Origin of the sequence: Pseudomonas sp. B7 (genome assembly GCF_016735645.1) — a bacterium.
GTDB classification, from domain to species: Bacteria; Pseudomonadota; Gammaproteobacteria; order Pseudomonadales; family Pseudomonadaceae; genus Aquipseudomonas; species Aquipseudomonas glycinae.
Genome location: NZ_JAERRE010000005.1, coordinates 225,464 through 283,134 on the forward strand (window position 1 = coordinate 225,464; position 57,671 = coordinate 283,134).

The 57,671-nt window shown below is 61.5% G+C and carries 49 protein-coding genes (2 of these 49 running past the window's edge); 15 read left to right on the forward strand and 34 right to left on the reverse strand.

Annotated features, from left to right (window positions below; translation table 11 throughout):
• Positions 1-904 carry the 3' end of a 1,4-alpha-glucan branching protein GlgB gene (glgB, locus tag JKA62_RS14090; protein ID WP_201818308.1) on the forward strand. The gene continues 1,328 nt to the left of window position 1, outside the view, so the window shows 904 of its 2,232 coding nt (coding positions 1,329-2,232); the start codon falls outside the window, past its left edge; the stop codon is at positions 902-904.
• Between the two features lie 102 nt (positions 905-1,006).
• Here the strand turns inward: glgB and JKA62_RS14095 are convergent, their stop codons facing one another.
• From JKA62_RS14095 to JKA62_RS14180, 18 genes are all read right to left on the reverse strand, one after another.
• Positions 1,007-2,077 (reverse strand): autotransporter domain-containing protein, encoded by a 1,071-nt coding sequence (locus JKA62_RS14095; protein WP_011333956.1) that lies wholly within the window; start codon positions 2,075-2,077, stop codon positions 1,007-1,009.
• Positions 2,078-2,467: 390 nt separating this feature from the next.
• A complete protein-coding gene (locus tag JKA62_RS14100) occupies positions 2,468-3,250 on the reverse strand; it encodes an endonuclease/exonuclease/phosphatase family protein (RefSeq protein WP_011333957.1) in 783 nt (260 codons plus the stop codon).
• Between the two features lie 91 nt (positions 3,251-3,341).
• Positions 3,342-4,103 (reverse strand): PIG-L deacetylase family protein, encoded by a 762-nt coding sequence (locus tag JKA62_RS14105; RefSeq protein WP_011333958.1) that lies wholly within the window; start codon positions 4,101-4,103, stop codon positions 3,342-3,344.
• Between the two features lie 183 nt (positions 4,104-4,286).
• On the reverse strand, positions 4,287-4,946 hold the full coding sequence (locus tag JKA62_RS14110) for a glycosyltransferase (protein ID WP_011333959.1): 660 nt from the start codon (positions 4,944-4,946) through the stop codon (positions 4,287-4,289).
• The gene (locus JKA62_RS14115) at positions 4,943-5,542 is read right to left on the reverse strand and encodes a class I SAM-dependent methyltransferase (protein ID WP_011333960.1); all 600 of its coding nucleotides are present in this window, start codon (positions 5,540-5,542) and stop codon (positions 4,943-4,945) included. The genes JKA62_RS14110 and JKA62_RS14115 overlap by 4 nt, the downstream gene beginning before the upstream one ends.
• Positions 5,539-6,297, reverse strand: coding sequence for a PIG-L deacetylase family protein (locus JKA62_RS14120; RefSeq protein WP_011333961.1), 759 nt, complete (start codon positions 6,295-6,297; stop codon positions 5,539-5,541). The genes JKA62_RS14115 and JKA62_RS14120 overlap by 4 nt, the downstream gene beginning before the upstream one ends.
• Complete coding sequence (locus JKA62_RS14125) at positions 6,294-7,292, reverse strand: acyl-CoA dehydrogenase family protein (protein ID WP_011333962.1); 999 nt, start codon at positions 7,290-7,292, stop codon at positions 6,294-6,296. The genes JKA62_RS14120 and JKA62_RS14125 overlap by 4 nt, the downstream gene beginning before the upstream one ends.
• A gap of 1 nt (position 7,293) precedes the next feature.
• Positions 7,294-9,453, reverse strand: a complete 2,160-nt coding sequence (gene glgX / locus JKA62_RS14130) for a glycogen debranching protein GlgX (protein ID WP_011333963.1) — start codon at positions 9,451-9,453, stop codon at positions 7,294-7,296.
• Between the two features lie 108 nt (positions 9,454-9,561).
• Positions 9,562-9,894, reverse strand: coding sequence for a DUF2934 domain-containing protein (locus JKA62_RS14135; RefSeq protein WP_011333964.1), 333 nt, complete (start codon positions 9,892-9,894; stop codon positions 9,562-9,564).
• Between the two features lie 29 nt (positions 9,895-9,923).
• Positions 9,924-12,701 carry a malto-oligosyltrehalose synthase gene (locus JKA62_RS14140; RefSeq protein ID WP_011333965.1) on the reverse strand — a complete coding sequence of 926 codons (2,778 nt, stop codon included), beginning with the start codon at positions 12,699-12,701 and terminating at the stop codon, positions 9,924-9,926.
• A complete protein-coding gene (gene malQ, locus JKA62_RS14145) occupies positions 12,698-14,776 on the reverse strand; it encodes a 4-alpha-glucanotransferase (protein WP_011333966.1) in 2,079 nt (692 codons plus the stop codon). The genes JKA62_RS14140 and malQ overlap by 4 nt, the downstream gene beginning before the upstream one ends.
• Positions 14,773-16,575 carry a malto-oligosyltrehalose trehalohydrolase gene (treZ, locus tag JKA62_RS14150; RefSeq protein ID WP_011333967.1) on the reverse strand — a complete coding sequence of 601 codons (1,803 nt, stop codon included), beginning with the start codon at positions 16,573-16,575 and terminating at the stop codon, positions 14,773-14,775. The genes malQ and treZ overlap by 4 nt, the downstream gene beginning before the upstream one ends.
• A gap of 18 nt (positions 16,576-16,593) precedes the next feature.
• Positions 16,594-18,180 (reverse strand): glycogen synthase GlgA, encoded by a 1,587-nt coding sequence (gene glgA / locus JKA62_RS14155; protein ID WP_201818310.1) that lies wholly within the window; start codon positions 18,178-18,180, stop codon positions 16,594-16,596.
• Between the two features lie 527 nt (positions 18,181-18,707).
• Positions 18,708-19,661, reverse strand: a complete 954-nt coding sequence (locus JKA62_RS14160; RefSeq protein WP_201818311.1) for a D-2-hydroxyacid dehydrogenase family protein — start codon at positions 19,659-19,661, stop codon at positions 18,708-18,710.
• Between the two features lie 13 nt (positions 19,662-19,674).
• Positions 19,675-20,700 carry an alpha/beta fold hydrolase gene (locus tag JKA62_RS14165; protein ID WP_201818312.1) on the reverse strand — a complete coding sequence of 342 codons (1,026 nt, stop codon included), beginning with the start codon at positions 20,698-20,700 and terminating at the stop codon, positions 19,675-19,677.
• An 85-nt stretch (positions 20,701-20,785) separates the two neighbouring features.
• Positions 20,786-21,220 (reverse strand): YqaA family protein, encoded by a 435-nt coding sequence (locus tag JKA62_RS14170; RefSeq protein WP_011333971.1) that lies wholly within the window; start codon positions 21,218-21,220, stop codon positions 20,786-20,788.
• Complete coding sequence (locus JKA62_RS14175) at positions 21,220-21,666, reverse strand: DUF411 domain-containing protein (RefSeq protein WP_007957572.1); 447 nt, start codon at positions 21,664-21,666, stop codon at positions 21,220-21,222. The genes JKA62_RS14170 and JKA62_RS14175 overlap by 1 nt, the downstream gene beginning before the upstream one ends.
• 163 nt (positions 21,667-21,829) lie before the next feature.
• Positions 21,830-23,821: a methyl-accepting chemotaxis protein gene (locus tag JKA62_RS14180; RefSeq protein ID WP_201818313.1), complete on the reverse strand. Its 1,992-nt coding sequence runs from the start codon at positions 23,819-23,821 to the stop codon at positions 21,830-21,832.
• Positions 23,822-24,202: 381 nt separating this feature from the next.
• On the opposite strand from JKA62_RS14180, the gene JKA62_RS14185 reads away from it, so the two are divergent.
• Positions 24,203-24,736, forward strand: coding sequence for a hypothetical protein (locus JKA62_RS14185; RefSeq protein WP_011333974.1), 534 nt, complete (start codon positions 24,203-24,205; stop codon positions 24,734-24,736).
• Positions 24,737-24,775: 39 nt separating this feature from the next.
• Here JKA62_RS14185 and JKA62_RS14190 read toward each other — a convergent pair whose 3' ends face one another.
• The 6 genes from JKA62_RS14190 to JKA62_RS14215 form a co-directional block, all read right to left on the reverse strand.
• Entirely contained in the window at positions 24,776-25,720 is a 945-nt protein-coding gene (locus tag JKA62_RS14190; RefSeq protein WP_201818314.1) for a GNAT family N-acetyltransferase, read from the reverse strand.
• Positions 25,720-27,009 carry a phenylacetate--CoA ligase family protein gene (locus tag JKA62_RS14195; RefSeq protein ID WP_041475258.1) on the reverse strand — a complete coding sequence of 430 codons (1,290 nt, stop codon included), beginning with the start codon at positions 27,007-27,009 and terminating at the stop codon, positions 25,720-25,722. The genes JKA62_RS14190 and JKA62_RS14195 overlap by 1 nt, the downstream gene beginning before the upstream one ends.
• Positions 26,993-29,443 (reverse strand): aldehyde dehydrogenase family protein, encoded by a 2,451-nt coding sequence (locus JKA62_RS14200; protein WP_201818315.1) that lies wholly within the window; start codon positions 29,441-29,443, stop codon positions 26,993-26,995. Before JKA62_RS14200 ends, JKA62_RS14195 begins: the two co-directional genes overlap by 17 nt.
• A 1-nt stretch (position 29,444) precedes the next feature.
• Positions 29,445-30,575, reverse strand: a complete 1,131-nt coding sequence (locus JKA62_RS14205; RefSeq protein ID WP_201818317.1) for a LuxE/PaaK family acyltransferase — start codon at positions 30,573-30,575, stop codon at positions 29,445-29,447.
• Positions 30,576-30,590: 15 nt separating this feature from the next.
• The gene (locus tag JKA62_RS14210) at positions 30,591-31,838 is read right to left on the reverse strand and encodes an MFS transporter (RefSeq protein ID WP_201818318.1); all 1,248 of its coding nucleotides are present in this window, start codon (positions 31,836-31,838) and stop codon (positions 30,591-30,593) included.
• 261 nt (positions 31,839-32,099) lie between these two features.
• Positions 32,100-32,237 carry a hypothetical protein gene (locus JKA62_RS14215; protein ID WP_201818319.1) on the reverse strand — a complete coding sequence of 46 codons (138 nt, stop codon included), beginning with the start codon at positions 32,235-32,237 and terminating at the stop codon, positions 32,100-32,102.
• A 157-nt stretch (positions 32,238-32,394) separates the two neighbouring features.
• Between JKA62_RS14215 and JKA62_RS14220 the strand changes: the two genes are divergently transcribed.
• Positions 32,395-32,583, forward strand: coding sequence for a hypothetical protein (locus JKA62_RS14220; RefSeq protein ID WP_007957552.1), 189 nt, complete (start codon positions 32,395-32,397; stop codon positions 32,581-32,583).
• Between the two features lie 18 nt (positions 32,584-32,601).
• On the opposite strand, the gene JKA62_RS14225 is transcribed toward JKA62_RS14220, so the two are convergent.
• On the reverse strand, positions 32,602-32,979 hold the full coding sequence (locus tag JKA62_RS14225; RefSeq protein ID WP_011333980.1) for a hypothetical protein: 378 nt from the start codon (positions 32,977-32,979) through the stop codon (positions 32,602-32,604).
• Between the two features lie 294 nt (positions 32,980-33,273).
• Between JKA62_RS14225 and pvdQ the strand changes: the two genes are divergently transcribed.
• Positions 33,274-35,610, forward strand: coding sequence for a bifunctional acylase PvdQ (gene pvdQ, locus JKA62_RS14230; RefSeq protein ID WP_201818320.1), 2,337 nt, complete (start codon positions 33,274-33,276; stop codon positions 35,608-35,610).
• Between the two features lie 62 nt (positions 35,611-35,672).
• Here the strand turns inward: pvdQ and JKA62_RS14235 are convergent, their stop codons facing one another.
• A complete protein-coding gene (locus JKA62_RS14235) occupies positions 35,673-36,674 on the reverse strand; it encodes a FecR family protein (protein ID WP_201818321.1) in 1,002 nt (333 codons plus the stop codon).
• Between the two features lie 155 nt (positions 36,675-36,829).
• Between JKA62_RS14235 and JKA62_RS14240 the strand changes: the two genes are divergently transcribed.
• Positions 36,830-37,099: a PepSY domain-containing protein gene (locus JKA62_RS14240; protein ID WP_102621347.1), complete on the forward strand. Its 270-nt coding sequence runs from the start codon at positions 36,830-36,832 to the stop codon at positions 37,097-37,099.
• 60 nt (positions 37,100-37,159) lie between these two features.
• On the opposite strand, the gene JKA62_RS14245 is transcribed toward JKA62_RS14240, so the two are convergent.
• Positions 37,160-41,989 (reverse strand): dermonecrotic toxin domain-containing protein, encoded by a 4,830-nt coding sequence (locus JKA62_RS14245; protein WP_201818322.1) that lies wholly within the window; start codon positions 41,987-41,989, stop codon positions 37,160-37,162.
• Between the two features lie 207 nt (positions 41,990-42,196).
• Between JKA62_RS14245 and JKA62_RS14250 the strand changes: the two genes are divergently transcribed.
• A complete protein-coding gene (locus tag JKA62_RS14250; protein WP_201818324.1) occupies positions 42,197-43,228 on the forward strand; it encodes an Ldh family oxidoreductase in 1,032 nt (343 codons plus the stop codon).
• A 56-nt stretch (positions 43,229-43,284) separates the two neighbouring features.
• Here the strand turns inward: JKA62_RS14250 and JKA62_RS14255 are convergent, their stop codons facing one another.
• The gene (locus JKA62_RS14255) at positions 43,285-43,602 is read right to left on the reverse strand and encodes a DUF883 family protein (protein WP_007957537.1); all 318 of its coding nucleotides are present in this window, start codon (positions 43,600-43,602) and stop codon (positions 43,285-43,287) included.
• A gap of 153 nt (positions 43,603-43,755) precedes the next feature.
• Between JKA62_RS14255 and JKA62_RS14260 the strand changes: the two genes are divergently transcribed.
• Positions 43,756-44,010, forward strand: a complete 255-nt coding sequence (locus JKA62_RS14260) for a hypothetical protein (RefSeq protein WP_007957535.1) — start codon at positions 43,756-43,758, stop codon at positions 44,008-44,010.
• Here the strand turns inward: JKA62_RS14260 and JKA62_RS14265 are convergent, their stop codons facing one another.
• A complete protein-coding gene (locus JKA62_RS14265; RefSeq protein ID WP_197868197.1) occupies positions 44,011-44,925 on the reverse strand; it encodes a LysR family transcriptional regulator in 915 nt (304 codons plus the stop codon).
• Between the two features lie 84 nt (positions 44,926-45,009).
• On the opposite strand from JKA62_RS14265, the gene JKA62_RS14270 reads away from it, so the two are divergent.
• Complete coding sequence (locus tag JKA62_RS14270; protein WP_201818326.1) at positions 45,010-45,933, forward strand: carbon-nitrogen hydrolase family protein; 924 nt, start codon at positions 45,010-45,012, stop codon at positions 45,931-45,933.
• Between the two features lie 12 nt (positions 45,934-45,945).
• On the opposite strand, the gene JKA62_RS14275 is transcribed toward JKA62_RS14270, so the two are convergent.
• The 3 genes from JKA62_RS14275 to JKA62_RS14285 all read right to left on the reverse strand — a co-directional run bounded on the left by JKA62_RS14275 (position 45,946) and on the right by JKA62_RS14285 (position 49,667).
• The gene (locus JKA62_RS14275) at positions 45,946-46,419 is read right to left on the reverse strand and encodes an LEA type 2 family protein (RefSeq protein WP_163975095.1); all 474 of its coding nucleotides are present in this window, start codon (positions 46,417-46,419) and stop codon (positions 45,946-45,948) included.
• Between the two features lie 70 nt (positions 46,420-46,489).
• Positions 46,490-47,956, reverse strand: a complete 1,467-nt coding sequence (locus JKA62_RS14280) for a nucleobase:cation symporter-2 family protein (RefSeq protein ID WP_085667096.1) — start codon at positions 47,954-47,956, stop codon at positions 46,490-46,492.
• A gap of 814 nt (positions 47,957-48,770) precedes the next feature.
• Positions 48,771-49,667, reverse strand: coding sequence for a LysR family transcriptional regulator (locus JKA62_RS14285; RefSeq protein WP_041475260.1), 897 nt, complete (start codon positions 49,665-49,667; stop codon positions 48,771-48,773).
• 99 nt (positions 49,668-49,766) lie between these two features.
• Here JKA62_RS14285 and JKA62_RS14290 point away from each other — a divergent pair, with 99 nt between their 5' ends.
• From JKA62_RS14290 to JKA62_RS14320, 7 genes are all read left to right on the forward strand, one after another.
• Positions 49,767-50,858, forward strand: a complete 1,092-nt coding sequence (locus JKA62_RS14290) for a polyamine ABC transporter substrate-binding protein (protein WP_011333991.1) — start codon at positions 49,767-49,769, stop codon at positions 50,856-50,858.
• Between the two features lie 26 nt (positions 50,859-50,884).
• Complete coding sequence (gene speB, locus JKA62_RS14295; protein WP_011333992.1) at positions 50,885-51,844, forward strand: agmatinase; 960 nt, start codon at positions 50,885-50,887, stop codon at positions 51,842-51,844.
• Between the two features lie 88 nt (positions 51,845-51,932).
• The gene (locus JKA62_RS14300; protein WP_064381780.1) at positions 51,933-52,649 is read left to right on the forward strand and encodes a helix-turn-helix transcriptional regulator; all 717 of its coding nucleotides are present in this window, start codon (positions 51,933-51,935) and stop codon (positions 52,647-52,649) included.
• Between the two features lie 51 nt (positions 52,650-52,700).
• Positions 52,701-53,042: a nuclear transport factor 2 family protein gene (locus tag JKA62_RS14305; protein WP_201818328.1), complete on the forward strand. Its 342-nt coding sequence runs from the start codon at positions 52,701-52,703 to the stop codon at positions 53,040-53,042.
• A gap of 22 nt (positions 53,043-53,064) precedes the next feature.
• Entirely contained in the window at positions 53,065-54,183 is a 1,119-nt protein-coding gene (zapE, locus tag JKA62_RS14310; RefSeq protein WP_011333994.1) for a cell division protein ZapE, read from the forward strand.
• Between the two features lie 17 nt (positions 54,184-54,200).
• Entirely contained in the window at positions 54,201-54,782 is a 582-nt protein-coding gene (locus JKA62_RS14315; protein WP_201818330.1) for a DinB family protein, read from the forward strand.
• 98 nt (positions 54,783-54,880) lie between these two features.
• On the forward strand, positions 54,881-55,378 hold the full coding sequence (locus tag JKA62_RS14320; RefSeq protein WP_197868189.1) for a GNAT family N-acetyltransferase: 498 nt from the start codon (positions 54,881-54,883) through the stop codon (positions 55,376-55,378).
• Between the two features lie 83 nt (positions 55,379-55,461).
• Here the strand turns inward: JKA62_RS14320 and JKA62_RS14325 are convergent, their stop codons facing one another.
• Together JKA62_RS14325 and JKA62_RS14330 are read right to left on the reverse strand one after the other, a co-directional pair.
• Entirely contained in the window at positions 55,462-55,668 is a 207-nt protein-coding gene (locus JKA62_RS14325) for a hypothetical protein (protein WP_201818332.1), read from the reverse strand.
• Positions 55,669-55,853: 185 nt separating this feature from the next.
• A protein-coding gene (locus JKA62_RS14330; protein WP_201818334.1) for a TonB-dependent siderophore receptor crosses the window boundary here: on the reverse strand, positions 55,854-57,671 show its 3' portion. It continues 429 nt past the right edge of the window; 1,818 of the gene's 2,247 nt are visible here — the last part of the coding sequence; its start codon lies off the right edge, out of view; it ends in the stop codon at positions 55,854-55,856.

The following is a 57,671-nucleotide window of genomic DNA, read 5'->3' on the forward strand; positions in this document are numbered from 1 at the left end:
CCGTCATGGCGGTCGCGAGAACCTGGAAGCCATCGATTTCCTGCGGCACTTGAACGACGTGGTGGCACTGGAAGCACCGGGCGCACTGGTGATTGCCGAGGAGTCCACGGCGTGGCCGGGCGTCAGCCAGAGCACCCAACAGGGCGGTCTCGGTTTCGCCTACAAATGGAACATGGGCTGGATGCACGACTCGCTGCACTACATTCAGCAGGATCCGGTGTACCGCGCCCATCACCACAACGAGTTGAGTTTCGGCCTGGTCTACGCCTGGTCCGAGCGCTTCATCCTGCCGATTTCCCACGACGAAGTGGTGCACGGCAAGCATTCGCTGATCGACAAGATGCCTGGCGATCGCTGGCAGAAATTTGCCAACCTGCGGGCTTACCTGAGTTTCATGTGGACCCATCCGGGCAAGAAGCTGTTGTTCATGGGTTGCGAGTTCGGCCAGTGGCGCGAGTGGAATCATGATCAGCAGCTGGACTGGTATCTGCTGCAATATTCGGAACACAAAGGCGTGCAGAAACTGGTCAGCGACCTCAATCGGTTGTACCGCGAAGAGCCGGCGCTGCATGAGCAGGACGATGCGCCGCAAGGGTTTCAGTGGTTGATCGGCGACGATGCGATCAACAGCGTCTATGCGTGGCTGCGCTGGAGCAAGGACGGCACGCCAGTGCTGGTGGTGGCCAACTTCACCCCGGTGCCGCGTCAGTCTTACCGCGTGGGCGTGCCGTTTGCCGGGCGCTGGAAGGAGTTGCTCAACAGTGACGCCGACACGTATGCCGGTTCCAATTATGGCAACGGGGGCGGGGCGTTCACCGAAGAGGTGGCCAGCCATGGCCAGGCGTTGTCGCTGGAGCTGAACCTGCCGCCGCTGGCGGTGTTGATCCTCAAACCCGAAGTCTGATCCATAACCGAGTCGCTGCTTTCGCCAGCAGGCTGGCTGCCACAGAAAATCAGTCGACGCTGACAATCTAACGTGGGAGCTAGCCTGCAAGCGATAGCGCCTTCACCACCGCATCCGGACCCCCAGGCTGCCAATCAACCCGTTCAGGTCGTTGTCGTCCACATCGCTGCTGTAATCGGCGCTGACGTACAGGCTCACTGTCGGCGTCATTCTGGCCACCAGTCCCAGTCCGACTTCCACCGTCGAGGACTTGCGGCTGCTGCTGATCTTGTCCACCTGATCCAGCGTCACCGTGTCGCCGGTGTAAACCGTATGCCACAGGTTCGTGCGCACGTAAGGCTCAACGGGCAACCCGTTCAGATCGTAGCTGCCTTTCAAGCGCGCACCGACCCGGCCGCTCCACGATGTAATGTCACTGGAAGAGGCGTTGCCCGAGCCTGCGTACGGCGTATCCAGAGTGATGCGCTGGTTGATCAATTGCGCTTGCGGTTCAACCACCCAGTTTTCACCCAGACCGATCGGGAAGCCACCTTCCACCGACAGCGTCATCGCGCTGCCTTCGGTGGCCAGGCGCGCGCCTTGCTCGTTGCGACTGAAACCGCTGACCCGACCGCCACTGGCCGACAAGTCAACGTGCCAGCCCTGTGGGCCAATCAAGCTGTAGTAGGCGCCCAGGCTCTGACCTTGCAGGTTGAGGGTGTCGGTGGTCGGATCGGCGAGAGCGCGGCTGGTGATCAGGCCATTGCCATTGCCCTTGATCTGATTGACCCCGCCGATCAGGCCGACCTGCTGGGTGTGGCCGCTGCTGCTTTTCAGGGTCAGCACGGCGGGGCCCTTGAAGTCGCCGGTGCCGGGTGTGGCGAAGCCCGGGCTGAGGACGTCGGTTTGCGCCTGACGGGACGTCGGACCGTAAAGTTGTTCCCAGGCCGAGGGCGCGAGGTCTTCGGTAATCAGGTTTGTCCCGCGCAGATCCGGCTGTGGGCTCAAACGTTGCGGCCCCGGGGTCACGACCGTGGCGGGGAGGGTCATGACGGGAATGTCCTGGCGATACCAAGGCGTCGCCTCGTCCGCCACAGGACCCGCCTGTGCCTCCATGGACGAGCACAGCAAGATAGAACTTGAAACAGTGCAAAACGTTGTTTTGATCTCTTCTGAGGTGAGTGAGGTTTTCATGGAGGTCTACCTTGCTAGCGCATGTGGTATCTCGCCTTGGCGTCTCTCCTACCCCGAACGAGGGGCGACCGAATGGAGCGTGGCGAGCCCGTCGCCACCCGTTTTGGCGGGAGACCTGAGGCTCGCCCCGAGTAGTATTTCCGGGGGTAGTAAGGTAGAGCTAAGAAGACCCGAGCCCATGCGTCAAGAAATTGGACGATGAGCGGTCGGGTCAAAACGGGTTATGCAAGTTTCTGTTTTTGCGCATTTATCTAAGTTCTTGTTTGTAGAGCCAATCGCTGTGGAAGCCGCGAGGCAGAGACTTTTTGCAACCGACAGTCGGTCTGCGAAACCGGGCCTGGCGACCAATTTCGCATCGTTGCGTATGTAAGGTCAGCTGTCAGTATCGCGCTACAAATGCACTTCAACCGCCAGCGGCAAATGATCCGAGAGATGCGTCCACGGCTTGTTGCCGAGGATCTGCGGGTTATGACTGCTGGCATTGCGCAGATAAACCCGGTCGAGTCGCAGCAACGGGAACCGCGCGGGGTAGGTCTTGGCCGGGCGGCCGTGATGGCGTTCGAAGGCTTCGTGCAGGTAGTCGCGGCGGGCAAGGGCGACGTTGCCCTGCAACTGCCAGTCATTGAAGTCGCCGGCGATGATCACCGGAGCATTGTCGGGCAGGGATTCGAGCAACTGGCAGAGCAGCTGCAACTGCAATTGCCGATGGCTTTCGAGCAGGCTCAAGTGTACGCAGATGGCATGTACTTCGGCATGCCCCGGTACATCCAGTACGCAGTGCAACAGCCCGCGCCGTTCGGGACCTGTGATCGAAACATCGAGGTTGCGGTACTCGCGGATCGGGTATTTCGACAACAGCGCATTGCCGTGATGGCCGTCGGGATACACCGCATTGCGACCGTAGGCAAAATCACTCCACATGCTGTCGGCGAGGAATTCGTACTGCGAGGTTTGCGGCCATTCGTGGTAGCGACTGGAATGGCGCTCGTGTTCGCCCACCACTTCCTGCAGAAACACCAGATCCGCCGAGGTGCTGCGCACCGCTTCACGCAGTTCCGGAAGGATGAAACGTCGATTGAGCGCGGTGAAACCCTTGTGCGTATTGACCGTCAATACCCGCAGGCGGTGAATGACTGGCGCGTCGACGACGTGACGCTTGGGATCGCTGGACACGTTCACTCCTCTGAATCATGACTGCCTGTTCATGCGACTGATCCGGGCGCGGGCAGTTCACTTTGAGTGGCTGCCCTCGGCCGACGGATCGTCAATCGAGGAAGATGATCTCGTAGGGCAGGCGCATGCGTTCCAGAATCGACTTGGGCAGCAGCGGCGCGATACCGATCGCCGGTTCGCCATTAAGCTGGCTGGCGTAGGCGTGGGTGGCGTGGCTCTTGCGCGCGACGGTCCAGGTGTCGAGGCGCAGCTTGCGCGCGCGATGCCATGGGATCTGCGTCTGATCCCGTTCCGGCCAGTGCCAGGCCCAGACCGGCACATCGTGGTAGGTGGCGCCGACTTGTCGTGCCGCTTTGGCGCTGGCCCGGCCGACCACTTCATGATCGGCGGTGCCGTCCTGGCACCAGGTGCTGAAGACCACGTCGCCGGGGCGCAGGTAGCGGGCGATGAAATCGGTGAGTTGGGATTCCTGATCGTGCAGGGCATTGTCGGTGAAACCGCCGCGCACCCATTTCAGGCTGTGCATTGGCAATCCCAGACGGCGCAGGGCTTCGACACTCTCCTGCGGGCGAAACACGCTCAGGCGTTTCTCCGACCACTGGCGCGAGCCCGGATGACTGGCGCTGCCATCGGTGATCGACAGCAGTTGCAAGGGATGGCCGAGGCTGGAAAGCAGTTGCAGCAGGCCGCCGCAGGTCACCACTTCATCGCCGGGGTGCGGGGCGATGACCACGGCGCGGGCTCCCGGTGGCACCAACGTGTGGGTATTGATGACGGGAATGTTGTCGAGCTGCGCGGCACTGTTCCAGATCTGCGCCGGCAGGCCGCTCTCGCTGAGGGATAACGGTTTCATGAGTGATACGTCCTTGTTGTGTCTCGCCCTCAGTCGCCCAGACGCTGGTGATACCAGGTGTGTGCGACCCGTGAAGGCTGGTGGATAGCCCGACAGCGCTCCGAACCCTGGATTGCTGCGCAGCAGAGTATTGCTCAAGACGGGCGGTTCGTCGCGTCACAGATCAACCTGATCCGCTTTTTTTTATTCAGTCTGTGCCAACTGTCGCAGATAGTCGCCAAAACCGCCGCGTGCGCGACTGTCCAGACGAGCGCTGGTGATGACTTGTGGACGATGACTCCAGGCGATGCTGGCCCCTGAACGCTCGAGTTGGCGCACCAGCTGCACGTCCTCATCGCAGGACAACGGCTCGAAGCCGCCGGCGCGGACGTAGGCTTGTGCGCTGACGCCCAGGTTGGCGCCATGGATATGCCGGTGGCCTTCGCAAGCCCGGTAATCACGGTGATAGCGAATCTGCGCCGCTTCATCGAACGTGTCATGCCACTGTTCGACCGTCACCGTGCCGCACACCGCATCGGTGCCCAGCCCCAGTTGCGCCACCAGCCAGTCCTCGGCGACGCGGCTGTCGGCGTCCGAGCAGGAAATCCAGCGCGCACCGCGCTCAAGCAGTTGTTGTGCGCCAATCGCGCGAGCCTGGCCGACATTGCGCGCTTCGATGCTCAAGGCTTGCACCGGGTATTGGCTGACGATGTGCGCCGAACGATCGGTGCAGCTGTCCAGCACCACCAGGATTTCCACCGGCTCACCCGCCAACATGGGATGTCCGCCAGCCCGCAAGGCAGCGTGCAAGCAGTCATCTAGCCATTCTTCTTCGTTGTGCGCAGGAATCAGGATGCCAATCATCGCAACCCCTCCAGCGCGGCCACCGAACGGGGTTCGCGGCTCCAGACTTCCAGCAGGAAATCCGCTTCCTGATGCAGCACCAATCGCGGCAGGTGCAACTGTTCGTGAATCAGGTCGTGAACCTGTCGGGCATTGAGCGGGCAGCCTTCGATGGGCGGCCGCCAGTGACAGGCGAGCAATTGTCCGTCCGCGGTCAATGAATCGCTGATGCGACGGATGACCTCCGTCAGATCTTGCCGGTCGAGGTAGTAGCCGATTTCGCTGAAGACGATCAGGTCGAATTTTTCCTCAGGCCAGTCGCCCGGCAAGCGACCTTGCCGCACCTCGGCGTGGTCGAACAGGCTCAGCCGGGTACGCGCCAGATTGGCTGCGGCGGCGCTGGTGTCGCAGCACAACAGCCGATCGCAGCGTTCGGCCAGCGCCGCACTCAGTTCACCGTTGGCACAGCCCGGTTCGAAGATGGCCCGGTAATGCGGGCGGGGCAGGGCCGCCAGGGTCACGAGGCGTTTGCGCTGCTCGTACCAGCGCTGGCGAAATCCCCAGGGGTCGTTATTGCCGGCGAACAGGCCTTCGAAGTAGCGATCCTCGACACTCATAGAAAGACCACCTCGAACGGTTGCAGCAGTCGATCGATGACATAGGGTTTGAGCACCGGGGCCAGGCCCGCTTCGGGATCGCCTTCCAGCTGGCTGGCGAAGGCGTGCACCGCATGGCGTTTGCGTGCTACCTGCTCCGGACTGAGCAGGATTTTGCGCGCCCGTTCCCAGGGCACGATGGCGTCTTCCGGGGTTGCCCAGTGCCAGGTCCAGACCGGCAGTTCGTGGCAAATCGCGCCCACGCGCCGCGCCGCTTCGACGCTGGCGCGGCCCACGGCCTCGTGGTCGCTGTGACCGTCCTCGCGCCAAGTAGTGAAAACCACGTCTTCGGGTTGCAGGTAGCGGGTCAGGTATTGGCACAGCATCGACTCGCGCGCGGCGACCTGAGTGTCGGGGAAGCCGCCGCGCAGCCACTGCAACTGGTGCATGGGAAGGCCGAGGCGGCGCAGGGCTTCAGCGGATTCCTGCGGGCGCACGACGCTCAGACGTTCCACCGGCCAGCGCTCCGAACCTGGATGACTGGCGCTGCCATCGGTGACCGAGATCAATTGCAGGGTGCGTCCCGCCGCTGCGAGCGCTTGCAACAGTCCGCCGCAACCGAGCACTTCATCGTCGGGGTGCGGCGCAATCACCACCGCTCGCGATCCCGGTGGTACCAAATCGAGAATGTCGATGCTGTCCACCGCTGCCAGATGGCGTGAGCCCTGCCATTCGTGGAGGGAGGTTCCTTCGCCGACGATCGGATTGCGCTTCATAGGGCCCAACCCTCGCGTGCGTGCTGCGCAATCAATCGGCCCAGTGCTGCCAGATCGCGTTCAGCGTGGCTCTGACGCAGATACACCGGCAAATCGGCCACCAGCCGGGCGAAGTGCGGATCCTTGCAGAACGGCCCGGCCCCAAGTGCCCGACCGGTCTCGCGGATCACCTGTTCAGCGGCGTCCTCGACCACGGCCCGTACGCGGCGAGCCAGCAATTCGGCGTTGGTGTGGGGATTGCTGTCGATGTCCAGGGCACTGACACGCAGCACTTGGGCGGCGGCGTGCAAGGCACTGTCGACGGCGCCGAGACTGGCCAGCGCGTGGGGTTCTTCACGCCGCGCACAGTGCAGGCGCAAGCGTTCGCCAATCTCCCTCGCGGCGCCGTACCAGCACGCGGCGATTCCGATTCCGCCGTGCCAGAAACCCGGCCGTTGCAGGTAGTCGCCGGGTTCACCAATCGCCTGGGCCTCGACTTCATCGAACAGCACCTCGACGCTGCCGGTGGCCGCCATGCCGACCGCTTGCCAGCCTTGATCGGTCACGCTGACGCCCGGTTGATCGAGGGCCACGGCCACCAGTTGCTGACGATCGTCCTCATCCCATGCCGTGAGCAGGGCGTGACTGAGCACCGCCGCCCCGGAACACCAGGCCTTGCGCCCGTTCAACCGCACCAGTTGCCCCGAACGGCTGACCCGAACCCGCGCCTGCGGTGGTTCGGCCGCCCACATGCCCCACGTACTGCCGGGCGTCGGCGAGCCACCGAGTTGCTCGATGATCGCCAAGGCATCGGTATGGCCTTCGTAGAGTTTGCACAGCCCCAGATCATGCCCGCCGACCTCGGACAGCCGTTGCCAGCGCTCCAGCGTACGACCGCTGCCGGGCAGTGGCAGACGGTCGAGGCCGGCTTCGACCATTTGCCGCAGACACAGACCAAGAGCAGCCGTGTCGCGGTAGTCCCTGGCGTGCCGTGAGAGATAGGCGGACAAGTCCATGTCAGTCCTCTTCTTCACGTTGCAGTTCAAACAGCAGCAGCGAGCGTCCGGTGACCGAGTACTCGTGACCGAACTCGAAACGCTCCTGGCCACGGATCGATGGCTGGTTGGTATCGATCATGCACGTCCAGAAACTGCCCTCGGGTACTTCCGGCAAGGTGAAGTTGACGATGTCGTGATGGGCGTTGACTACCAGTAGCAGCGTGGCGTCGCCACCCTTGCGGCGGATCCCGGTTTCCTGGGCGCGACCGTCAAGCAACATGCCCATGCAGCGATTCTGCGCGTCATGCCAGTGCTCGGTGGTCATTTCCGTGGCGTCCGGCGCAAGCCAGGTCACGTCCTTGACGCCGATGTCCTCGTTGTATTCGCCGACCAGGAAACGCCCGCGTCGCAGGATCGGGTAGGCCAGGCGCAACTTGATCAGGCGTTTGACGAATTTCAGCAGCGTCTTGCCGTCCTCGCTCAGGTCCCAGTTGACCCAGCCGATTTCGCTGTCCTGGCAGTAGGCATTGTTGTTGCCGTCCTGGGTGCGGGCGAATTCGTCGCCGGCCACGATCATCGGCGTGCCCTGTGACAACAGCAGGGTGGCGAAGAAGTTGCGCATCTGCCGGTGGCGCAGCGCGTTGATTTCCGGGTCGTCGGTGGGGCCTTCGACGCCGTGGTTCCAGGACAGGTTGTTGTTGCTGCCGTCCTGATTGTTTTCGTCGTTGGCCTCGTTGTGCTTGTCGTTGTAGGACACCAGGTCGTTGAGGGTAAAACCGTCGTGAGCAGTGACGAAATTCACCGACGAATAGGGCCGGCGGCCACGCTGATTGAACATCTCGCCGGACGCGGTCATGCGGCTGGCGAAGTCGGCGAGCTGGCCGTCATCGCCTTTCCAGAAGGCGCGCACGGTGTCGCGGAATTTGTCGTTCCACTCGACCCAGCCCGGCGGGAAGTTGCCGACCTGATAACCGCCGGGGCCGCAGTCCCAAGGCTCGGCGATCATTTTCACCTGACGCAGCACCGGGTCCTGGCGGCAGGCCACGAGGAAACTGTGGCGTTCATCGAATCCGTCGTGATAGCGGCCGAGGATGGTCGCCAGGTCGAAGCGGAAGCCGTCGACGTGCATTTCGCTGGCCCAGTAGCGCAGCGAGTCAGTGACCATTTGCAGCACGCACGGATGGCTCAGGTCGAGGGTGTTGCCGGTGCCGGAATCGTTGATGTAGAAGCGCTTGTCGTCCGGCATCAAGCGGTAGTACGAGGCGTTGTCGATCCCGCGCATCGACAGGGTCGGGCCTTGTTCGTTGCCCTCGGCGGTGTGGTTGTAGACCACGTCGAGAATCACTTCGAGATTGGCATCGTGCAGGTGCGCGACCATCTCCTTGAACTCGGCGATCTTGCCGCTGGCCAGGTAGCGCGGGTCCGGAGCGAAGAACGCGATGCTGTTGTAACCCCAGTAATTGGTCATGCCCTTGTGCAGCAGGTGCTGATCGTTGACGAAGGCATGGATCGGCAACAGCTCGACGGTCGACACACCCAGCTTGCGGATGTGTTCGAGCACGTCGTCGACCATCAGCCCGGCAAACGTACCGCGCACGTTCTCGGGCACTGAAGGGTGGCGCATGCTGATGCCGCGCACGTGGGTCTCGTAAATGATCGTCTTGTCCCACGGCACGCTGACGCGGTGGTCGTGGCCCCAGGTGTGCGCCGGGTCGATGACCTTGCACTTGGGAACGAAAGGCGCGCTGTCGCGCTCGTCGAAGCTGAGATCGGCGTCCGGGTGGCCGATTGTGTAACCGAACAGCGCCTCGGACCATTTCAACTCGCCCACCAGTTGTTTGGCGTACGGGTCGATCAGCAATTTGTTGTGGTTGAAGCGGTGGCCGTTGGCCGGGTCGTACGGGCCGTAGACCCGGTAGCCGTAGATCAGCCCCGGATGCGCATCGGGCAGGTAGCCGTGGAAGATCTCGTCGGTGTATTCCGGCAGCTCGATGCGCTCGAGTTCGACTTCGCCGGCATCGTCGAAAATGCACAGTTCAACGCGGGTGGCGTTGGCGGAAAACAGCGCGAAGTTCACCCCCAGACCATCCCAGGTCGCGCCGAGCGGGAAGGGCAGGCCTTCACGGATGCGCGAGGGTTCGGCGTGCGCGGCGGGCTCGGCTTTCTTTGGACGGGTCATAGGTGCTCCTGCAAAAAATCGGGGGGTAGATGTTTTTCGAGGACGAGTGAGTCCTCGGTGGCGAGCGAACCCGCCACACGGTTATTCAAATCAATGGTTCGGGGAGCGTCAGACCGCAGGCGGCTTGCGCGGCGCGCGGGGCTTTTTCTCGGTGGCTTTTTCGCCCGGGGGAATCACTTTCGCGGCACTGGCTGGCTTGGCCTTGGCCGTCGTGGCCTTGGGTTTGGCGGCAGTTGCCTTGACCTCGACAGCTTTGCTGGTGGTGGTCTTGCCTGCGGTTTTACTGCCGGCAGCCTTCGGCGATTTTTTCGGCGCCAATGCCTCGGCTTCGGCCAGTTTGCGCGCCATCTCCCAGTGGCGGGCGTCCTGGCCCTCGGGTTTACCTTCGGATTCCCAGATCTGATAGGCGAATTCGCGGATGCGTTTATCGTCGGTACTCATCGCAATGCTCCTGAACTGAACTCATGCTGCTAGACGTGTTGGATAAGCAGATTGACCGGGAAATCCCCCAGCGCGGCGCTGACCTGCAGCTCCCTGTTTTTTGTGACTGCGGTGCTCGAAAAAAGTCCCTTCAGATTTTCGTCAGAGGCGTCGAACGGTAAAACCACCCGTGTATCGCCCCAGCGCAGCGCATCAACCATCGGCACAGCACTGTTTTCCATCAATGTTGCGCAACGGATCGGCACGATCACGATGATCCGTCGCTCCCCATGCTCGCGGGCAAACGCGAGCACGTTGTGCGCCTGGCTGCCCAGTACCTCGAGGGCCTGGTACGAACCACGGCGAAACAACTCGGTGTCGTCGGCGCGCAGGCGCAGCACCTCGGCGATCAATGCTTGCTTGATTCGCCCGTCGCGCCAGTTCTCCAATAGCTCCTGAACCGGCCCTGGTGCCTCCAGCGCCTGCTGCCTGGCGGCATAGTCGACGGGCCGCCGATTGTCCGGATCGACCAGACTGAAATCCCAGAACTCGTTGCCCTGATACAGATCCGGCACCCCCGGCACGGTCATGCGCAGCAAGGTTTGCGCCAGACCGTTGAGGGCGCCGGCCGCCGCGATGCTGTTGACGGTCTTGGCCAGCGCCCCGCGCAGCAGTTCACCTTCGGGGGCCAGCAGCAATTGTTCGGTGAACGCTTGAGCGGCGTTTTCGTAAGCCTCGTTCGGCGCACTCCAGCTGCTTTGCAGCTTGGCTTCGCGCAGGGCTTTCTGCTGCCACTGCCAGATACGTTTGGCGTACTCGGCGAAACCGGCCTGATCGTCGTCGCGCAGGTCAAGCGGCCAACTGCCGAGCAGCGCTTGATAGAGGATCAATTCGTCCGCCGACGACGGCAGCTGATCGTCATGGCGCAGCGGTCGGGCGAGGGCGCGCCACAGCTCGATCTGCTCGGCGTACCAGTGGCTGCGTTCGCTGAGTACGGCCAGTCGCGCGCGGGTGTCTTCGCCGCGTTTGTGGTCGTGGGTGGCGGTGGCCAGCAGGTTGTCCGGGAAGCTCGCCAGACGTTGCTGGTTCACCGCGTGAAAGTCGCTGACCGGCGCACTGAACTGCTCGGTGTTGTAACCGACGTCATTGCGCGACAGCAGCACCGCCGAGCGATACAGCGCGGTGTCTTCCACCGCTTTGGCGGCGGCCGGTGAAGTGAGTTGCTGAAAGCGCACGCAGGCATGCTTGAGGATTTTGCGCGAACGGCCACGGGGTTTGCGCCGCCACGGCTGGCCGCCAAGCCAACCGGCTACGGAGTCCAGCACTGGCCAATCGGCTTCGCTCAAAGTCTGCCGCGCACCGTCCATGGCCTGCTGGAAAAACACCTCGTCGCGCGCCGAGCGGCCCATCGGGGTGATGTAGGTGCGATACACCGGGAAGTGCACGATCAACGCCTGCAACACTCGGCGGATCGAGCCGAGCGTGAGGTCGCGGGTCATCAGGTCGTCGCGCGCCACTTGCAGCAGGGCCTGAGCAACGCTTTCGCAATCGCTGGCCAGCGAACCATTGAGGATCTGCTGGCGCGCCAGTTGCGCCTCTTCGATAAACGCCGAAGGGCGTTCGGTGCGGCGTTTCCACAAATCACCGAGGACATGTTCGCCGTCGGGATCGTGTTGCAGCAGCGACAGCTGGTTCATGAACTCGTAACCGGTGCTGCCGTCCACGGACCAGTCGGTGGGCAGGGTTTCACCCTCGCCGAGAATCTTCTCGACGTAAATCGGCAAGTGCCGGCCCGGCGCCAGATGGTCAAGACGACGGCGCAGTTTGCGGCAGTAGCCGCGCGGGTCGGCGAGGCCGTCGATGTGGTCGATGCGCAGGCCGTCGATCAGGCCTTCGCCGATCAACTGGAAGATCTTGCCGTGGGTGGCCTCGAACACTGCCGGACGCTCGACCCGTAAACCGCCGAGTTCGTTGATGTCGAAGAAGCGCCGCCAGTTGATGTCATCCGCCGCCGTGCGCCAGCTCGCCAGGCGATAGCTTTGCCTTTCCAGCAATTGGTGCAGGCGCTGAAAACCTTCTTCGGTTTTCGAATCGTAGTGCGTCAGGTTGCGCTCAATGGCTTGCAGAATGTGCGGGTCGCTGGCCAGTTGCTGGAGCTCTTCCTTGAGCGGGAGGGCCAGTGAGCGGGCGTCGGTCTGATAGCCGAGCGCGCTGAAACGGTCGGCGAGGGCCTTGAGCGCGTCGTTCGGGCTGTCATCGGATCTGAGCAGTTCGCCGTAATCGGTAGGGCAGATCGGGAAGTGATGCTCGTAATGCTCGACATGGAAAGTGCCGCTCTCGGCATTGAACAGCAGCGGCAGAGTCGCGTCCTGCAATGCGACACCGTAGTCGCTGCCGAGAAACGGCAGCAGCAACTGGCCTTCCATCAGCGGATCGGGCGAGTGCCACTGAATGTCGAAGAACTCGCCGTAGGGGCTCAGTCGGCCCCATTTCAGCAAGTCGAGCCACCACGGGTTGTCACCGCCACCGACCGCCATGTGATTGGAGACGATGTCGAGGATCAGCCCCATGCCGTGCTCGCGCAGGCTGGCGACCAGACGACGCAAGGCTGGTTCGCCGCCGAGTTCCGGATTGACCCGGGTCGGATCGACCACATCGTAGCCATGCATGGAGCCGGCGCGTGCGGCCAGCAGCGGCGAGGCATAAATGTGGCTGATGCCGAGTCGAGAGAAATACGGCACCAGCGGTACCGCCTGATCGAGGGTGAAGCCTCGGTGAAATTGCAGGCGAACCGTGGCGCGCAGGGTCTGGATAGGCAATGCACTCATTGGTCACGCTCGGCTGCCTGAAGGCGGGCACACGCCAATAGTTCCAGGCGTCTTGCGGCGTCGACACCGTCGAGCAGCGTCTCACTGGTGGCCGGCAAGCGGCGCGACCAGTTGGGGTGGGTGTCGATGGTGCCGGGCAGGTTGGCCTGCTCGTCGAGCCCCAGCGCATCTTCCAACGGCAGCAGAACCAACGGCGCACGGGTGTGGCCGAGGAAACGCACCGCGGCGTCGACCACCTGATCGGCCTCGTGGGATTCCTCGCGAAAGTTCTGCGGGTCCTGGCTCAGGGCATTGCGCAGGCCTTCACGCTCGCGTTCGCGGTAACGGCGCCAGTCGATTTCGCCGTTGGCGTCGATCAGTCCCAGTCGCGCATTCCAGTCGATGTCGCGACCATGCCACCAACCGTTGAGGGTCGGCAGATCGTGGGTGCTGGTGGTGGCCAGCGCGTTGTCCGGCCAGTCGAGGATCGGTTTGAAAAAGGTGTTGTCCTGTTCGAACAACAGCACGCGCATGCCGAGCATGGCGCGGGCGATGAGTTTTTCCCGCAGGCCATCGGGCACGGTGCCGAGGTCTTCGCCGAGCACGATCGCTTGATGGCGATGGGATTCGAGAGTCAACAGACGCAACAGGTCATCCACCGGGTAATACAGGTAGGCGCCGTCCGCCGGGACCGCGCCGTTGGGAATCACCCACAGCCGTTGCAGGCCCATGACATGGTCGATGCGCAGCCCGCCGGCGTGGGCGAAGTTGGCGCGCAGCATGTCGATGAACGCACGAAAGCCGTTGCGCACCAGACCTTCCGGGGAAAACGCGGAAATGCCCCAGCCCTGGCCTGAGCGATTGAGGATGTCCGGCGGCGCGCCGACGGTCAGCGAGGCGAGCAACTCGTCCTGAAAGCTCCAGGCCTGGCTGCCGGCACCGTCGGCACCCACCGCCAGGTCGGCGATCAGGCCGATACCCATGCCGGCGCTGCGGGCGGCGGTCTGGGCGCGCTCCAGGCAGCGGTGGATCAACCATTGGCAGAATGCGAAGTAGCTGATGCGCTCGGCGTATTCCTCGGCAAATGCGCCGAGGGCAGCGCCGCGCGGGTCGTGCCAGTGCTCCGGCCATTGGCGCCAGTCGAGGCTCTCACCACGGGCGGCGCGCATTTCCTGGATAGCTTCGAAGCGGCAGTGGTTTTCCAGCGCTTCGCCGCCAGCATCACGAAAGCTGGAGAAGTCGGCGTGCAACGGGTGTTCGCCGCTGATGAAGCCGTCGTACAAGGCTTGCAGCAGTTTCAGTTTGGCCTCGGCCGCTTTCGGCCAGTCGATCAGTTTCAGGTTTTGCAGTTGCTCGAACTGCTCGGTCAGCCCGGCCGCGTCAATCGCATCGCGCAGGGCGCGCTCGCCGAGGATCGCGCCGGGTGCGGCATACAGCGGATTGAGAAACAGCCGACTGGACGGCGAGTAGGGGCTGTAGCGCCCGGTGTCGGCGCTGAACATCGCGTGCAGCGGGCTGATCGCCAAGGCATCGGCCCCGCGCTCACCGGCCACACGGGCCAGTTCTTCCAAGGCCTGGGTGTCGCCGAAACCGCCATCGCCGGGGCGGCGCAGGCCATAAAGCTGCACGCTCAGGCCCCACGCGCGTGGGATCGGGCTGTCCACCGCGTCACCCACGCTGAAGCAGCGTTCCGGTGCCACGGCCAGGGTGAATTGCTGATCGGCGATGTGCACTTGCTGATAGCCGACCGGAATTTCGCCGGGCAACACGGCCTCGGCATCCAGCTTGAGACTCAGGCGCGAGCCGTCTTCCAGGTGAATCTCGCAAGGGGTCTCGGGTTCGAAATAACGGGCCAGGTCCACGCCCACGCCAACATCGGCAGTGAGCAGTGGCGGTAGATGGCGATTTTCCTGTACCTGTTGCAGTTCAAGCAGGCTGGCGTCGATTTCCTGAGCCGTTCCGGCCGGGTGACCGAGGCCGATCAGCACATTGCGCAGCACCGCCGGGGCGACTTTTTGCGCTCGCCCGTTGGCGTCGATCCAGTCGACGGCAAGGCCGGCTCGGCTGGCGAGAATTTCCAGTTGCGCATCACTCATAGGCGCTCTCCATCCAAGGGGGGCAAAGGGGTTGCGGCCGTGAGGCTGACGAGCGCGCAATACGGGGGCAGTTGCCCCTCATCCGACAGGCCAGCGTCGGATGGCTGACGAAACAGCCACGCCGAATCAGCCTGTGGAAGGTTGACCACTGGCGTATCGCTGAGGTTCAGGTCGATTCGCAGCTCGCTGCCATCGCCCAGCCGCCAGCGCGCACTGACGGCGCCAGGCCCCAGCACCTGGGCGCCGAGGGCTTGAGTGCCGGACAGGTTGGGAATGATGTATTGATGGCGCAGTTGCAGAAGCTGGCGATACAACGCCAGCGTCGCCTGTTGCCGAGGCGTGCCGTTACCCGTCAGGCGAGGTTGTGAGGCGTGAAAGGTCTGCTCGGCGTTGGGGTCGGGAATTTGTTCACGCTTGTGCGGATCCGAGAAGGCACTGAACGCCGCGAACTCATTGCGCCGACCTTCGCGCACCAGTTTCGCCAGTTCGCCATGGTGGCTGGTGAAGAAAAGGAATGGCTGTTGGGCCGCGTATTCATCGCCCATGAACATCAGGGGAATCATCGGCGACAGCAACAACAACGCTGTCGCAGCGTCCACCGCGCGCGGCTCGGCTAATTGATGCAGGCGCTCGCCGAAGGCGCGATTGCCGATCTGGTCGTGATTCTGCAGGAACAGCACGAAGGCGGTGGATGGCAGATGCTCGCTTGGCTCGCCACGGAGCTCCCCGTGGCGGGTGATATGACCCTGAAACACGAAACCCTGGCTCAGACAGCGGGCCAGTTGTTCGGTGGGTTGCAGTGCATAGTCCGCGTAGTAGGCGTCGGTTTCACCGGTCAGTAATACATGCAGGGCGTTGTGGCCATCGTCGTTCCACTGCGCGTCGTAATTTTCCTCAAGCAGGCTGGATTGGTTGAGTTCGTTTTCGATGGTCAGCCACACATGCCGGGACGGGTCGATCTGCTGACGTATGCGACGGGCAAGTTCAGGCAGAAAATCCGGGCTTTGAATGGCGTGCACCGCATCCAGGCGCAGGCCGTCGAAACGGTATTCCAGTAGCCACATCAACGCGTTTTCGACGAAGAAGTCCCGCACTTCGCGACGACGGAAGTCGATGGCCGCGCCCCACGGCGTGTGTTTGTCTTCGCGGAAAAAGCCCTTGGCGTAGCGGTGCAGGTAATTGCCGTCGGGGCCGAAGTGGTTGTAGACCACATCAAGAATCACCGCCAGACCATAACCGTGGGCGCTGTCGATCAGATGTTTGAGTTGTTCCGGCGTGCCGTAGCTGGCTTGTGGCGCGTAATGCAACACGCCGTCGTAGCCCCAGTTGCGATCGCCGGGAAACTGCGCGATCGGCATCAGTTCGATGGCGGTGATGCCGAGCTCCGCGAGGCGTGAGAGATGCTGCTCGACTTCGGCAAATCCGCCGAGCGCGCCGACATGCAGTTCATAAATGACCGCTTCATTCCAGGGGCGCCCTTGCCAGGTCGTGTTGCGCCAGGAATAGAGGTGCGGATCGACCACCACGCTGTGGCGGTCGAGGTCACCGTCCTGCGCCCTGGAGGCCGGGTCGGGCACCTCCAGTTCGCCATCGATGTTGAAACGGTAGCGGCTGCCGGCAGGGCAGCGGGTCTTGATGACAAACCAGCCATCGCCCTGCGGCAGCATCGGCAGGGACTGGCCGTTGTCCAGCTCGACGCTGACGTAAAACGCATCCGGCGCCCACAACGCGAATTGGGTGTGCTCGGCATCCAGCATGATCGCGCCGTGGGGCCAGCTCTCAGGTGTCCGTGACGGCATCGTTGAAAACCTCCCTGGTTATTTGTGGTGCGTTTTACCCAGCGCCTTGGCCACCAGTCGTTCGTAGAGTTCGGCGTAAGGTTCGACCGCCTTGCACCAGTTGAAGGGTGCGGCCATCGCCCGGCAACGCATGGCATTGAGCAGTTCGGGGAAGGCAAACACCTTGAACGCGCGGCTCAGGGCTTCGCGGTAGCTGTCGGCGGTGGATTCGTTGAACAGGAAACCGGTGACGCCGTTTTCAATGGTGTCGGCCAGCCCACCAGTGTTGCGCGCCACCGGCAGCGAGCCGAAACGCTGGGCGTACATCTGGCTCAGACCGCAGGGCTCATAACGCGATGGCATCAACAGGAAATCGCTGCCGGCGAACATGCGGCGGGCGTCGGTTTCGTTGAAGCCGATGCGCACACCGATCTGGCCGGGGAAGCGCAGCGCCAGTTCGCGCATGGCTTGTTCTTCTTCCGGTTCGCCACGGCCGATGATCGCGATCTGGCCACCGTTCTGGACGATGTATTCCGACACCGCCTCGGTCAGGTCCAAACCTTTTTGATAAACCAGACGCGAGACCACGGCAAACAGCGGGCCCTCGGAGTCATGCAGACCGAACAGTTCGCGCACGTGGGCGGCGTTCACGGCTTTGCCTTCCCAGTCGCCAATGGCAAATGGTGCAAACAGGTGCGGGTCGGTGGCGGCATCCCAGCTTTCATCGATGCCGTTGGGAATGCCGCTGAGCAAACCTTGCTGGGTCTTGGCGGCGAGAAAACCGTCGAGACCGCAGCCGAAATCCGGGGTGGTGATTTCCTGCGCGTAGGTGGCGCTGACCGTGGTGATGTGGCTCGAATAAGCCATGCCGGCCTTGAGGAACGACATCTTGCCGTAGAACTCCATGCCTTCCTGTTGCAGGGCATGAGCGGGGATCCCGAGTTCCGGGCACGAACCGAGGCTGGTCACGCCTTGATAAGCGAGGTTGTGAATGGTGAACAGGGTCGGTGTGCGTTGCCCGCGCCAGTGCATATAGGCAGGCGCCAACCCGGCCGGCCAGTCGTGGGCGTGCACCAGATCCGGGCACCAGTGGATTTGTGCGAGGTTGGCCGCGATATCGGCGGCGGCCAGGCCCAGGCGGGCGAAGCGAATGTGGTTGTCCGGCCAGTCGCGGCCGTTGTTGGCGCCATACGGGCCACCGTCACGAGCGTAAAGTTCAGGGCAGATCAACACATAAATCACCAGACCATCGGGCATGTCCATGCGCCCGATCTTGCAGGGCGGCAGCGCGGCGTGACCGCCCAGTTCGCCGATGATGTGGATCGGATTCTCGCTGTTCATCACTTGCGGGTAACCGGGGATCAACACCCGGACGTCATGCAGGTGCGCCATGGCGCGGGGCAGGGCGGCTGAAACGTCTCCCAGACCGCCGGTCTTCACCAGATCGGCAATTTCCGAGGTGACGAACAAGACTTTCTTCTTGTTGGGGTTCTGACTGGCCATCGGGGTCAGCGTCTTGGTGCTCGGGACGTTGATCGACCGGCTGCCGGGAACACTTACGGTGCTCGATTCACCCATCGGCTGATGAGCCCGTTCTCCCTGAATATCCAATGCCGCACTGATCATATGAATCTCCCGTCTCTTTGATCTGATTCTTGTCTTGAACAAGCGATGTCCGTGGCCAGGTCCTGTGGCCGGGCGCAAACGCGCCACGCATCGGTGAGCAAACGCTACCCAACACGCGCAAGCAGAATGGGTGAGGTGGCCATTGCAAGAGTTGAACCAGTCGCTTTGGCCCTGCCTATCAGATGACCCGTCGCGATCTGCAAAAGTTTCGACGAATTTTTGACTTTGTGACCGGCCGGTTTTACCCCGCGAAAATCAGTCTAGGCCAGATCCTAGAGCGGGCCAGGGTCATCGGATGAATTGTTCGACAATCTGTTGCAGGCTCACGAAATACGTGGCCTTGAGAGAGGGTGCGCCCCGACGAAGTGCACGTTTGGCGGGTTCTATGATGCAAAATGGTGACCGGACGGTCACGATTTCGGGCGCCGGGAATGTGCGGGCGCACTGTTGCGGTGCGGACAGTTGTGTCGGCGGGCGGACAGCGGGTGCTGCTTCGCGGGCAGGGGGTGCCCGCGAAGGCGAGGGTTTCAGTTGAGCAGGCGGACGGGTTCCCCGGCTGACCAGGCTTGAATGTCTTCGATCATCTGCGAAAAGAACAGCTCATAGTTCTGGCGGCTGACGTGGCCGACATGGGGCGTGGCCAGCACGTTGTCGAGGGTGCGAAACGGGTGCAGCGCCGGCAGCGGTTCCTGATCGAACACGTCGAGGGCCGCACCGCCGATGCGCTGTTTCTGCAAGGCCTTGATCAGTGCCGTTTCGTCGACAATCGGTCCGCGCGCGGTGTTGACCAGCAGTGCGGTCGGTTTCATCCAGGCCAGTGCCTGGGCATCGACCAGACCCCGGCTGCGGTCGCTGAGTACCAGGTGCACCGACAGCACGTCAGCCTGTTCGAACAATTGCTGCTTGCTGACATAGGTGACGCCGGCCTGTTCAGCGCGCTCGGCGGTGAGGTTTTCACTCCAGGCGATCACACGCATGCCGAACACCTGACCGAATTGCGCCACCCGCTGGCCGATGCTGCCAAGGCCAAGAATGCCGAGGGTCTTGCCGTGCAGGTCGCTGCCCAGACCTTGCTGCCACTGACCGGCGCGCAGAGCGTTGGCCTCGTTCACCAGATTGCGGGTGGCAGCCATGATCAGCGTCCAGGTCAGTTCCGGTGCCGCGTGTTTATAGCTGTCGGTCCCGCAGACCTTGATCCCGAGACGGGCGGCGGCCGGCATGTCCAGCGCTGCGTTGCGCATGCCACCGGTGACCAGCAGCTTCAGGTTCGGCAAGCGTTTGAGCAGGTCTTCGTCGAAGCGCGTGCGTTCGCGCATCACGCAGATCACTTCAAACCGGCCCAGACGCTCGGCCAGCGTGGCGTTGTCCGCCGGGTACTCATGGACGAAGGTGACTTCGCCGAGACTGTCGAGCATCGACCAGTCGACTACGCCCCGCGCGACGTCCTGCCAGTCATCGATCACCGCAATCTGCACCGCCATCAGCGTCACCTCTTCAACGAACGGGATTGGTTTTGTCCAGCCAGCCCAGCAGTGCCTCGTGGAATTTCGCAGGCTCTTCCATCTGCGGCGCGTGGCCCATGCCGGGGAATTCCACCAGCGTGGACTGAGGAATCAGTTTTGCCACCTGCTTGCCGAGCACGTCGTAGTGGCCGATTTTGGCTTTCACTTCGGGCGGCGCGATGTCCTTGCCGATGGCGGTGGTGTCGGAGGTGCCGATCAGCAGCAGGGTCGGCATCTTCAGGTCCTTGAACTCGTAGTACACCGGCTGAGTGAAGATCATGTCGTAGATCAGCGCCGAGTTCCATGCGACCTGAGTCTTGCCCGGGCCGTTGCTCAGGCCGGCGAGCATGTCCACCCAACGGTCGAATTCGGGTTTCCAGCGACCGTCGTAATAGGTCGTGCGTTCATAGTCGCGGATGCCCTGCGCGGTGACTTTCAGTTCGCGCTGATACCACTGGTCGACACTGCGATACGGCACGCCGAGGGCTTTCCAGTCTTCCAGGCCGATCGGGTTGACCAGCGCCAGTTGCTCGACCTGATCCGGGTATTGCAGCGCATAACGGGTGGCGAGCATGCCGCCGGTGGAATGGCCGAGCAGGGTGGCTTTCTGGATGCCCAGCGTCTTGAGCAACTGCTGGGTGTTGGCCGCCAGTTGCTGGAAGGTGTACTGGTAGTGGTCGGGTTTGCTGGAAGTACAGAAACCGATCTGATCCGGGGCGACCACCCGGTAACCGGCTTCGCTCAGGGCCTTGATCGAACTGTCCCAGGTCGCGCCGCAAAAATTCTTGCCGTGCATCAGCACCACGGTGCGCCCGTTGGCCTTGCCGTGGGCGGCGACGTCCATGTAACCCATCTGCAGCGACTTGCCCTGGGACTGAAAGGCAAAGTGCTTGAGGGTGTAGGGATACTCGAAACCTTGCAGTTCCGGGCCGTATTGCGGGCCTTCGGCGTGTGCGAGCAGGGGCAGGGCGGCGGTCATCAGCAGGCCGGGCAGCCAGCGGGTCAGCGATACAGACATAGGACAACTCCACAAGAAATCGGCCGATGCTGGAACGGCCGGATTAGGGCGACGTTAAACACAGGCAATCCTTGGGCCCGATCGTTCAACCGAGCCAGCCGAGGGTGAGCATCGCCAGCACCCCGTAGCGGGCGCCTTTGGCGAGAGTGACGATCAACAGAAAACGTCCGAGAGGTTCGCGCATGACCCCGGCGATCAACGTCAGCGGATCGCCAATGACCGGCAACCAGCTGAGCAGCAACGACCAGTGACCGTAGCGCTGGTAATGAACACGGGCGCGCGCCATGTGCTTCGGACTGACCGGAAACCAGCGCCGATCCTGAAACCGTTCCAGACCGCGCCCCAGCCACCAGTTCACCAGCGAACCGAGGACATTGCCTAGCGTCGCTACGGCCAGCAGCCCCCACAGCCAGTAACGATCGCTGACCAGCAGCCCGACCAGTACGGCTTCCGATTGCAGCGGCAACAGGGTCGCCGCGCCAAATGCGGCCAGGAACAGCCCGAGATAACCCGCCGTCATCAATGGGCCGGGTAATCCGCCACCACCACATCGGCACCGTCTTTCTTCAGGCCGATCACTTGATACGCATCGCTCATGCCGTCCATTTCCATGCCCGGCGAGCCCATCGGCATGCCCGGTGCGGCAACGCCCAGCAGGTCATCGCGCTTGCTCAGGGCCAGCACCTGTTCCGCCGGAACGTGGCCTTCGACGAATTTGCCGTTGATGATTGCCGTGTGGCAGGACGCCAGACGTGGCGGCACGCCGTGTTGTTGCTTGAAGCTGCTCATGTCGGATTCGACGTGGTCTTCGACCTTGAAGCCATTGGCTTCCAGATGGCTGATCCACTTTTTGCAGCAGCCGCAGTTGGCGTCGCGGTGGACTTCGATCGGGATAAGGTCGGCGGCTTGCGCCAGGGAGGAAATGAACAGCGCGCTCAGGGCGGCCAGACGCAGATGGTTTCGCATGGAGGGCTCTCGGCTCAGAGGAAGAACGGTCAAAAAGGAAGGCATTTTGACCGGTTTTTCCTGCCTGGCATCAACGGAGTGTTTCCAAGTGATACGAGGCAGGCCTGCCAACATGATCGTAGATCAAAGCTGACAGGCCACTGAGTGCAAGATGACAAAACGGTCAGCGAACCTTGAAGCGGCCCATGATCGCGCTCACCCGGCTATTGGCTTCCAGCAACTGGCGGGTGTTGAGTTCGCTGGCCTGGCCGCTTTCCACCAGCTCATCAACCATGTGGCGGATCTGCACCATGCTGCGGTTGATCTCTTCGGTGACTGCGCTTTGCTGTTCCGCAGCGGTGGCGATCTGGGTGCTGAGGCTGTTGATGTGGCTGACCGAACCGGCCATTTCGTCGAGGCCACTGTTGACTCGCGCCGTGGCATCGGCGGCTGACTGACAACTGGCCTGAGTGTTTTCCATGGCGCTGACCGAGGAACTCACACCTTGGGTCAGACGGCTCAACATTTCGTTGATTTCCGAGGTGCTGGCCTGGGTGCGGGCAGCGAGGGCACGCACTTCGTCCGCCACCACTGCAAAACCGCGACCCTGTTCACCGGCGCGGGCCGCTTCAATCGCAGCGTTGAGCGCCAGCAGGTTGGTCTGGCCGGCAATGGCGCCGATCACGCCGAGGATTTCGGTGATGCGCTGGGCGTCCTGCTGCATGCTTTCTACCTTGTGGGTGGCGCTGGCCACTTCGTCGATCAACGCCACTACGCTGCCTGACGCTTCACCGACCACGATGCGGGAACGGTCGGCGTTTTCGTTGGCGCGCTGGGTGAAGGCAGCGGTTTCGGCAGCGTTCTGCGCGACGCTTTCGGCGGTCGAGCTCATTTCGTTGATCGCGGTAACGGTCTGGTCGGTTTCCGAAGCGTGGCGCAGCAGAATCTGGCTGGTGTGCGCCGAGGTGCGCTGCAGGTTGTCGAGGCTCGAGGCCATCGCGCCGGTGGCCTGGGTCACTTCGCCGATCATGTTCTGCAGGTAGGCGATGAAGGTGTTGACTGAATGCCCGATGGCACCGAGTTCATCTTCAGCGCGGATGGTGATGCGCCGGGTCAGGTCGGCATCGCCGCTGGACAGTGAATCGATGTTGGCCTTCAGCGCTTTCATGCGCGAGACCAGTTGGCGGATCGCGTAGACCTGCAACAGCACCAACAGGATCACCAGCGGAATCTGCAGCAGACTCAGGCTGCTGAGCACGTCGTCACGCTGGGCGGTGAGCATTTTGGTTGGCAGCGCGGTGGCGAGGAACCACGGGGTGCCTTCGATTGGGCGCATGAAGAAGGTGCTGGCTTCACCGTGGTTGTCGAACTCGACACGCTGTGCCTGCTCGCGGTTTTGCAGCCCGGCTTTGATCTGGCTGGCGAAGGTCGAGCCGCCGGCCAGTTCGCTGATGTTCTTCAGCACGATCGGCCCGTTGATACGCGAGCTGTTGCTGATGATCTTGCCGTCAGCCTCGACGATCAGCATTTCGGCGTTGAGGTCTTTTTCCTTGCGCGCCACCAGATCGTTGAAGAAGCCCAGGGTCACGTCGATGGTCGAGACGCCCCAGGCGCTGCCGTTTTTCTGGATGGCCATGGCGCAGTTGGTGCGCGGTTCGGCGCTGGCGTCATCTTTATAGGCAGCGGCCCACGCGCATTGGCCGCGCGGGGTCTGCATGCCGCCCTTGTACCAGCTCTGGTCGTAATAGTTGGGGGCCGCGTCGCTGTTCCAGAACGTGTTCACCGCCAGTTTGCCGGAGGCATCCCGGTGCCAGAACGTACTGAACTTGTTGCGTCCGGCCTCACGCTGACCGGGCAATGGCCAGATGCCGCCGCCGAACACTTTCAGTTCGCCATATTGATCGACCAGCCCCGGCAACACGCTGTCGATGGCCGCGCTGTCGAGCAGCGGGATGGTCTGGGTGATGCTGCGCTGTTGCGCCTGGACCTTGTTCAATTCGCCCTGGATCTGCTCGGCCACTTCCGCAATGCGGTTGAGCACGACTTGTTCTTCGGTATGGCGCAGCTTGGGCGCGACCAGCTGGCTGATGCCGACCACGGTCAGCACCGACAGCAACAAAATGAACAGAACCAGAAACAGCGTGTAGCGAGCCTGAATAGTGCGGAATGCGGGCATGGAAACCGGTCCTTGAGCAGGGATTCTTATTGTGGGCAGGGGAAAAACAGCGCGGGTTTCCTAACGTATCGTCGGGTCTTCGGGAAGCTTTAGGTACTTTCGTCCTAAAACGTGCGATCCCGATCAATGGAACGTATCCGGCCTGATACATGCGAACTAACCGTCCCGAACATTAGAGCAACAAACCCACTTTCATCTGATTGTCATGAACCCTCTGATCCAGCATTTCCGGGGCTGTTGCGGGTTTGTATCGTGAATGTACAAAAATTGTAAAAAATGCAGAAAGGAGTTGGTGCCACTGGTTTGCCGGCCGATACTCCGGGCAACTCAAAAGTCGTCCAACAAGGAATTTTTCATGTTTTCCTCGCAAGGAGCCTGCTCATGACTATCGGCTATACCGGTGCCTGGCAACCCAAGGCGGGTTTGCTGGTTCGAGACACAGGAAGCTCGAGCAAACCGGTTTCCCAAAGCGTGAAGGTCAAGCAAATGCTGGCTCTGGTCGGCAACGATCCCAACGCAATCAGCATCGCCGAGATGGACAAGCAGGGGCTGCACAAGAACATCAAGGGTTTCGATCCCACCAATGTTTCGGCCAAACAATTGGGCAGCCTCAGTGCAATGCTGCGCAGCCGTGGCCTGATTTCCGAAGTCACGTCCATTACTCTGCTCAACGCCGGCGACAAGTTTGATCGCTTCGGCATTCAGAAGGATCCGGACGCCAAGTTCAATGCGCTGGAGTACTTCGCAACGCAACTGGATACCATCCAGAACAACAATCTCAAGGGCAACAAGTACGCCAATACGTTGATTCCCGAGTACAAGAAAGCCATCTATGTCTTGCAGAACCTGAAGACCTACGGACAGGGCGGCGAGCGCAAGCCGCCGACCGACAAAGGCGTCGACGCCAAGGCATGATCAGAAGGCCCGCACCGGGAACGGAGCGGGCCCTTTCGTTTATGGGCGGTTGCCGCCAACCTGCAGTCCCGTCAGCGGTGCGATTTGTTGCTGCATGTCGTCATGCAATCGCTGCATTCGCGGGCACTGCAGTGCCAGGGATCTGGGCTGGAACCCGCGATGAAACAACGCCAGCCAGCCTGCACCTCTGTCATCGGGCGCCAGTCCGCTGAACACGAAACCCATCGCCGACAACCGGCGCCAGGCATTGTCGAAACCCTGCGCCAGCCTGAGCCTGATCGATATCAGCCAATGTTCGGGCAGTTGTTGCAGCTGTTTGAGCAAACTGTCGTCCACCTCGTTGAATACCCCGTCATATCGCCCCCAGCGCTGTTCGAGCTGCGCCGGTGCGCCAACCCACGGCGACACGCTCAACCGTGTTCCGAACACGTCGCACATCTGTTGCATGAATTCACGGCATTCGTCGGGCCAATGCAAGGCCGGCAGCGGGCGCTGATAGCCATCGACAGGGGTGTAACCCAGTACAAGCGATTCCGTCACCGCGTTGCCAAAGGGCGACGGTGCATGATCGGGCAACAAGCCGGTGTTATGAAAACCAAGGCCGGCGGCCATCTTCTGGGTGTAGGGGTGATGGGTCATCTGCTTGATCGTGACGCCCTGATAACCAAGCGCCTGTGCATGGATCAGCAAGTGTCGGCCCAGTTGCGTGGCGACGTTCTGGCCACGGATCTGCGGATCCACCACGCTCAGCGCCAATTCGACGATGGATGTTCCCTTGTCGAGAATCAACGCGGAGTGGCCCGCCACCTGATCGTTGGACACCGCCACCAGCGAATGCCAGCGGCCGACGGCATGGTTCTGCTTGATCATGCGGGGCAGATAGACATGCGGCTGAGCGTAATGGTCGCCGTAGATCTTTCTGAACAGGCGACTGACCGCCGGGGCGTCGCTGGTGCGAAAACTGCGCAGGGTGATGGATGTCATCAGCAACGCTCCTGGCCGCAGCCGCTGTAGACGCGCCGGTCCAGCACGCGCTGACGTTTGCCGGAGCGTGGATGGCGTGCCAGTTCCTGAACCGTACAACAGCGAATCCGCAACGCCAGCAGGTGATCGGTGCTCAGTTGTTCGATCAACGGATAGTCTTCGATCAAGGCGCTGTGCAGCGTCTGGTCGGCTTCAGCGTTGGCCGGTGACAGGGCGTCCGGTGCCCAGTGCAGGCGAAGGATATCCATGACGCCGTCCTGCTCGATCACCAGTTGCCAATCGTCGCTGCCGGTGATGCGCCGCACGGTTTCGCCGATCGATTGCGGCAGCAGAGTCAGAATGCCCACGCGCACCCGCTGGCTGTCGGCGCAGCGGCCCATCAGCGCAAACTTGCGCCTGGGGGTGTCAGGCGGCTCTCGCCAGCACGCACGGTCGCCGACGGGGTAGCGGATCAACGGCATCAACCGGCGCGTGAGGTTGGTCATCACCAGGCGTCCGACCCGGTCGCATTCATCGATCACTTCACCGGTCTGCTCGTCGAGAATTTCCAGCACTGCGTGACATTCGGGAACCCGGTGTTCGCCGATGGCGCAGTCACCATGGCTGGCACCGATGAATCCGGCGTCCACGCTGGCGTAGCCGATCGAGGCCACGCGGGCGTTGGGGAACACCCGCGCCAGCCGTTGCAACTGGGCGTCAAACAGGCTTTCACCGGCGTAGAGCAGGGCGGTGACGCCAGTGAGGACCCGGTCATGTTGCTCAAGCCACGCCGCGAAGCTCAGCAGATGGGCCGGCAGACCCGCCAGCACGTTGATCCGGTGGCGGGCAATCGCATCGGCCAGGTTGTCCGAGTCGACATGGCCGGTGAAGGGAAACTCGACGACCTCGGTTTGCACATGCGCCAGCGCATCGTGGGTGAAGATGAAGCTGGCATACAGATCACCGACAAAAAACAGGTTGGCGACCCGGTCTCCGGCGCTCAACCGGGCGCCGAGACTGCGACCGAAGTCTGTGACCAGCGTCTGCCATTCCTCACGCCGGAACAGTGAAAACTTGCCGGCGCTGGTGGTGCCTCCGGTCTTGAAAACCAGTGCGTCATTCAGCGGTGCCGTCAGGACAGGCCACCGATCGAGGTCATGACTGCCTTTCCAGTATTCCACGGGGTCAATCACCGGCAGTTGTTCCAGGGCTGTGATCGGTTGGGGAAGTGCAGCGAAGTGACGCGTATAAAACCCGGAATGCTGTCGTGCAAACGTGATCAGCTCTTGCAGTTCAAACCGTGTGTTCATGATTGGCTCCTTGCCTGTCTGCGCAGGGGCCAATGCCCCGGTTGTCGATCAGCAGCGGCGTCTTGCCGCTGTGTTTGTTGCGGGTAAAGCCGTCGCTGCCGCAGACCTCTACCTCAACGGTCAGCAGCCCTGTCTGGATAAGAGTGGTCAAGGTCGGATAGTCCAGCAGGCGACGCTGAACATCATCGGGTTGCCGTGGGCTGCGAAAGCGCATGCGCTCCAGGCCGTCCGGGGCGTGTTCGAGGATCAGCTGGAAGTCGGTCTGCAGATGCTCTGCCAGTTGCGAGAGGCAGATGAAGTCGGTGCCGATGCGCATCAATCTGCCGTGACGTTGCAGCAGTTCGAAGCGCGGCGTGGGCAGCCCGCAGTCACACGCACCGGGCAGCCAGCGACCGCTGTCACCGACGTTGTAGCGCTGCACGTCCTGTCCTTCGCGCTCGATGGAAGTGAACACCAGACGCCCGGTTTCACCGTCGGTCACCGGTCGATCAGACTCGAATTCCACAATCTCCAGGTGCTGGATATCGCTCATCAGATGAAACACGCCATCGCCTGTAGCGGGGCAGGCATGGCCGAGCGGCCCGGCGTCGACACTGCCGTAAATGGCCGAGCGGATCAGCCCGACGCCGCAGTCGCGCATCAGTGCGAGGCTTTGTTCACCGGGGTGTTCGCCACCGAGGAAGACTTTTTCGATCCCGTCATATTCGCGCAGCCGTGCCTGCTCGTTGAGGAACAAGCGGTGCAGGGTGCTGGGCATGCCGACCAGCACGGTGACCCGCTGATCGATGATGATCTGCGCGATCTCGCGGTAATCGTCATCGGCCGGTGCCCCCATCGGCAGGTGCGTGGCACCCAGCAGTTCCAGCACTTTGGAAAAACTGAAGAAACCGCCATACAACCCGCCGCTGAAGAACAGGTTCATCACCCGGTCGCGGCTCGGGTCGAGACCCGCCGCGAACAAACCGTCGGCACTGGCACGCATCTGCCGATCGAAGTCGCGGTAGCTGAAGCCGGACAACGCCGGGATGCCGCTGCTGCCGCCGGAGCGGAAGTACAAGCGGGCCGCCGGGTGGATCGGGCGGGTGACAAAGGCGTCTTTGCTCATGATCGGCAGATTGGCCACGCAGGGTGGCGTCGGCAGAGGATCGAGCGTGGCGCGGGTTGCCAGCGCCATGGCCGGCAGGCTGACCGATACGCGCCGGCTCAGGCGCTGCAATGCATATACGCCGTCGTGGGGTTCGCCTTCGTAGCCATCGTGAATCGCTTGCACCGGGGTGATCCTCGTGACACCCGCGGCGATCAGTGTTTGAGCTAGTTCAGCCGTTTCGTGTTCTGCACACATCAGCCCGGCGCTTTGCAGTACGTTGCGCCAGGGCAACAGCTGCTCGCTGACCTGCGCCCGTGGCAGTGGCTTGAGCAACAGGCTGCGAAACAGCGGCGAGGGCGCAAGTTGCTGGTCGTGGGTCCAGATGACGCGCCAGTCCGGTGCCTGCCAGACCTGGCCGTCGACCTCGGAGAAGCTCTGGGCCAGTCGCGCCATCGCCGTGCGGGTGGTGATTTCAGAGGCCTCCTGAATCGAAGGCAGCAGAACCGGCCAGTGTCGGGATCGACGCTCGAACGCCTCGGCCAGGTCATTGCCGATGGCGCGCAGGATGCTTTCGTCGTCACTGTCCACCAGCAGCCATTGCGGACTGGAGCAGGCCTGCTGGTCCAGACGGCAGACTTCATCGGCCACGGCGTCCAGCGCTTCTGGCGTGGCCGCTGCCGGAGTCAGGTAGATGAAGCTGATGCGATGACCCCAGTCGATCCAGCGACATCCGGGCGCCAGTTGCTGACGGATGGCTTGCAGCGCCGATTCACCGCCCCACGCCGACACGCCGTTGGCTCGTTGGCACAATTGGCCGACCTGGGCGGTGCTGGCAGGAACGACCGCGATATGCCCGGCGATCTGGCCGGTCGCATCGCACTGCGCCAAGCCATGAAGCAATTGAGCCGTCAGCCCCTGATCGCTGCTGCTGGGACGCAACCAGTTGACGTTGCCCGCCAGCAGGCCTTCGATCACCGCGCAGAAGGCCAGCAACGGTGCATTGCCGGGGGTGATGTGAACCACCAGGCCCAGCGGGCTCCAGCGTTCAAAGCGTGACTGGCGATAGTCGAGGCGACGCAGGCTGCCCGGTTGCTCGCCGAGTTCGCGCTCAAGCTTGCGCCGCAGCGCGTCCGGCTGGCAGAACCCGATCAGTGCCTGGCGTTGCTCGGGTTCGATGGGCATTGCCATGTCCGGGTCTTGCAGACGTTCGGCAAAAATGGCTGCTGCGCCAAGCACAGTCGTTGTATCGAGCGCCCTGGCCAATCGTTGTGGCAAATCCAGGTCCAGCTGTTGCAGCGCGACGTCGAGGGTGCAGTCATCGTGAAGTTGTCCGTTGATCAGGTACATATCAGTGCTTCTCCAATAGTTCAGAAGCGGCCATCGCGCAGCTTCGGCCGGCCGTGGTGGCCGCACGGCCATGCAGTTCGAACCAGTCGGTGGATAGACCGCAGCCGCAGCTGACGCCCGGATGCAGGGTGGCCAGATCGCTCATGACCACCGCGTGCGCGGGGCTCGATGAAATGTAAGGCGAGACAAAACTCAGCAAGCCCTGACGGCCGTAAGGCTGAACCGTAAAGTCGGCGGGATGGCGCACGAAAACCTTCGAATAGACCGGTACATGGAAATGATGGTGAGCACACTCGAGGTAAGGCACCGCATGCTCGACCGCGCCGTAGCCGTCACGGCAGCGGGACATCTTGATGCCCAATTGGCGGTGAATGCGCTCGTACAGTTGCTGGCGGGGAATCTCCTGCGCCGCATGGGTTTTCCAACCGCCGCCAAACAGCGTCAGCGAGCCTTCTGCGAGTTGCAGGTCAGCCACGCCGGTGGCCTGCATGCGTTGCAGGGTCTGCCAGAGAAACGCGGGGAAGCCGAAGATCCGCACCGGCAGGCCTTCTTCGGCGAAGGATTGCAAGGCGGCAATCACGCCGAAGCCGTCGAATTCATGGCCGCCGCCTGTGCGGCGCAGTGCGTAGGCCACGCGATTGACGGGAGCGAACTGGCACAGGAATTGATCGGTGAAGGATGTGCCCAGGCTGATGCAGCCTTCGGGTTCATAGCCCAACAGCAGGTAGTTGCACGGTGTGTTCGGGGTGTTCCAGTCGTAGTGCTGGAAGATCTGCGCGACCATGTTACGGGCCGCTCCCAGGCTGCGTTCGTCGTAACGCATGCGGCTTTTCTGACCGCTGGTACCTGAGGACGTCAGTTCCCGCGCGTCGATGCCGGCGGGGCTGAGCAATTGTTGCTGCTTGAAAAAACTGGCGAAAATCGGCGGTAGACGCGACCAGTCATCAAGACTGTCCAGGTCGTTCACGCTCAAACCATTGGCGTTCAGCCAGTGTTCGTAGCCCGGAGTGTGCCGGCTGTGAAACCGGCTGATTTCGGCCATGGCCTGGTCAAACAGGCCGTCCGGCACGGAATCCGGGCAATAGGGTTGCGTCAGCGCGCAAAGCGCGTCGCTGTGGGGGAAGTGACTCATCAGGGGTCCTTATCGTTATGTTGAAGAAGCGGAGTCTGCCGGGACGTGTGGCAGGAACCGGTACAGCAGGGGCAGGCTGAGCAGACCGCCCAGCGCCGCCCACATGGCGAAGGATTCGAGACGGGTACCGCCGCCGATGGCAGCGATCAGCGAGCCGCCGACACCCATCACGGCAATCGAAATCATGCCGATCGTGGCGGAGACCAGACCTTTGCTGTCATCGCTGGAAAACAGCGCGAGCCGGTACAGTGCAGCGTTGCTCATGCCCAGCCCCACGGCGTACAGCGCAAGGCCAGTCATCAACCCTGCAAGGGACAGGCTGGACAGTGCGGTGGCGATCAGGGTCAGCAGACCCAGGCAGAACGGCCAGAGTGCCAGACAAATCAGTTGCGGCAGTTCCCGTGACGCGAGCAGTCTGTCGAGGATCAGATTGCCGACGATGACCGCCGAAAAAACCGGAATCTGCCATAGCGCATATTCGCGAGTAGTCAGGCCGAGCGACTGGACGAGCAGCAGCGGCGACATTCCGATCCAGGCAATCAGCGGCAGGCTCATCAGCCCCAGGGCAAGACAGATGCCGACGAAGCGGTGATTGCGCAGCAGTAACAGGTAGCGGCTGCTGATCTGGCGAAAGGAGAAGGGGATCGGCGCTTGCTGACCGCCATCGTGGCGCACAACGCCGATCGTCTCCGGCATAAAGGCATACAGTCCGATCCAGGTCAGTGTCGCGATCAGGCCCAGACCGAGGAACAGCTCGCGCCAGCTCAACCATTCCAGCAACAGACTGCCAAGCAGCGGACCGAGCAGAGGTGAAAGCAACGCGACATTGCTCAGCAGCGCCATCAGACGCACCGCATCAGCTTCGCAGAAAACTTCCTGCAGCGAGGGGTAGCTGACTGCCACGACAAACCCCAAACCCATGCCTTGCATCAGTCGCAGGGCGTTGAACACTTCGATCCCGGGCGTGGCGACAGCCGCCGCACAGGTCACGCCGAACAGCGCGCAACCGCCGAGTAATAGCGGGCGCCGACCAAACCGGTCGGACAGAGGCCCGATCAGCCATTGCAGGCAGACGCCGCCGATCAGATACAGATTGAACGCGTTGGGGATGTGAGCCGCATCGGCTTCCAGATCCCGGGTGACGGTCAGCATGGCCGGCATGACCATGTCACTGGCCATGTAGGTCAGCCATTCGAACAGCGTGATGGCGAGACAGAAACCGAGCGCCTGGAGTGACGGGAGGGGGATGAGAGTTCTTTGCATGCGCTTTCACGATCGTCGAGAGGGAGCGCAAAGGGTAGGGAGGAGCAGGGAATGTTCCTACGCCATTGGTGTGACGGTCTATGACGCGGTTATGCGTGATGTTGCGGAGGGCGTCATTCCCGCTTGAACAGGCGAAATCCCCTACATCAGAAATCGCCGATCCATAAAAAAAGCCCACATTCCTGTGGGCAATTTTCCTGACGCTAAAATCCGTTGTTGCATTTGAACGGATGGACGCTGGCATCCTTTCCGCGAGATGACTTAACGATGGTCGTAATAGCCAGGGCCAGGCGCGTAGTGGCGATGATCGCCATGCCAGCCGCCGTGGGGAAAGATGATGCAGCCGCTCAGGGTGAGCAGTGCAAGGACAGGAATCAGCCAGGTGATTCGACGCAGCATTTCAAAGATCCTCATGGTTGACGCCGTTTGAAGCCAAAGCTCTTCATCGGCTGTAACATGAGACCCCGTTTACCGCGGCGCATCCCCGTCAAACGGTATGCGCATGGCATCAACGCTGATACAAACCCGATACATTCCAACGGTTCAGGAACCTGTAATGACCCATAAGCAACGCTTGATATATTCGATTCTGATCGCCGTCGCCGTACTGCTGATCATGCTCGGCCTGTCCTGGCTGCAAAACGCCGGCAAGCTCAGCGAGCAAACCTTCCAGTACATCGCCATCGGCGTGGCAGTGGTGGTCGTGGTGATCAACGGCGTGATGCGCCGCAAGGTCAAGCCCTGACGGCGTCGGCCGCGCGCCTCAATCGTGGTTGAGCACGGCGGCAGCCTGGGGATGGAGACTGTAGCTCTTGTCGTCGTTGAACGTGATCACGCCTTCGGCGCACAGGCGCTTGAGCACTTCGCGAACGCTGAGGAAGGACAAGGGAATGTCCAGATCCAGCAACTGGCTGTGAACGCCACGCACACCCAGACGACGATCGTCTTCGGCGGCGACCAGCAGGGTGTCGATGACTTTGAGGCGAATCAGACTGGTGCGCAGGCCAAAGCTTTTTAGCAGCAAGCGGATGCGTTCATTGCCGTGACGCTCGATCCGTTGCCCGAATACGTCGACGTGCGAACCCATGGGCGCTCCTTGTAGGGTCTGGCTACCTTCCGATGGTAGGGGTGGGTTGTACATGCGAATACTCCTTTCAGAGCCTGATCAGGAAAGGTTTTTTGTGCTCTCTCTAAACAAGACGTTTCAGCCCGACAAATCATGAAGCGAAAAATGTAGAAAATTTGTCGTCGTTTCGTCTTTTCCCCGTGATGGCGGCACGATATGGGTGGGTGACCCACTAAATTTTTTTTCCACGGCTTCGTTTTCTGGACAGGCTCATTGCGCGTGACGCGTGGGTGATTTCAGAGCGAGCCGGGCCCGACGTGTTCACGGTGGCGGGCGGTTCGCTCTTCGGCATATCGATCAGGAGCGAGCGTGACTATTTCCAGGCAATTCACCGGACTGACCCTTGCCGGCCTGTTTCTCGGGCTGAGTCTGTCGGCGCAGGCGTTCAGCCCGTCCGTTCAGACCGGCGCGGATATCCGTCGCACAGGCTTTGGGGTACCGCACATTCGCGCGGAAAACGAACGAGGCCTCGGATTCGGCATCGGTTACGCCTATGCGCAGGACAACCTGTGCCTGCTGGCCAACGAAATCGTGACAGTCAATGGCGAGCGGTCGCGGTACTTCGGGCCGGAGCAATTGACGGTCGAAGAACGCGAGAACCGCATCAGCGATGTGTTCTTCCAGTGGCTCAACACCCCGCAGGCGGTGAATGCCTTCTGGCAGGCGCAGCCGGCCGAGGTGCGTGACCTGGTGGAAGGTTATGCCGCCGGCTACAACCGTTACCTGGCCGAGCGCCGTCAGCAGGGACTGCCGCAACAGTGCCAGGGTGAATGGGTGCGCGATATCGCCGCCGAAGACCTGGTGAAGCTGACCCGTCGACTGTTGGTCGAGGGCGGTGTCGGTCAGTTCGCCGAAGCGCTGGCGGGTGCGACGCCGCCGCAGGTCACTGCGCAAATTGAAAACGATGCGCGGGACTACCAACTGGCGGACACACGCCTGCAACGCTTCGCACTCGACCGTGGCAGCAACGCGGTGGCGGTGGGCAGTGAGCGCTCGTTCAATGGTCGCGGCATGCTGTTGGCCAACCCGCATTTTCCGTGGGTCGGCGGCATGCGCTTCTATCAGATGCACCTGACCATTCCGGGCAAGCTCGATGTGATGGGCGCGGCGCTGCCGGGTCTGCCGATGATCAACATCGGTTTCAACCAGCACCTGGCCTGGACCCACACCGTCGACTCGTCCAAGCATTTCACCCTGTATCGCCTGCAACTCGATCCGAAGGATCCGACCCGTTACCTGCTCGACGGCCAGTCGTTGCCGATGAACAAGCAGACCGTCACGGTGCAGGTCAAACAGGCGGACGGCCAGGTCGTGCCGGTTTCCCGTGACGTCTACAGCTCACAGTTCGGCCCGATCGTGCAGTGGCCCGGCAAGCTCGACTGGAACAATCAGTTCGCCTATAGCCTGCGCGATGCCAACCTCGACAATGACCGGGTGCTGAAGCAGTGGTACGCCATGAACCGCGCCGGCAATCTCAAGGATCTGCAGGATTCGGTGCACACGGTCCAGGGCATCCCGTGGGTCAACACCCTGGCGGTGGATGACAAGGGCCAGACGCTGTACATGAACCTGTCAGTGGTGCCGAACGTCAGTACCGACAAACTGGCCAGGTGCAGCGACCCGCGCGCCGGTCTGAAAATGATCGTGCTCGACGGTTCCAACAGCGCTTGCGCCTGGGACAATGATCCGCAAGCCGCACAGAAGGGCATCTACGCCTCCAGCCAACTGCCGCAGCTGTTGCGCAAGGACTTCGTCCAGCACTCCAACGATTCGGCCTGGCTGGCCAACCCGGCGCAACCGCTGACCGGCTTCTCGCCGCTGATCAGCCAGGATGGCCAGCCGCTGGGCCTGCGCTCGCGCTTTGCGCTGGACCGACTGGCAACCCTGAGCAAAAAAGGCCCGGTGTCAGTACAGGACCTGCAACACATGGTGATGGACGATCAGGTGTTCCTGGCAACGCAGGTGGTGCCGGATCTGTTGAAGTTCTGTGCTAACCAGTCTGTTGCAGCGTTGAAAACGGTGTGCAGCAGCCTGAAAGCGTGGGACGGCCGGGCGAATCTGGAGTCGGGCGTTGGCCTGGTGCATTTCCAGAGCATCATGCAAGCGATGCAGGAATCGCCGCAGGCCTGGCGCGTGGCATTCGATCCGAAGGATGCGCAACACACACCGCGCGGGCTGGCTATTGAAAAGCCGGAAGTGGCCAAGGCACTGCGCGAGGCCATGCTGGCGTCGGCCGAAATTGCCGCCAAAATGGGCCTGACCGAGAAAACCCGTTGGGGTGATGTGCAGGTGGTCAGCAGTGGCGGCCAGCAAACGCCGATTCACGGTGGCCCGGGTACGCTGGGCATCTACAACGCTATCCAGAGCGTGCCCCGTGAAGATGGCAAGCTGGAGGTGGTCAGCGGCACCAGTTACCTGCAAGTCGTCACGTTCGACGACAAGGGGCCGCATGCTCAGGGCCTGCTGGCGTTCTCGCTGTCCAGCGATCCGGCGTCGAAGTATTCCCGCGACCAGACCGAGGCGTTCTCGAAGAAACAATGGAGCGTGTTGCCGTTCACCGAGCAGCAGATCAAGGCTGATCCGCAGTATCAGGTGCAGACCGTACGCGATGATCTGGAAAAAACGGGGAAAGTGGCGGCGCAGTAATCAGCTGTTCAACCCGTCTACAACCGCTAAAGCAGAAGGCCGCTCCCTCACGGGAACGGCCTTCAGTTTTTTGGCGGCTGTTGCGGCATCGGATTGATGACCGGGTTGCCGTCCTTGTTGCGGGTCAGGAAGACCGGCAAGACTTTGGGCAGGGTACTGGCGAAGCTGTTCAGTTCCTTGATGTTGTAGATCCCGCCAATCCGGATCGAGCCGGTCGAGTTGTCGGCGAGCATCAGGGGTTTGTCCAGATAGCGGTTGATCTGCGGCAACGCTTCGTTCAGCGACAGGTTGTCGAGCACCAGCCTGCCGCTGCGCCAGGCCAGCGAATGGTCGTTGGCGTAGGTCTGACTGATTTGCGGCATGTCGTCGCCGTGCTTGTAGCGAGCCTGCATCGAGGGGCCCAGGCGCAAGCCGTCGCCGCTCAGGCGGGCGTTGCTGGTGACCAGCACGGAGCCCTCAATCAGGTTCACCTTGACCTGGTCCTCATACATCCAGACGTTGAAGCGCGTGCCGGTGACGCGAATCCTGCCTTCGGCCGCCCTGACGATGAAGGGGTGGCCAAGGTCATGGCTGACTTCGAAGAACGCCTCACCCTTTTTCAGCGTGACGCGACGCTCGTCCTTGTAATTGCTGTAGGTCAGCTCGGTGTTGAGGTTCAGCTCGACCTGACTGCCATCGCCCAGCGTGACATGGCGGACATTGTCGGTCGCTGCAAAATGCTGATAGCTGTTGGGGAGCCAGCCGAGGTTCCATCCGGCCCAGGCGGCCAGCGGCAATGCCAGGGCACAGACCGAAGCCGCCACTGCGTACCGGCGCCATGAGCTGGCGGGTTGGCGAATCGGCACGACCGGCGCGGGTTCCGGGCGCGGCAAGTGCTCAGCCACCTCCCAGATTTCCAGCATGGCCTCATACTCGAACGCGTGAAGCGGGTGCGCATCACGCCATTGTTCGAACGCCTGGCGCTCTTCAGCAGTGCAGTCGACGGCATGCAGACGCATGCACCAATGCGCGGCGGCATCGGTGATCGCATCGTATTCGGCTTCCGAGAGGGTGTTCTGGGTCATTGACTCATCCTGATTTCCCGCATTCTAACCTTTGGGGGAAGGTGCCGAGAACATCCGTCATGGCATTTACCCATCAAACTTTGAACTTTTTTTCCCCAAAACGCCCCAAAAACCAGGACGTCCTGTGAACGCTATCCCCCAAATGGAGTGAAAAAATGATCAAAAGAACCTTGGCCGCTTTCGTCGCAACCGCCAGTCTCCTGAGCGCCGGCGTGGCGCTGGCCGACCGCCCGGGCGCTGGATGGATCACTATCGAAAAGGCCATCGAAATCGTTAAAACCAAGGCCGGTTATGTCGAGGTCTACGAGATCGAGGCCGACAACAACGGCTACTGGAAAGGAGAAGGGCGCAAGGCCGATGGCGTGGTGTACGAATTCCGAATCGATGGGGCTTCGGGCAATGTGCTGCGGGATCAGAAGGACTGATTCGGCTTCCAAAGGCATTAAATGCGCAGGTGTTGCACCTGCGCTTTTTTTTCGTCTGCTTCAGGGCGATTGCATGGGGTCGAGTTGCCGCCCGATTTCGCAGATCAGCCGGGTGACGGAGTCGGCATTGCGCAGGATCACCTTGATGCGAACGTCGGGATTTTGTCGATCAAGGAAGGCGTTGCGCGCTTCAAGAAGGTTTTTGGCGCCGGTCAGTTGCAGGACTTCATCGTAGATCAGTTGCATGTCCGCAATCTTGTCGATCCCCATCCAGGTTTTGAGGGTGGTGTTCCATTCGGCAAACAGTTGCTCTCGTGGCGTACGCAGTGACAAGGCAGAGCTCTGATCGAACTCCAGATCCTCGTACAACCTCAAGCCATCCGGAGTGAGGGTCGATATCAGGTCACAGAACGGCTCACGTGCACGCAATGTTGCGATATCCATCGTCTTGCTGAATTGATGGGAAAACTCGTGAATCAAGGTGGATGCCTGGGCATGCCCGTCGACATCGAATGGCACCTGCATAAAAGGTTTGAATGCATCCAGTTGCTGGTCGAAAAAGTGTTCGGTGAAGTGCACCAATCGCTTCTGGTCGCCATCCAGGACAAACGCGATCACATCGGGCAGATACTTGTTGGAACCGACGACGAAGCGCTCTGTTTCCAACAACTCATCAGCGGGGTCCACCAGGGCTTTGCAGATGGGGATGATGGCGGTGCCGATTTTTTTAAGCATTTCGGCGGTAATCTTCGGCGCATCAAAAAAGCCTTCGAGAAAAAGGCTGACCCGGGGGTTGGCTATACCCTTGGTGAGCGGAACCAGATTATGCAGGCAATAAAAGGCATAGCGTCGGGCGAGGTCGATTGCATGCACCAACTCCTGGGCTTTTTGCGGGTATTTGAGGCGAATCTCATTCATACCGTGGGCTTCGATGTTCAACATGTTGCGGCGCAAGCGGGTAATGGTCGTGCGTTCGGCGAGTTTCCTGATGGCCTGGCCGTAGTGAACGGTCTGACCAGGTGAAATGATGACCTGGCGTGATTCGCTGATCTGGATCATCGGGCCGGATTGATCCGGGCTGCGCAGTTGCCAGGCTTCACCCTTCTGAACGACCGGGTAGACCTTGCCTTCAATCACGGCGTAATGGCGGTTGTTCGACACATCCCGGTAGGTGCCCAGCCTGGGGCTGAAGACGAGATCCTCCAGCGCAACCTCCCTCGCCTCGAAAGGACCCAGCTGCGTGCGTCGAGGCGAAGTGGGTTCGATGTCGGCCCTATCCGGCGTGATTGTTTCTTCCATGTTTTTCGCCATGGTTTCGGCTGCGTCTGTGCTTTGCTGCTCGACGGCATCACTGGCGATGGAGGTTTCGGCCGACATCTGCGGCAAAAGCCCCATCATCACCATTTGCGCGGCCCCTCCGATAAAAGACCGCAGCGCGCGTTTCCAGTGGTGATCCTGCAGTGCTTCGGCCGAGTCCTTGAACTCGTCGTACGCTTTCCAGAGAAAGGGGATGACGGCAAGCTTGCCCGGCAGCAAACCGGGAACCTGTTTGATTTCATCGCTGAGCAGAACTTTTGCTGTCTCCCAGTCAGTCTGCGCTTCGCTCTGTTTCTGGGTCCCCAGCAGTTGGGTGAGCAACTTGAGATTGTCGGTGTACAGGTACTCCAGCAGGTTGCCGGTGATTGCTCGCAAGTCCAGGCTCATTTCACTGGTCTGACCCAGTGTGGATTCCAGCAGGCTGCGAAACAGCGCGCGCTCGGCTTCTGGCAGGCGGCGCAGCAAGAGGTTCTGCAAATGTCCGGGGATGTTCAACGCCGCTATCAGCGATTTTTCGTCATCGAATTCGTGAAAGACCTGTTCGTCATAGGGGGCGTAGAGCACCAGTGGCTCTCTGTTTTCGCCGCCGGCCGTGAACACATGCATTCCGGGAACGATGACCGCTGGCGTGCCTTCGGTCTTGATCAGCGAAAGCGGGCAGGCAATGGCCGGCACCTCTGCGGCGGCCCGGGCAATACCGTCGGGCATGTCCAGCACCTGACGTACGTAATCGAAGGCGGTGTCACACAGCCGTTGCTGCAGTTTCAGGGCATGGGCCTGTTGCATCAGTTGCCAGGGCAACTGACGTAAAAAGCGCTGCTTGCGCTCACGACCTTCGGCCGTGTCGATCGACAGTGAACCGGCCACTTTTGCGCTGAAGCTTGTCGGTATCGCCAGTGAAAGCAGCAATTGCGTCACCGCTCCCTGATCCAGCCCGGCCGGCATCGTCTGCCGGTTTTTCGATGACACCCGAAAGCCCGTTCCCTGGGCGACGTTGATGTGGTTCAGGGCGAATTCCACCAGCGTCTGCGGGGGGCCGGCCAACGCCAGGTGAGGGGTGATTTCCATTTCGCGCGGATCGAGCCGATGCCCCGGAAAGCGCTGGCCGAGCAAGGTCGCGAGCGTCTGTTCGACGTGGCTGACCAAAGTCGGCACGCCCGTCAGGTAATCCTGATCGTTCGAAACACTCTGGTACCACTGTTCCAGCAATTCAACGTGCCTTTTCTGTTCCATTACCGGCGCCATTCCCAGCCAGGCGGGCAATGTCTGTGCGGTGGCGATGGCTTGCGCATGGCTGGCTGCCAGAGGCAGGTTGGTGTTGATCGTCGTCCCGCGCAGTTGTTCCAGAGCCCTTTCCAGGCGGGTCTGGTCCGTGATCCGTGAGCGCACCTGTTCGCATCGATCCAGGTAATGCTCGATGCTCGACTCCATGCGATCAAGCAGCACGTTGCCGCCAATGAAAAGCAGCGGCCCCAGGGTATATCGCTGATGGGCCTGGAACTGTGATGCAAGGATGTTTTCCAGCAAAGAAAGGCGTTGTGTACCGTCGAGGAGTCGCCGGTTCAACTGCCTGCGGACACTGGCCACGCTGTCGAAAACTTCCAGCCCCTGTGAAGGCGTCCATAGCACTGCAAACCCCGAGTGTTGTTCGTCGAGGCCTCCACGTTCGGTTAACAGGATGCAATTTGCCAGGCGCACCAGATGGCGTTCACCGGGACTTTCGAGTGTGAGCGAATAGGCATCCGGGCGGAAACCGTTGAGCGCCTCACGCTGCATGCGGGTGGGGCGATCGGCGCTGATCACGGTATTGACGATCGCTTCAGCCCAGGCCGGCAGGGTTGCATTCAATCGGCGGAGCCTGGCCTCACCGTTAATGCCGACAAACCAGGCGTGTGCCAGATCCGGCTTCATGGTTTCCAGCCAGTAACGCTGGATGGCCCGATTCTTCATGGGTTGACTGGCAAGCCGGTTGACCAGCGGACCCTCAACCGAACGGAAGGTCTTCACCGCCGCAAGGGCCTTCTCCGCGAGCACAGCAGAGGGTTGCCGGTCGCCGGCGATCACCGGGTGTGTGCTCCAGCGTCCCCTCGTGTCCAGCTGCAACAACCGTTCATGGATCATCGAGCGGATATCCAGACTTTTGTCGAACAGCGCGTGAAGGTTCACGGCACCGTCGCTGTGTCGAAACACCTGCAACGCGTATTCGATGTTCTGTCGTTGCTTGGTGATGATCGATTCGAACAGGATTTTGAAGATTTCCCCGACGATCCGTTCTCCCGATACCTTGGGTTGATCGAAACCGAGAAAGCGATTTTGCTCATCCAGGTTCAACAATCCGAAGAGCTCGTCTTCGTGACCCCTGGCGAGAAATTTGTCCTGCAGCGTCTGCTTGAGATCTTCGTAATCCTCGAGCAATTGCAGGCCTTGGGCGGGCGTATAAAGAAACGCGTGAGGTTCGCTGATCATCAGCGAACCCGCCAGTTCCACGTAATTGGCGGCGTGTTCCCACAGCCGTACGCTTTCCACCACAGGAAAACGGACGGCGGACGAAACCGGATCTATCAGTTGATGCACGGTGTTGAACTGCTCGCGATCGAGGATCCCGGCTTCGCGCTTGAGCATCCATTCGCAGCGTGCCTGGTCTTCCAGCACTTGAGCGAAGAAGACACGCCGGGTGGTGCCAACGGCGGAGGGGGCGTCCCAGAAACCTTCCAGTTCGCGAAACAGCAGCACCGGCAACCGCCCCGAAGTGTTCTTGACGACATCCTCCCAGACAGCCTGATCGTCAATTGCCGGTTTTCTGCCCGGATTGGAAAACGCCGGTTGCCGGCCCGCCGGCCAGTGCTGATGTCGGTAATACGCCAGTACTGCCTCACTCAGGCTCATGGATTCGGGCCAGTGCCTGTCGGTCAATTCCATGGGGCGGGCGCTGTCACTGGCAAGCGGACGGAATCTGACGCGTGTATTTTTTTGCCGCAATGTCCCGAAATGTGGCTTGAGCGCGTTATCCAGTATCGCCTCCAGCATGTCCGTGAGCGTGGCGATGGCTTGCAGTTCGGCGCACAGGGCTTCGGTGTTCAATGCCTGTCCTTGCTCGAGGCTTGCACGCTGTTCTTCGAATATATCCCCGTCGATAATGCTGAAGGTCACTGAAACGGGCCCGGCGTCGAGTAGTCGCTTGCGTTGGGGCTCGGCCAGAAATGCCAAAAGAGGGTCCTGCTCATCGGCGTCGTTGAGGCGTTGTTCGAGTTGCACCTTCAGGGATTGCCGACTGTGATGTTTTCTGATGCCGTCATACGGGGTGTAGAGAATCAGACCCTTGTCATCCGGCATCTCCCCGAGAACAAAGGCGCCGGGCAGCGGCAGGGGAATCTGGTTGCCGACGTTCAGCAATACGCGTTCGGCACGCAGGGGGGGAGTCTGCTGTCCGCGCAAGGTGGCCGACGCCAGCCGGGCATGGGCGAGCCAGCGAAAATCCTTTTCGCGCAGGCCGTGTGCCTTGCCCAGTTCGGGCCAGAGTCCCGGTGAATCAATGGCTTCGGGGAATAACAAGGGAGGTGTTGGGGCTGACATCGTGGAGTCTCGCTGAGGGCGTTTGCACGCGCTGATGGTTTGAGGCTCAAGATTAAGAATCGGCCGGGATCGGCAGGTGGTACATGGATATTGCGCCAGGTGCGATCCGCATCACGGGGTTGACAGGCTACCGGCTGCATGTGGTTAATCCGGTTGCGGGTTGTTCGTTCGCTGTTGTTCCCTCCAATAATTACTCTGGAGCTTCAGATGTCTGCGCCACACGATCATGCGATCTCGTCCTCGGTGTCTCTGGACGAGCTGATTCAACTGCTGGAAACGATTTTCACCCGTCACGGCACCTCGGCCGAAGTCGCCAGAACCCTGGCCACCAATTGCGCCAATGCCGAGCGGGACGGTGCGCACAGTCACGGCGTATTCCGGATTCCCGGTTATGTCTCGACGCTCAACAGTGGCTGGGTCAACGGCAAGGCCGTGCCGAAAGTCGAGGACGTGGCTTCAGGGTTTGTCAGTGTCGATGCCGGCAACGGTTTTGCCCAGCCTGCGCTGGCGGCGGCGCGTCCACTGTTGGTGGAGAAGGCCCGCAGCGCCGGGATTGCGGTGTTGGCGATCCGAAATTCCCATCACTTTGCCGCACTGTGGCCGGACGTCGAGCCGTTCGCCGACGAAGGCCTGGTAGCGCTGAGCGTGGTCAACAGCATGACCTGCGTGGTGCCGCACGGCGCCGACCGGCCATTGTTTGGCACCAACCCGATCGCCTTCGCCGCGCCACGGGCCGACGGTGCGCCGATCGTGTTCGACCTGGCCACCAGCGCCATCGCTCATGGCGACGTGCAGATCGCCGCGCGCAAGGGCGAAAAACTGCCGGCAGGCATGGGCGTCGACAGTCTCGGCCAGCCGACCTGCGACCCGAAAGCGATTCTGGAAGGCGGCGCATTGCTGCCGTTTGGCGGGCACAAAGGCTCGGCGCTGTCGATGATGGTGGAGCTGCTCGCCGCCGCGCTGACTGGCGGCAATTTCTCGTTCGAATTCGACTGGAAAAACCATCCGGGGGCCAAGACACCGTGGACCGGTCAGCTGCTGATCGTGATCGACCCGAGCAAGACCGCCGGGCAAAGCTTTGCCGAACGCAGTCAGGAACTCGTGCGGCAGATGCACGGGGTAGGGCTCAAGCGCTTGCCGGGGGATCGGCGGCATTTGCAGCGGGCCAAGTCATTGGCCAAAGGGATCGAACTGGATCAACTGACCCTGTCGCAGCTGCGTGAACTGGCCGGCGAATGAGTGTTTGCCGGGCATGAAAAAGGCGAGCCCGAGGGACTCGCCTTTTTTGTTCGCGCTCAGCGGCGACCGAGCAGCAATCCGACCACCAGACCGAACCCGGCGGATATCGCCACGGTCTGCCACGGGTGCCCGCCGATGTAGCTCTCGGTGGCGTCCACCGCCGGTTTGGTGCGGTCACGCACGCTGGTGACCGAATCCAGCGCCTGCTGCAATTTCTGGGCGATTTGCCCGCGCAGGGTCTCCGCTTCCTCGCCGACCAGCGAGGCACTGCTTTTGAGCAGTTTTTCCGACTCTTCGATCAGCGCCTGAAGTTCGCTGAAGGCCTGGTCCTTGATTTGGTCTTCGGCGGCTTGAACGGCGGTTTTCCGGGCCATTGGGTGACTCCTTGCAGGTGAATGGACAGTGAACAATGGAGTGTGGCGCGCCTTGAAAAGTTGCAGCGATTTTCCATCCGGAGCAAAAACCAGCGTCAGAGGTTTCCGTCCAGCGTGTAAGATGTCGCCATTTCATGCAGCAGGTAATTCCCGATGAGTTTCAATCTCGCCGACAAATCCCTCGCAGAGCGCGCCGCGCTGGAAGACGAGAAATCCCGACTGTTCGAACTCTGGCAGAACAATCTGGGCAAAGCCAAGGGTGAAGCCGCACGATTGTTTGGCGAGCGCTCCAAGCGCAAGGGTAAATGGGCCGAATTCGTGCGCGCCGAACTGGACGGCATGTCGCCGCCGGAGTTCGCCAACATGGTGCGCAGTGAAGTCAATCGCCTGATGGCGGCCAACAAGTAATCATTCGGTTCTGAAACTGGCGCCTATCGCTTCGCGCACCGTCAGTACCACCGGATCGATCTGGGTGCTGGTGCGCCAGCCCAGTTCGATCGGGTAACGCGGCAGCGCCAGCGGGCAGGGCAGCAGCGCCAGCCCGCTCATTGAAGCAATGGCCTGCGCGGCGTGGGTCGGGATGGTCGCCACCGCTTCGCTGCCCTTGAGCAGGTGTGGCAACGCCGCGAAATGCGTGGTCGAGGCGCAGACCCGGCGAGTCCTGCCCAGCGCCGCCAGCCCTTCATCGGTGATCCCGATAAAACCGCCCGACGACACCAGCAGGTGCTCGCGAGTGACAAACTCCTCCAGATCGATCTGCTGCTGGCCTGGCGCCAGGCTCGCCGGATCCACCAGACACGCATAACCCCCTTCACCCAACACCTGACGGCTGAGCAGCCGTTCGGCGAACCCGCCGGCGGTGATCGCCAGATCGATGCTGCGCTCCATCAGCGCCCGGGCGACGATCTGACTGTGGGTCTGGCGAAAGATCAGCCGCAGTTTCGGCGCGCGGCGGGCGATTTCCTCGATCAGCCGCCGCCCGTAAGCGATCTCGAAGTCGTCCGAGAGGCCCACAGTGACCGAGCGTCCGTCGTAGTGATTGGCAGTCGGGTCGACCATGGCCAGGCTTTGCCGACATTTGTTCAGGGCATCGCTGACCACCGGTTTCAACTGGTTGGCCTTGAGCGTCGGGGCCAAACCCCGTCCGGTACGCACGAACAATTGATCGCCATACACCTCGCGCAACCGGCGCAAGGCTGCGCTGACTGCCGACTGAGTCACGCCCAGACGCAACGCCGCGCGGCTGGCACTGGACTCTTCATGCAGGGCTTCGAAGACTTTCAGCAGGTTGAGGTCAACGGTTGCGATATTCATCTGGCTCATATCATTCAGCAGTGGATCGGTCTTTATTCATGATCCCGTGGCGTCGGAGAATCAGCAACACCTGAACTTCACGGAGTGACCGCCATGCCCAAATCAATCGTTGCCGCCCTGCAGATCGGCGCCTTGCCCGGTGGCAAGGCTGAAACCCTGGAACAGATCCTGAGCTGGGAAACCGCGATCATCGAATCCGGTGCCGCGCTGGTGGTAATGCCCGAAGCCTTGCTCGGTGGTTACCCGAAAGGCGAGGGCTTCGGCACGCAGCTGGGTTATCGCTTGCCGGAAGGCCGCGAGGCCTACGCCCGTTACTTCGCCAACGCCATCGATGTGCCGGGTGCGGAAACCGAAACGCTGGCCGGTCTGTCGGCACGTACCGGGGCCAATCTGGTGATCGGCGTGATCGAGCGGGCCGGCAGCACCTTGCATTGCACGGCGCTGTATTTCGACCCGCAGGCAGGCCTGGTAGCCAAACACCGCAAATTGATGCCGACCGGCACCGAACGGCTGATCTGGGGCAAGGGCGACGGTTCGACGCTGCCGGTGCTCGACACCCAGGTCGGCAAGCTCGGCGCGGTGATCTGCTGGGAAAACATGATGCCGCTGATGCGCACGGCGATGTACGCCAAGGGCATTGAAGTGTGGTGTGCGCCGACTGTGGACGAGCGCGAGATGTGGCAGGTCAGCATGCGTCACATCGCCCATGAAGGGCGCTGCTTCGTGGTCAGCGCCTGCCAGGTCCAGGCCTCGCCGAATGATCTGGGTGTGGAAATCGCCAACTGGCCGGGGGATCGACCGCTGATCGCCGGTGGCAGCGTGATCGTCGGGCCGATGGGCGACGTATTGGCCGGGCCGTTGCGCGGCGAGGCCGGCTTGCTCACCGCCGAGATCGACACCGAAGAACTGGTGCGCGCCCGCTACGACTACGACGTGGTCGGCCACTATGCACGGCCGGATGTGTTCGAGTTGAGCGTCGACGAGCGGGCGAAACCGGGCGTGCGTTTCACCGCTTGACGACGGTGCGGTTTACCAGGTGGCAGCACTGGCCCTCGGCAGACTGAGCTTGCCGGTGTCGACAAAGCGCATCGTGCCAAACAACCCGCCGGCCAGTTTGCCGCGCAGTACATAGGGCAGGTTGTCGAGGGTTTGGGTCTGGCTCAGGCCGAGGGTCTGGCGTAGCACCGAGAACGCGGAAATGCTCACCGGGACGCTGACGATGGTTTCGGAGAACCGTGGAATCGAGCCGGTCTGATCGCTCACACCCGACGCCAGCGAGTGACCGTTGACCTCCAGATCCAGCGCGATGCCGTTGTAGTCGATGGGCGTTTCGTTAGGGTTCTGCACCCGCAGCTTGATCGCGAAGCGCACTTCCAGATCCTGGCTCGGCAGCGGTTCCAGGCCGACCACGTTGATGTTCACCGGGTCGCGGTTGGGGAACAGCGCACAGGCGCTGAGCGAGAGCAGAAGCAGGGACAGGATGACGGCGTGGAGGCGGCGCATTGATGCTCTCTCATTGAAAAAGGGCTGAACCGTCGTCGGTATCAGCCCTTTTTTCATGGAGCGGACAGGATCAACGGTTCAACTGTGCGACAGCGGCCGGCGCGGCGGGTTCAGCTTTGGCCGGCAGGTCGGGGTTTTCCATGACCTGAAGGATAGAGGCTTCCGGGTCGAAGTCATCTTCTTCCAGTTCGATGAATTCTTCCGGCAGGAAGATATTCAGCACGATGGCACACAGCGCGCCGACGGTGATCGGCGACTCGAAAATATTGCGCAGCGCCTGCGGCAGTTCACGCAGCACTTCCGGCACGGCGGCGATGCCCAGGCCCATGCCGACGGAAATCGCCACGATCAGCATGTTGCGCCGATGCAGGCCGGCCTCGGCGAGGATCTTGATCCCGGCCACCGCCACGGTGCCGAACATCACCAGCTCTGCGCCGCCGAGCACCGGTTTCGGCATCAGTTGCAGCACCGCGCCGATCATCGGGAACAGCCCCAGCAGCACCAGCAGACCGGCAATGAAAAACGCAACGTAACGGCTGGCGACGCCGGTGAGCTGAATCACCCCGTTGTTCTGGGCGAAAGTCACCATCGGCATGCTGTTGAACACGGCCGCCATCGCGGAGTTGAGGCCATCGGCGAGCAGTCCGGACTTGATCCGGCGAATGTACAGCGGGCCTTTCACCGGTTGCCGGGAAATCATCGAGTTGGCAGTCAGGTCACCGGCCGCTTCCAGCGGCGACACCAGGAAAATCACCGCCACCGGCACGAACGCCACCCAGTCGAAGTTGAAACCATACTTGAACGGCACCGGCACACTGACCACCGGCACTTCGGGCAGGTTGGCGAAGTCCACGGTGCCCATCAGCCACGCCACCACGTAGCCGAGGGTCAGGCCGATGACGATCGCGCCCAGGCGCAGGAACGGCACGTCAACCCGGTTCAACACCACGATGGTGCCCAGCACCAGCGCTGCCAGGAATACATGACTGGCCGCGCCCAGATCCGCCGCGCCGAAGCCGCCGGCAATGTCGGTCATCGCCACCTTGATCAGCGACAGGCCCATCAGAGTAATGATGGTGCCGGTCACCACCGGGGTGATCAGCATGCGCAATTTGCCGATGAACTGGCTCAGCACCACTTCGATGAAGGCGGCAAAGAAGCATACGCCGAAGATCGTCGACAGAATCTCATCGGTGCCGCCGCCCCGGGCCTTGACCATGAAACCGGCGCTGAGAATCACGCTGATAAAGGAAAAACTGGTGCCTTGCAGGCACAGCAGCCCCGAACCGACCGGGCCGAAGCGCTTGGCCTGAACGAAGGTGCCGAGGCCCGAGACGAACAGCGCCATGCTGATCAGGTACGGGATTTCACTTTGCAGGCCGAGGGCACCGCCCATGATCAGGGTCGGGGTGATGATGCCGACGAAGCTGGCCAGCACATGTTGCAGGGCGGCAAACACCGTTGCGGTGAAGTGCGGACGGTCGTTGAGGCCGTAGATCAGATCGTTGTTGCGCGGGGCTTTTTCAGAGACGGTCATGGTGGTTTGCGTGCCGCAATGCGGGGCCGGGTCGGAAAATGGGTGCGCAGGATGCCGTAAGCGAGGGGCGAGGGCAACGCATGATCGTTCCCACGCTCTGCGTGGGAATGCAGCCGGGGACGCTCCGCGTTCCGCGGAGCGTCCCCTTTGGCTTTTACTGGAACCTTCGAAAGTGTTGGTTTCCCAAGACCTGCTGCACCGACGCTATGCCTGAATTCTCGCCGGGTCTTCATCATCTTCCCGACTTCGGATTCAGGCCCTTCAGGTCTCTAATAACTTGACGTCTACCGACCTAACAGTCCCATCCCCCAAGTGTTGGGCCACTTCCAGAACTACTTGAGGGCGTAATCGAGTCGTTGAATCCTCAACTTCAATATCCAAAGCCGCAACACAACGTGTCGAGGGCCTGGGACTTTCACTTTGCAAAACCAATTGCTCCTCAGGAGCAACTCTAAACAAGCTGACCTTACGCACCGTGAGACCGGATTTCTCACAACTCTCGCGGATATCTTCTTGACTCGGGTTCCCAGAGATATCTAGTAAAATTGTCTTGATCATGAAAAACACCTCATCTGATGTTTAATTTCATTCATAGCGTCACTTGGTTTCTCGTCGCTGCCAACTGTCAGAACTAACAGGTGGTTAGGCGTATTTGAAATATCCATTACAGCAAATAGCACAGCGTCTAGGCTGCGGCGTCAGCCAGTGGCCCCAGTCCTGAAAATGATCAATCTGCGTTACGTCGTTTTTTGAGTCGAATCATTTGAGCGGTCTGCAGCATGGAGACATTCCTTGTAGTCGCGCTCTTTAGAACTCAGGTTTGAAAGGCTGACAGCAAATCTTCTTCAAAAGCCTTCTGCGCATCGCCGGGCACCTGCGCCCGATGCCGGGCCAGATGGAACGCCACGTCAAAGCTCAATTCGCCTTCGCGCACCGGTCGCAACAGGCCCTTGTCCTGCCATTGGCGGGCGTAATGGTTGGGCAGATAACCGATGTGTTTGCCTGACAGAATGAAGGCGAGGGTGCCTTCCACCTGTTCCGAGCGTGCGGAACAGACCTTGCCCTGAAACGGCTCGTCACTGCGCAGAAACCTGTACGGGTGATCGACCCGGTCGCAGGCCTGCAACGCCGCATCATCGGGCTCCTCGTCGGCGAACAGCGGATGGCCGGGCGCGCAGTACAGATGCTGGGTTTCGCTGAACAGTTCGCGGTAATCGAACGCGCTCTGCACCTGGGAGAAATAGCCGATGGCCAGGTCCAGCCGCTGTTGCAGCAACAGACGCTCCATTTCGCCGGGCATGGCGCTGATCAGCTCGATCCGTACCGATTCGTCCCGTTTGCGAAAACGCCGGATCGCATCGGCCACCCGTTGCAGCACCGATTGGTCCACCGCTTCCGACAGACCCAGCCGCACTTCGCCGATCAAGCGCCCGGCGACGCCGTTGGATTGATGGCGGAAGCTTTCGATCGAATCGAACAGTGCCCGGGCGGCAATCAACAGTTGCTCGCCCTTGGGTGTCAGGCTGAAGCCGCCCTTGCCCCGGTTGCACACCCGGTAGCCGAGGCGGGTTTCCAGCTTGGCCATTTGCTGGCTGATGCTCGACTGGCTCAGCCCCAGTTCACCCTGCGCCGCGCTGAAGCCATTGGCTTCGACCACGCCGAGAAACAGCCGTAAAAGCTGAAGATCGACATCGTGGAGTTGACCGAGCATCACATTAATCCGGGATAAAGTCAGGTTAACAAACTTGATATTTCTCGAATGTATCCGACGGCGCATCCTGCCACCACTTCCTTTAGTCAGGTGTTCGTCATGGCTCCCGTCTTCAAGCTGTGTTTGCCCGCTTTATTACTTACCGTCTCCATCGCCGCCCAGGCCGAAGAGAAAACCCTCAATCTCTACAGCTGGGCTGATTACGTGGCGCCTGACACCTTGCAGCGCTTCGAAAAGGAAACCGGCATTCACGTGCGCTACGACACCTTCGATACGTCCGAGGTGCTGGAAACCAAGCTGCTCACCGGCGGCAGCGGTTACGACGTAGTGGTGCCTTCGTCCAGCGTGCTGGCCCGTGGCCTGGCCGCAGGAGCGCTCAAGGAAATTCCCCACGAAGGGCTCAAGGGTTACGCCAATCTCGATCCCGATCTGCTGGAAAAACTGGCGGCGGTCGATCCCGGCAACCGCTACGGCGTGCCGTACACCTGGGGCACCCTCGGCCTGGGCATGAACGTCGAAGCGGTCAAACAGCGGCTGCCGGATGTGCCGCTCAACAGCCTTGATCTGCTGTTCAGGCCTGAATACGCCAGCAAACTCAAGGATTGCGGGATCGCCATTCTGGACTCGCCGCAGGAAGTGATCGGCCTGGCGCTGCACTACCTCGGTAAGGATCCCTACAGCACCGACAAGAGCGATCTGGCCGCCGCCGAAGCCCTGTTGCAGAAGTTGCAGCCCTCGGTGCTGTACGTCGCCACCGGCCGGCAGATCAACGATCTGGCCAACGGCAGCGTGTGTCTGGCGCTGACCTACAACGGTGACGCGAGCATGGCCGCCGACCAGGCGCGCAAGGCCAACAAGCCGTTTGAGGTCGCGTACCGGATTCCCAAGGAAGGCACGCTGGTGTGGCAGGACAATCTCGCCATTCCTAAAGACGCGCCGCACCCGGAAGCTGCACGCACCTTCATCGAGTTCATGTTGCGCCCCGAATCCGTGGCGGCGCTGACCAATACGCTGTTCTTCGCCACCGCCAACCAGGCCGCCACGCCGCTGGTGGATGAAGCGGTGCGCAACGATCCGGACATTTTCCCGAAACCCGAAGTGCGCGAGCGGTTGTACGCCGACCGCAGCATGAGCCTCAAGGACATGCGCCAGCGCACGCGCTTGTGGACCACTTTCCGTAGCCGCCAATAGCCCTTCATCACAACAGGAACACACCAATGGACGTGCCCATGCAAAACGATCAGGCCCTGACCCGTGACAGCCTTTTTGGCACCGCTGCTGAAAGCACCTACGCCGGGATCACCAGTTTCATGCGCCGGCGCTACAGCCGCGACCTGCGCGGCGCGGACGTGGCGGTCAGCGGTGTGCCGTTCGACACCGCCACCAGCAACCGTCCGGGCGCCCGTTTCGGGCCGCGCGGGATTCGTGCGGCGTCCACCGGGATTGCCTGGGAACGGCACTGGCCATGGGCGTTCGACCCGTTCGATCATCTGGCGGTGATCGACTACGGCGATTGCGACTTCGATTACGGCTCGCCGCACACCATCCCGGACAGCATCGAGGCCCACGCCGAGCATATTCTCAGCTCCGGCAGCGCCATGCTCACCTTTGGCGGCGACCATTTCATCAGCTATCCGCTGCTCAAGGCCCATGCACGCAAGCACGGCACGCTGTCGCTGATCCACTTCGATGCGCACAGCGATACCTGGCCGGACGAGGGTGGCAAGCGGGTCGATCACGGCACCATGTTCTGGCACGCGGCGCGGGAAGGGCTGGTGGATCCGGCGCGTTCGGTGCAGATCGGCTTGCGCACCACCAATGACGATCATCAGGGCTTTCAGGTGCTGGACGCGCGGCAGGTGCATCGGTGTGGATGCGAGGCGATCATCGAGGCGATTCGTGCGCGGGTCGGGGATAACCCGGTGTACCTGACGTTCGACATCGATTGCCTCGATCCGGCTTTCGCACCGGGCACCGGGACCCCGGTGTGCGGCGGGTTGAGCACGGTGCAGGCGCTGGAGATCCTTGGCGGCTTGCGCGGGATCAACCTGGTGGGCATGGACGTAGTGGAAGTGGCCCCGGCTTACGACCACGCGGACGTGACGTCGCTGGCGGCGGCGACGCTGGCCATGGAGATGCTTTGCCTGTACGCGGCCCGGCACAAAGTCGACGCGTGATCCCCTCCGAGCCTGGTGGAAGCTCCTGACAATTTCTGACACCAGGCTCTGCTAAGCTCCGGCAAATTTTTCTCCGGAGCCTCACACCGTGTCGCGAACCACTCGCCTGTTGACCCTGCTGCAAGTGCTGCGTGGCAAGAAGCGCCCGGTGACCGCCGCGACGCTGGCCTCCGAGCTGGAAATTTCCGAGCGTACCCTCTATCGCGACATCGCCGAACTGACCGCACTCGGTGCGCCGATCCATGGCGAGGCGGGCATCGGGTATGTGCTGCGCAGCGGCCTGTTTCTACCGCCGCTGATGCTCAACGCCGACGAGACCGAAGCCATCGTGCTGGGCCTGCGTTATGTTGATCAGCGTGGCGACGAGGTGCTGAGCAAAGCCGCCGCCGACGCGCTGGCGAAAATCGCTGCCGTGCTGGACCCCCAGGCCCAGGAGGCGCTGCGCAATCCAACCGTCATGCCCGGGCCGCCGGGCTACGGCTTTCCGCAAAACGCGGTGCCGTTGAATGTGTTCCGCCATGCGATCCGCGATCAGGCCAAGCTGCACATCGATTACGCCGATGCGCAGCAGGTGCAGAGCCAGCGCTTGATCTGGCCGCTGGCGCTGGGCTTTCTCAACGAGGTGCGGATCATCGTCGCGTGGTGCGAGTTGCGCGGCGCCTATCGCACCTTTCGCACCGACCGGATTGCCGCCGCCAGTCTCCAGGGCGAGCGCTATCCGGGGCGGCGCAGCGACCTGTTGCGCACCTGGCAGCGGCTGATGCAACTGGACGAAAACGGCCGTTTCACTCCTGACAGGAATTGACGCAGGGCTGTTCTAGGATGGCGACAGAACCCGAAAAAAGGAGCTGTAATCATGTTCCACCCCACCTCGATCCTCGCCCCGGCCATCGTTGAATACATCAACGCCGCCAATGCTCGCGATACGTCCCGGGTCGGCAGTTTTTTTGCCGAGGATGCCCACGTGTTCGATGAAGGCCATCATCAGGTCGGCCCGCAGGCCATTGCCAACTGGATGCGAGACACCGCCCAGCGTTATCAGCCGCGGGTCGAAGTGCTGGGCGTCCAGCAGCGCACCGGCAAGGTGCTGGTGCAAGGGCTGATCTCCGGAACGTTCCCCGGCAGCCCGCTGGAGTTGCGCTACACGTTCCGGCTCAACGAACAGGGCAAAATCGCTCGGCTGGATATTTCCCTGTAGCCGTCGTGGCATACTGCCGCGCATGACTTTCGACTCCCCCTTGAGCGCCTGGCAGTACGCCGTCGACCACAAGGGCTTCATCCAGGATGAAGCCCAGGAACACGCGGTTTGGGCCTTGCAAAAATGCCATGAAGCCCTGCACGCCGGTGCCCGTTCGGTCACTGGCGTTTACCTGTGGGGCCCGGTCGGGCGCGGCAAGACCTGGCTGATGGATCAGTTTCATCAGAGCCTGCGGGTGCCGGCGCGGCGGCAACACTTTCATCACTTCATGGGCTGGGTGCACCAGCGTTCCTTTCAGTTGACCGGGATCGCCGATCCATTGCGGGCGCTGGCTCGTGAGCTGGCGGCCGAGGTGCGGGTGCTGTGTTTCGATGAGCTGTTCGTCAATGACATCGGTGACGCGATCATTCTCGGGCGCCTGTTTCAGGTGATGTTCGAGGAAGGTGTGGTGGTGGTCTGCACCTCCAACCTGCCGCCGGATCAGTTGTATGCCGACGGCTTCAACCGCGACCGTTTCCTGCCGGCAATCACCGAGATCAAGCAGCACATGCAAGTGGTCGCGGTGAATGGCGCGGAAGATCATCGCTTGCATCCCGGCGCCATCGAGCAGCGTTACTGGGTCGCTCTGCCGGAGCAGGGTAGCGCGTTGAGCCAGGTGTTCGACGCGTTGGCCGCCGGGCAAACCGTCAGTGCCGAACCGGTGCCGGTGGGTTACCGCGCCTTGAGCGTGGTGCAGGCCAGCGATTCGGTGCTGTGGTGCCGTTACGCCGACCTGTGCGAGCAACCCTTCGCCGCCATGGATTTCATCGCGCTGTGCGACACCTACCGGGCTATCCTGTTGAGCGAGGTGCCGAACCTCAGTGCGAAAAAACGCGAAGGGCGGATTGCCCGTGGCACCGAGGACGGGGCGGAACGGGTGGTGGCCGGCGATCGGGAATTGCCGCAGTTGTCGGTGCACGACGACGGTGTGCGCCGCTTCATCGCACTGGTCGACGAGTGCTACGACCGGAAAGTGCCGCTGTACATCGAGGCCGAAGTGCCGATGGACGCGCTGTATACCGAGGGCTATCTGGAATTCCCGTTCCGCCGGACCCTCAGCCGCTTGCAGGAGATGCAGCTGCAACGCTTTGCCGAGAGCTGAAACACGGAGGGCGCGACATGACTCAGCCACTGTCCCACCATTTGCTGACCATGGCCTATCAGAATGCCTGGGCCAACCATCGACTGGCCAAGGCCTGGAGCCAGCTTGATGACGCGGAGCTGGCGGCGCCACGGGTCAGTTTCTTCCCGAGCATCCGCCTGACCCTCAATCACATCCTCACCTGCGACTGGTTCTACGTCGACGCGCTGGAACGTGAGTTGCGCGGTGACGAACCGCATCCCGATTGCTATGTGTTCTTCAACGCTGACGAGCCCTTCACCGAGGTGCAGGCCTTGCGCCGTGAGCAGGCCCATGTCGACCGTCGACTGATCGCCTACTGCGAGCAACTGCGCGATGCCGATCTGGGGCGCATTGTCACCATCGCCCGCGACACGCCACAGCACGACAGTCGTCTGCGGATGATCTCGCACCTGTTCGAACATCAGATTCACCATCGTGGCCAGGTCCACGCCATGCTCAGCGGCACCTCGGTGAAGCCACCTCAACTGGACGAGTTTTTCTGTGTCGGCGAGTCCGGTCTGCGAGCCGAGGATTTCGCCGAACTGGGCTGGACCGAAGAGCTTGTCTGGGGGCACTGAAAACGCCGGGTTGTCGCCGGGGCCTGCCTCGCGCTAAGGTCGCCGAGCCTATCAGTGCGTATCAAACGCGCCGGGGCCCCGTGCGATCGAGGAAGGAAATGGATTCCGCAGAAATTCTTGTGCTTCAAGCCAGTTACACCAACCCGGTGCATGCCGAGGCCATCGGTGTGGTGCTCAATCATTACGCCGAAGACCCGATGGGTGGCGGCCATCCCATTGCCCCCGAACTGTTGCAGCAATTGCCCGCCGAACTGGCCAAGCGGCCCCACGCGTTCAGCGTCCTGGCGTTTGTCGGTGGCGAGCCGGCGGGGCTGGTGAACTGTTTTGAAGGGTTTTCCACGTTTGCCTGCAAACCTCTGGTCAACGTGCATGACGTGTCAGTGGTGACGAAGTTTCGCGGCCTGGGGCTGAGTCAGAAAATGCTGCGCAAGGTCGAGGACATTGCCCGTCAGCGTGGTTGCTGCAAGATCACTCTGGAAGTGCTTGAGGGCAACGCCGTGGCGCAAAATTCCTATGCCAAATTCGGCTTCGCGCCGGGCATGTTCGACCCGAGTCACGGGCGCATGCTGTTCTGGATCAAGGAGCTGCAGGCATAAAAAAAGGCGCCCGAACAGGGCGCCCAACTGTCATCTGCGGGGCCAGAGCGGTGCCATCGCAGGTCCATCGGTAAAGCGTTCGCTCAAGGGCGATAGGACTCGGTGACCTGAGCGGTCTGGTCGTCCGGAACCTTGAGTTCGTGGGTCTTCGCTTCAGCCTGTTGGCTCTGTGCGGAATGAACCGGGAAATTGGCCCAGTAATGTCTCATGCGCTCGGCGCCGCCTTCGGCGAATGCGCTGGCGGATGCCAATGTGAGTAGACCGGCAAGGATTGCAGTCGTGGTTTTCATGGTGCCTCCTACGAAAAATGTTGGAGCCGTTCGTCCATGAATCTGGTCCTCGGGGCGCAGTGTCCGTCGAGGGCATTAACAAGAGGTTAACGCTCGTTCAGTTTAGGGTTTACCGGGTGTTTCCACGGCGTATCGGACAAGCGCTGCACGCGTGAATGACGCGTGCAGATCGCAAGGGAAGGGCGTCAGAGTTTCCAGTCGAGGCCCAGCGTCACGGTTCGAGGATCGCCCCAGAACACGCCGTTGTAGAAGCCGACGTTGTCGTAATACTTCTTGTCGAACAGGTTGTCGACGTTGAGGGACGCCGACAGGTGTTTGTCGAACTCGTAGCGCGACATCAGCTTGACCACGGAGTAAGCGCCCTGACTGATCCGGGTCCGTTCGGTGATGACCCGCCCATTGGCACCGCGCCCGACCGGGCGATTGGAATTGCCATAGACGTCGCTCTGCCAGTTCACGGCGCCGCCCACGGTCAGGGCATTCCAGTTGCCGGGCAGGCGATAGGCCGTGGAGAGGCGCAACATGTTCAATGGCTGGTTGGTGTTGCTGCGTTGTTTCTCGCCGTTGGCCGAGTGGGTGTAGGTGTAGCCGGCGGTCATGTTCCAGCCATCCAGGATTTCACCCGAAACCTCGGCTTCGAAACCGTTGACCTTGTTGCCTTTGCCGCCCGACTTGTAGAACTCCTCACCGGTGACCGGATCCGGTAGTACCGAATCATCAACTTCGGCGACATTGTCCTGTTTGCTCCAGAACACGGCCGTGGCCAGGTTCAGGCGCTCGTCGAGCAGGCTGCCCTTGAGGCCTATTTCATAGTTGCTGCCGACGACCGGCTCAAGGAATTTGCGATTGGCATCGCGGTAATCCTGAGGGTTGAAAATGTCGGTGTAGCTGGCGTACACGGTGTACTCGGGCGTCAGGTCGTAGAGCACTCCCGCGTACGGCGTCCACATGTCGTTGTGTTGCTGGCGGCTCGCGTCGACAGCGCTCACTTGCAGCTTGTCGTCAAACGTATTGTCGGCTTTTGACGCTTTCCAGCTGCCGTAACGGCTGCCGAGTACCGCGTGCAAGTCGTCGGTGAAACTCAGGCGTGTGGCCAGGTAACCGGCTTTCTGGCGGGTGCTGGAGGTGGAGCCGGTCAAGCCTGTGACGGTGTCGGGGAATCTGGCGATATCGCCCATGTATTTCCAGTCGCGGATCCGTCCGTAACCCGGCGGCACCGGGCCGTCGATCGTATAAGGGGAGCGCTCGCTGCGCTCGGCTTCGCCATATCCGAACATCATTTCGTGTTCGCGACCGAACAGCGCATAGGGGCCCGACACGTTGAAGTCGTAAGTCTTCATCTTCTGCGTGCCGATCATATGCGACATGTAGGCTGCCATCCCGCTGCGGTCGTCCGCGGGGAAACCGGTTCCGCCGTAGTAGACCTTGCCGTCGGTATCGCTCTGGCGATGGGTGTAGGCCGCTTTCAGGTGCCAGCCGCCCGCCAGCGCCTGATCGAGGGTGGCGAACGCTGTCTTGTCCTTGATCGGCCAAGAGCTCCACGACGTCGCCATGTTGGTCGAGCGGCCGAGGCGCGCCTTGCCACCGTCGGCGTTCCAGTACGGCACAGTGCCCCAGGAGCTGCCTTGTACTTGCTTGTCCTGGTAGTCGTAGCCGACAGCCAGCACGGTCGACTCTGTCAGATCGGCCTCGAGGATGCCGTACCCGACTTCCCGTTGCAGCGCGTAGTGGTCGCGAATCGATTGGCTGTCGCGATAGGCCAGCACGCTGCGGCCGCGCAAACGGCCATCGAAGGCAAGCGGACCACCCACGTCCACGTAACTGTAGTAATCGTCATAACTGCCGCCGCTGACGCCGGCCAGCGCCTGCAACTGCGCGGTGGGGCGTTTGCGCACCATGTTGATGGTGGCAGAAGGATCACCTGCGCCGGTGGTCAGGCCGGTGGCGCCCCGAACCACTTCGATCCGGTCGTAGATGATCGTGTCGGAATCGGACTTCATTCG

Coding starts and splice junctions, on each gene's coding strand:
- JKA62_RS14095 (WP_011333956.1), bottom strand. CDS start 2,077: ATGAAAACCTCACTCACCTCAGAAGAGATCAAAACAACGTTTTGCACT.
- JKA62_RS14105 (WP_011333958.1), bottom strand. CDS start 4,103: ATGAAACCGTTATCCCTCAGCGAGAGCGGCCTGCCGGCGCAGATCTGG.
- JKA62_RS14110 (WP_011333959.1), bottom strand. CDS start 4,946: ATGATTGGCATCCTGATTCCTGCGCACAACGAAGAAGAATGGCTAGAT.
- JKA62_RS14115 (WP_011333960.1), bottom strand. CDS start 5,542: ATGAGTGTCGAGGATCGCTACTTCGAAGGCCTGTTCGCCGGCAATAAC.
- JKA62_RS14120 (WP_011333961.1), bottom strand. CDS start 6,297: ATGAAGCGCAATCCGATCGTCGGCGAAGGAACCTCCCTCCACGAATGG.
- JKA62_RS14125 (WP_011333962.1), bottom strand. CDS start 7,292: ATGGACTTGTCCGCCTATCTCTCACGGCACGCCAGGGACTACCGCGAC.
- glgX (WP_011333963.1), bottom strand. CDS start 9,453: ATGACCCGTCCAAAGAAAGCCGAGCCCGCCGCGCACGCCGAACCCTCG.
- JKA62_RS14135 (WP_011333964.1), bottom strand. CDS start 9,894: ATGAGTACCGACGATAAACGCATCCGCGAATTCGCCTATCAGATCTGG.
- JKA62_RS14140 (WP_011333965.1), bottom strand. CDS start 12,701: ATGAGTGCATTGCCTATCCAGACCCTGCGCGCCACGGTTCGCCTGCAA.
- malQ (WP_011333966.1), bottom strand. CDS start 14,776: ATGAGTGATGCGCAACTGGAAATTCTCGCCAGCCGAGCCGGCCTTGCC.
- treZ (WP_011333967.1), bottom strand. CDS start 16,575: ATGCCGTCACGGACACCTGAGAGCTGGCCCCACGGCGCGATCATGCTG.
- glgA (WP_201818310.1), bottom strand. CDS start 18,180: ATGATCAGTGCGGCATTGGATATTCAGGGAGAACGGGCTCATCAGCCG.
- JKA62_RS14160 (WP_201818311.1), bottom strand. CDS start 19,661: ATGGCGGTGCAGATTGCGGTGATCGATGACTGGCAGGACGTCGCGCGG.
- JKA62_RS14165 (WP_201818312.1), bottom strand. CDS start 20,700: ATGTCTGTATCGCTGACCCGCTGGCTGCCCGGCCTGCTGATGACCGCC.
- JKA62_RS14170 (WP_011333971.1), bottom strand. CDS start 21,220: ATGACGGCGGGTTATCTCGGGCTGTTCCTGGCCGCATTTGGCGCGGCG.
- JKA62_RS14175 (WP_007957572.1), bottom strand. CDS start 21,666: ATGCGAAACCATCTGCGTCTGGCCGCCCTGAGCGCGCTGTTCATTTCC.
- JKA62_RS14180 (WP_201818313.1), bottom strand. CDS start 23,821: ATGCCCGCATTCCGCACTATTCAGGCTCGCTACACGCTGTTTCTGGTT.
- JKA62_RS14185 (WP_011333974.1), top strand. CDS start 24,203: ATGACTATCGGCTATACCGGTGCCTGGCAACCCAAGGCGGGTTTGCTG.
- JKA62_RS14190 (WP_201818314.1), bottom strand. CDS start 25,720: ATGACATCCATCACCCTGCGCAGTTTTCGCACCAGCGACGCCCCGGCG.
- JKA62_RS14195 (WP_041475258.1), bottom strand. CDS start 27,009: ATGAACACACGGTTTGAACTGCAAGAGCTGATCACGTTTGCACGACAG.
- JKA62_RS14200 (WP_201818315.1), bottom strand. CDS start 29,443: ATGTACCTGATCAACGGACAACTTCACGATGACTGCACCCTCGACGTC.
- JKA62_RS14205 (WP_201818317.1), bottom strand. CDS start 30,575: ATGAGTCACTTCCCCCACAGCGACGCGCTTTGCGCGCTGACGCAACCC.
- JKA62_RS14210 (WP_201818318.1), bottom strand. CDS start 31,838: ATGCAAAGAACTCTCATCCCCCTCCCGTCACTCCAGGCGCTCGGTTTC.
- JKA62_RS14215 (WP_201818319.1), bottom strand. CDS start 32,237: ATGCTGCGTCGAATCACCTGGCTGATTCCTGTCCTTGCACTGCTCACC.
- JKA62_RS14220 (WP_007957552.1), top strand. CDS start 32,395: ATGACCCATAAGCAACGCTTGATATATTCGATTCTGATCGCCGTCGCC.
- JKA62_RS14225 (WP_011333980.1), bottom strand. CDS start 32,979: ATGTACAACCCACCCCTACCATCGGAAGGTAGCCAGACCCTACAAGGA.
- JKA62_RS14235 (WP_201818321.1), bottom strand. CDS start 36,674: ATGACCCAGAACACCCTCTCGGAAGCCGAATACGATGCGATCACCGAT.
- JKA62_RS14240 (WP_102621347.1), top strand. CDS start 36,830: ATGATCAAAAGAACCTTGGCCGCTTTCGTCGCAACCGCCAGTCTCCTG.
- JKA62_RS14245 (WP_201818322.1), bottom strand. CDS start 41,989: ATGTCAGCCCCAACACCTCCCTTGTTATTCCCCGAAGCCATTGATTCA.
- JKA62_RS14250 (WP_201818324.1), top strand. CDS start 42,197: ATGTCTGCGCCACACGATCATGCGATCTCGTCCTCGGTGTCTCTGGAC.
- JKA62_RS14255 (WP_007957537.1), bottom strand. CDS start 43,602: ATGGCCCGGAAAACCGCCGTTCAAGCCGCCGAAGACCAAATCAAGGAC.
- JKA62_RS14260 (WP_007957535.1), top strand. CDS start 43,756: ATGAGTTTCAATCTCGCCGACAAATCCCTCGCAGAGCGCGCCGCGCTG.
- JKA62_RS14265 (WP_197868197.1), bottom strand. CDS start 44,925: ATGAGCCAGATGAATATCGCAACCGTTGACCTCAACCTGCTGAAAGTC.
- JKA62_RS14270 (WP_201818326.1), top strand. CDS start 45,010: ATGCCCAAATCAATCGTTGCCGCCCTGCAGATCGGCGCCTTGCCCGGT.
- JKA62_RS14275 (WP_163975095.1), bottom strand. CDS start 46,419: ATGCGCCGCCTCCACGCCGTCATCCTGTCCCTGCTTCTGCTCTCGCTC.
- JKA62_RS14280 (WP_085667096.1), bottom strand. CDS start 47,956: ATGACCGTCTCTGAAAAAGCCCCGCGCAACAACGATCTGATCTACGGC.
- JKA62_RS14285 (WP_041475260.1), bottom strand. CDS start 49,667: ATGCTCGGTCAACTCCACGATGTCGATCTTCAGCTTTTACGGCTGTTT.
- JKA62_RS14290 (WP_011333991.1), top strand. CDS start 49,767: ATGGCTCCCGTCTTCAAGCTGTGTTTGCCCGCTTTATTACTTACCGTC.
- speB (WP_011333992.1), top strand. CDS start 50,885: ATGGACGTGCCCATGCAAAACGATCAGGCCCTGACCCGTGACAGCCTT.
- JKA62_RS14305 (WP_201818328.1), top strand. CDS start 52,701: ATGTTCCACCCCACCTCGATCCTCGCCCCGGCCATCGTTGAATACATC.
- zapE (WP_011333994.1), top strand. CDS start 53,065: ATGACTTTCGACTCCCCCTTGAGCGCCTGGCAGTACGCCGTCGACCAC.
- JKA62_RS14315 (WP_201818330.1), top strand. CDS start 54,201: ATGACTCAGCCACTGTCCCACCATTTGCTGACCATGGCCTATCAGAAT.
- JKA62_RS14320 (WP_197868189.1), top strand. CDS start 54,881: ATGGATTCCGCAGAAATTCTTGTGCTTCAAGCCAGTTACACCAACCCG.
- JKA62_RS14325 (WP_201818332.1), bottom strand. CDS start 55,668: ATGAAAACCACGACTGCAATCCTTGCCGGTCTACTCACATTGGCATCC.